Source organism: Kitasatospora sp. NPDC088742 (assembly GCF_055584905.1).
Genome location: NZ_JBVJLD010000020.1, coordinates 1 through 55,828 on the forward strand (window position 1 = coordinate 1; position 55,828 = coordinate 55,828).

General features: G+C 73.6%; 52 protein-coding genes (1 of these 52 cut by a window edge). 31 read left to right on the forward strand and 21 right to left on the reverse strand.

Annotated features, from left to right (window positions below; translation table 11 throughout):
• Positions 1-96: 96 nt before the first annotated feature.
• The 4 genes from ACZ6ZR_RS17515 to ACZ6ZR_RS17530 form a co-directional block, all read right to left on the reverse strand.
• Complete coding sequence (locus ACZ6ZR_RS17515) at positions 97-1,143, reverse strand: alpha/beta fold hydrolase (RefSeq protein WP_465643172.1); 1,047 nt, start codon at positions 1,141-1,143, stop codon at positions 97-99.
• Between the two features lie 65 nt (positions 1,144-1,208).
• Positions 1,209-1,634: an Ohr family peroxiredoxin gene (locus tag ACZ6ZR_RS17520; RefSeq protein ID WP_465643174.1), complete on the reverse strand. Its 426-nt coding sequence runs from the start codon at positions 1,632-1,634 to the stop codon at positions 1,209-1,211.
• A gap of 37 nt (positions 1,635-1,671) precedes the next feature.
• Positions 1,672-2,505, reverse strand: a complete 834-nt coding sequence (locus ACZ6ZR_RS17525) for an oxidoreductase (protein ID WP_465643176.1) — start codon at positions 2,503-2,505, stop codon at positions 1,672-1,674.
• Positions 2,502-3,227 carry an alpha/beta fold hydrolase gene (locus tag ACZ6ZR_RS17530; RefSeq protein WP_465643178.1) on the reverse strand — a complete coding sequence of 242 codons (726 nt, stop codon included), beginning with the start codon at positions 3,225-3,227 and terminating at the stop codon, positions 2,502-2,504. The genes ACZ6ZR_RS17525 and ACZ6ZR_RS17530 overlap by 4 nt, the downstream gene beginning before the upstream one ends.
• An 87-nt stretch (positions 3,228-3,314) precedes the next feature.
• Between ACZ6ZR_RS17530 and ACZ6ZR_RS17535 the strand changes: the two genes are divergently transcribed.
• The 5 genes from ACZ6ZR_RS17535 to ACZ6ZR_RS17555 all read left to right on the forward strand — a co-directional run bounded on the left by ACZ6ZR_RS17535 (position 3,315) and on the right by ACZ6ZR_RS17555 (position 7,519).
• Positions 3,315-3,617, forward strand: coding sequence for a hypothetical protein (locus ACZ6ZR_RS17535; RefSeq protein WP_465643180.1), 303 nt, complete (start codon positions 3,315-3,317; stop codon positions 3,615-3,617).
• 191 nt (positions 3,618-3,808) lie between these two features.
• Positions 3,809-5,182: an FAD-dependent oxidoreductase gene (locus tag ACZ6ZR_RS17540; RefSeq protein WP_465643182.1), complete on the forward strand. Its 1,374-nt coding sequence runs from the start codon at positions 3,809-3,811 to the stop codon at positions 5,180-5,182.
• Between the two features lie 5 nt (positions 5,183-5,187).
• Positions 5,188-5,694, forward strand: coding sequence for a nuclear transport factor 2 family protein (locus tag ACZ6ZR_RS17545; protein WP_465643184.1), 507 nt, complete (start codon positions 5,188-5,190; stop codon positions 5,692-5,694).
• Between the two features lie 89 nt (positions 5,695-5,783).
• Complete coding sequence (locus ACZ6ZR_RS17550) at positions 5,784-6,179, forward strand: SsgA family sporulation/cell division regulator (protein WP_465643186.1); 396 nt, start codon at positions 5,784-5,786, stop codon at positions 6,177-6,179.
• Between the two features lie 125 nt (positions 6,180-6,304).
• On the forward strand, positions 6,305-7,519 hold the full coding sequence (locus ACZ6ZR_RS17555) for a saccharopine dehydrogenase family protein (protein ID WP_465643188.1): 1,215 nt from the start codon (positions 6,305-6,307) through the stop codon (positions 7,517-7,519).
• A 25-nt stretch (positions 7,520-7,544) separates the two neighbouring features.
• Here the strand turns inward: ACZ6ZR_RS17555 and ACZ6ZR_RS17560 are convergent, their stop codons facing one another.
• Positions 7,545-7,781 carry a hypothetical protein gene (locus ACZ6ZR_RS17560; RefSeq protein ID WP_465643190.1) on the reverse strand — a complete coding sequence of 79 codons (237 nt, stop codon included), beginning with the start codon at positions 7,779-7,781 and terminating at the stop codon, positions 7,545-7,547.
• Positions 7,782-7,989: 208 nt separating this feature from the next.
• Between ACZ6ZR_RS17560 and ACZ6ZR_RS17565 the strand changes: the two genes are divergently transcribed.
• The 7 genes from ACZ6ZR_RS17565 to ACZ6ZR_RS17595 all read left to right on the forward strand — a co-directional run bounded on the left by ACZ6ZR_RS17565 (position 7,990) and on the right by ACZ6ZR_RS17595 (position 13,510).
• Positions 7,990-8,439 carry a hypothetical protein gene (locus ACZ6ZR_RS17565; protein ID WP_465643192.1) on the forward strand — a complete coding sequence of 150 codons (450 nt, stop codon included), beginning with the start codon at positions 7,990-7,992 and terminating at the stop codon, positions 8,437-8,439.
• Entirely contained in the window at positions 8,436-9,152 is a 717-nt protein-coding gene (locus ACZ6ZR_RS17570; RefSeq protein ID WP_465643194.1) for an RICIN domain-containing protein, read from the forward strand. The genes ACZ6ZR_RS17565 and ACZ6ZR_RS17570 overlap by 4 nt, the downstream gene beginning before the upstream one ends.
• Before the next feature lie 105 nt (positions 9,153-9,257).
• Positions 9,258-9,827, forward strand: a complete 570-nt coding sequence (locus ACZ6ZR_RS17575) for an RNA polymerase sigma factor (protein ID WP_465643196.1) — start codon at positions 9,258-9,260, stop codon at positions 9,825-9,827.
• The gene (locus tag ACZ6ZR_RS17580; RefSeq protein WP_465643198.1) at positions 9,824-10,642 is read left to right on the forward strand and encodes a zf-HC2 domain-containing protein; all 819 of its coding nucleotides are present in this window, start codon (positions 9,824-9,826) and stop codon (positions 10,640-10,642) included. The genes ACZ6ZR_RS17575 and ACZ6ZR_RS17580 overlap by 4 nt, the downstream gene beginning before the upstream one ends.
• An 86-nt stretch (positions 10,643-10,728) precedes the next feature.
• The gene (locus ACZ6ZR_RS17585) at positions 10,729-11,538 is read left to right on the forward strand and encodes an ABC transporter ATP-binding protein (protein ID WP_465643200.1); all 810 of its coding nucleotides are present in this window, start codon (positions 10,729-10,731) and stop codon (positions 11,536-11,538) included.
• Between the two features lie 17 nt (positions 11,539-11,555).
• On the forward strand, positions 11,556-12,941 hold the full coding sequence (locus tag ACZ6ZR_RS17590) for a hypothetical protein (RefSeq protein WP_465643392.1): 1,386 nt from the start codon (positions 11,556-11,558) through the stop codon (positions 12,939-12,941).
• Complete coding sequence (locus ACZ6ZR_RS17595; protein WP_465643202.1) at positions 12,938-13,510, forward strand: hypothetical protein; 573 nt, start codon at positions 12,938-12,940, stop codon at positions 13,508-13,510. The genes ACZ6ZR_RS17590 and ACZ6ZR_RS17595 overlap by 4 nt, the downstream gene beginning before the upstream one ends.
• Positions 13,511-13,513: 3 nt before the next feature.
• Here the strand turns inward: ACZ6ZR_RS17595 and ACZ6ZR_RS17600 are convergent, their stop codons facing one another.
• Together ACZ6ZR_RS17600 and ACZ6ZR_RS17605 are read right to left on the reverse strand one after the other, a co-directional pair.
• On the reverse strand, positions 13,514-16,735 hold the full coding sequence (locus ACZ6ZR_RS17600) for a tetratricopeptide repeat protein (RefSeq protein ID WP_465643204.1): 3,222 nt from the start codon (positions 16,733-16,735) through the stop codon (positions 13,514-13,516).
• Positions 16,736-16,737: 2 nt separating this feature from the next.
• On the reverse strand, positions 16,738-17,076 hold the full coding sequence (locus ACZ6ZR_RS17605; protein ID WP_465643206.1) for a hypothetical protein: 339 nt from the start codon (positions 17,074-17,076) through the stop codon (positions 16,738-16,740).
• Positions 17,077-17,486: 410 nt separating this feature from the next.
• On the opposite strand from ACZ6ZR_RS17605, the gene ACZ6ZR_RS17610 reads away from it, so the two are divergent.
• From ACZ6ZR_RS17610 to ACZ6ZR_RS17625, 4 genes are all read left to right on the forward strand, one after another.
• Positions 17,487-18,623 carry an ROK family protein gene (locus ACZ6ZR_RS17610; RefSeq protein WP_465643208.1) on the forward strand — a complete coding sequence of 379 codons (1,137 nt, stop codon included), beginning with the start codon at positions 17,487-17,489 and terminating at the stop codon, positions 18,621-18,623.
• A gap of 151 nt (positions 18,624-18,774) precedes the next feature.
• On the forward strand, positions 18,775-18,939 hold the full coding sequence (locus ACZ6ZR_RS17615) for a hypothetical protein (RefSeq protein WP_465643210.1): 165 nt from the start codon (positions 18,775-18,777) through the stop codon (positions 18,937-18,939).
• A gap of 89 nt (positions 18,940-19,028) precedes the next feature.
• On the forward strand, positions 19,029-21,002 hold the full coding sequence (locus ACZ6ZR_RS17620; RefSeq protein ID WP_465643212.1) for a glycoside hydrolase family 5 protein: 1,974 nt from the start codon (positions 19,029-19,031) through the stop codon (positions 21,000-21,002).
• 312 nt (positions 21,003-21,314) lie between these two features.
• Entirely contained in the window at positions 21,315-21,683 is a 369-nt protein-coding gene (locus ACZ6ZR_RS17625) for a YrdB family protein (RefSeq protein ID WP_465643214.1), read from the forward strand.
• A 12-nt stretch (positions 21,684-21,695) separates the two neighbouring features.
• Here the strand turns inward: ACZ6ZR_RS17625 and ACZ6ZR_RS17630 are convergent, their stop codons facing one another.
• Both ACZ6ZR_RS17630 and ACZ6ZR_RS17635 read right to left on the reverse strand, forming a co-directional pair.
• On the reverse strand, positions 21,696-22,157 hold the full coding sequence (locus ACZ6ZR_RS17630) for a hypothetical protein (RefSeq protein ID WP_465643216.1): 462 nt from the start codon (positions 22,155-22,157) through the stop codon (positions 21,696-21,698).
• A 54-nt stretch (positions 22,158-22,211) separates the two neighbouring features.
• Complete coding sequence (locus tag ACZ6ZR_RS17635; protein ID WP_465643218.1) at positions 22,212-23,444, reverse strand: hypothetical protein; 1,233 nt, start codon at positions 23,442-23,444, stop codon at positions 22,212-22,214.
• 395 nt (positions 23,445-23,839) lie between these two features.
• Between ACZ6ZR_RS17635 and rho the strand changes: the two genes are divergently transcribed.
• On the forward strand, positions 23,840-25,198 hold the full coding sequence (gene rho, locus ACZ6ZR_RS17640; protein WP_465643220.1) for a transcription termination factor Rho: 1,359 nt from the start codon (positions 23,840-23,842) through the stop codon (positions 25,196-25,198).
• A gap of 95 nt (positions 25,199-25,293) precedes the next feature.
• A complete protein-coding gene (locus ACZ6ZR_RS17645; protein ID WP_465643222.1) occupies positions 25,294-25,473 on the forward strand; it encodes a hypothetical protein in 180 nt (59 codons plus the stop codon).
• A 3-nt stretch (positions 25,474-25,476) separates the two neighbouring features.
• Here the strand turns inward: ACZ6ZR_RS17645 and ACZ6ZR_RS17650 are convergent, their stop codons facing one another.
• Both ACZ6ZR_RS17650 and ACZ6ZR_RS17655 read right to left on the reverse strand, forming a co-directional pair.
• Positions 25,477-27,702 carry a family 20 glycosylhydrolase gene (locus ACZ6ZR_RS17650; RefSeq protein WP_465643224.1) on the reverse strand — a complete coding sequence of 742 codons (2,226 nt, stop codon included), beginning with the start codon at positions 27,700-27,702 and terminating at the stop codon, positions 25,477-25,479.
• A 190-nt stretch (positions 27,703-27,892) separates the two neighbouring features.
• Positions 27,893-28,891 (reverse strand): LacI family DNA-binding transcriptional regulator, encoded by a 999-nt coding sequence (locus tag ACZ6ZR_RS17655; RefSeq protein ID WP_465643226.1) that lies wholly within the window; start codon positions 28,889-28,891, stop codon positions 27,893-27,895.
• A 230-nt stretch (positions 28,892-29,121) separates the two neighbouring features.
• Between ACZ6ZR_RS17655 and ACZ6ZR_RS17660 the strand changes: the two genes are divergently transcribed.
• From ACZ6ZR_RS17660 to ACZ6ZR_RS17670, 3 genes are read left to right on the forward strand one after another with little or no spacing between them, the layout of a single operon-like run.
• Complete coding sequence (locus ACZ6ZR_RS17660; protein WP_465643228.1) at positions 29,122-30,246, forward strand: DegT/DnrJ/EryC1/StrS family aminotransferase; 1,125 nt, start codon at positions 29,122-29,124, stop codon at positions 30,244-30,246.
• A gap of 8 nt (positions 30,247-30,254) precedes the next feature.
• Complete coding sequence (locus ACZ6ZR_RS17665; RefSeq protein ID WP_465643230.1) at positions 30,255-31,190, forward strand: NAD-dependent epimerase/dehydratase family protein; 936 nt, start codon at positions 30,255-30,257, stop codon at positions 31,188-31,190.
• Between the two features lie 24 nt (positions 31,191-31,214).
• Complete coding sequence (locus ACZ6ZR_RS17670) at positions 31,215-32,321, forward strand: glycosyltransferase family protein (protein ID WP_465643232.1); 1,107 nt, start codon at positions 31,215-31,217, stop codon at positions 32,319-32,321.
• Here the strand turns inward: ACZ6ZR_RS17670 and ACZ6ZR_RS17675 are convergent.
• From ACZ6ZR_RS17675 to ACZ6ZR_RS17690, 4 genes are all read right to left on the reverse strand, one after another.
• Positions 32,306-33,043 carry a polysaccharide deacetylase family protein gene (locus ACZ6ZR_RS17675; protein WP_465643234.1) on the reverse strand — a complete coding sequence of 246 codons (738 nt, stop codon included), beginning with the start codon at positions 33,041-33,043 and terminating at the stop codon, positions 32,306-32,308. The genes ACZ6ZR_RS17670 and ACZ6ZR_RS17675 overlap by 16 nt on opposite strands.
• On the reverse strand, positions 33,043-33,843 hold the full coding sequence (locus tag ACZ6ZR_RS17680; RefSeq protein WP_465643236.1) for an SDR family NAD(P)-dependent oxidoreductase: 801 nt from the start codon (positions 33,841-33,843) through the stop codon (positions 33,043-33,045). The genes ACZ6ZR_RS17675 and ACZ6ZR_RS17680 overlap by 1 nt, the downstream gene beginning before the upstream one ends.
• Before the next feature lie 71 nt (positions 33,844-33,914).
• Positions 33,915-34,817, reverse strand: coding sequence for a DMT family protein (locus tag ACZ6ZR_RS17685; protein ID WP_465643238.1), 903 nt, complete (start codon positions 34,815-34,817; stop codon positions 33,915-33,917).
• Between the two features lie 138 nt (positions 34,818-34,955).
• Complete coding sequence (locus tag ACZ6ZR_RS17690; protein ID WP_465643240.1) at positions 34,956-35,564, reverse strand: TetR/AcrR family transcriptional regulator; 609 nt, start codon at positions 35,562-35,564, stop codon at positions 34,956-34,958.
• 80 nt (positions 35,565-35,644) lie between these two features.
• Between ACZ6ZR_RS17690 and ACZ6ZR_RS17695 the strand changes: the two genes are divergently transcribed.
• A complete protein-coding gene (locus ACZ6ZR_RS17695) occupies positions 35,645-36,577 on the forward strand; it encodes an oxidoreductase (RefSeq protein WP_465643242.1) in 933 nt (310 codons plus the stop codon).
• A 26-nt stretch (positions 36,578-36,603) separates the two neighbouring features.
• Here ACZ6ZR_RS17695 and ACZ6ZR_RS17700 read toward each other — a convergent pair whose 3' ends face one another.
• A complete protein-coding gene (locus ACZ6ZR_RS17700) occupies positions 36,604-37,566 on the reverse strand; it encodes a helix-turn-helix transcriptional regulator (protein ID WP_465643244.1) in 963 nt (320 codons plus the stop codon).
• Positions 37,567-37,891: 325 nt separating this feature from the next.
• On the opposite strand from ACZ6ZR_RS17700, the gene ACZ6ZR_RS17705 reads away from it, so the two are divergent.
• Positions 37,892-38,275 (forward strand): hypothetical protein, encoded by a 384-nt coding sequence (locus ACZ6ZR_RS17705; protein ID WP_465643246.1) that lies wholly within the window; start codon positions 37,892-37,894, stop codon positions 38,273-38,275.
• 2 nt (positions 38,276-38,277) lie between these two features.
• Positions 38,278-38,538 carry a hypothetical protein gene (locus ACZ6ZR_RS17710; RefSeq protein WP_465643248.1) on the forward strand — a complete coding sequence of 87 codons (261 nt, stop codon included), beginning with the start codon at positions 38,278-38,280 and terminating at the stop codon, positions 38,536-38,538.
• Between the two features lie 519 nt (positions 38,539-39,057).
• Here the strand turns inward: ACZ6ZR_RS17710 and ACZ6ZR_RS17715 are convergent.
• Positions 39,058-39,927: an LLM class flavin-dependent oxidoreductase gene (locus ACZ6ZR_RS17715; protein ID WP_465643250.1), complete on the reverse strand. Its 870-nt coding sequence runs from the start codon at positions 39,925-39,927 to the stop codon at positions 39,058-39,060.
• Between the two features lie 496 nt (positions 39,928-40,423).
• Here ACZ6ZR_RS17715 and ACZ6ZR_RS17720 point away from each other — a divergent pair, with 496 nt between their 5' ends.
• Positions 40,424-41,863, forward strand: a complete 1,440-nt coding sequence (locus tag ACZ6ZR_RS17720; protein ID WP_465643252.1) for an RICIN domain-containing protein — start codon at positions 40,424-40,426, stop codon at positions 41,861-41,863.
• Positions 41,864-41,948: 85 nt separating this feature from the next.
• Entirely contained in the window at positions 41,949-44,384 is a 2,436-nt protein-coding gene (locus tag ACZ6ZR_RS17725) for an RICIN domain-containing protein (protein ID WP_465643254.1), read from the forward strand.
• A gap of 56 nt (positions 44,385-44,440) precedes the next feature.
• Here the strand turns inward: ACZ6ZR_RS17725 and ACZ6ZR_RS17730 are convergent, their stop codons facing one another.
• The 4 genes from ACZ6ZR_RS17730 to ACZ6ZR_RS17745 all read right to left on the reverse strand — a co-directional run bounded on the left by ACZ6ZR_RS17730 (position 44,441) and on the right by ACZ6ZR_RS17745 (position 49,518).
• Positions 44,441-45,502 carry a LacI family DNA-binding transcriptional regulator gene (locus ACZ6ZR_RS17730; protein ID WP_465643256.1) on the reverse strand — a complete coding sequence of 354 codons (1,062 nt, stop codon included), beginning with the start codon at positions 45,500-45,502 and terminating at the stop codon, positions 44,441-44,443.
• A gap of 261 nt (positions 45,503-45,763) precedes the next feature.
• Positions 45,764-46,768: an ABC transporter permease gene (locus ACZ6ZR_RS17735; RefSeq protein WP_465643258.1), complete on the reverse strand. Its 1,005-nt coding sequence runs from the start codon at positions 46,766-46,768 to the stop codon at positions 45,764-45,766.
• Complete coding sequence (locus ACZ6ZR_RS17740) at positions 46,765-48,324, reverse strand: sugar ABC transporter ATP-binding protein (RefSeq protein WP_465643260.1); 1,560 nt, start codon at positions 48,322-48,324, stop codon at positions 46,765-46,767. The genes ACZ6ZR_RS17735 and ACZ6ZR_RS17740 overlap by 4 nt, the downstream gene beginning before the upstream one ends.
• A 129-nt stretch (positions 48,325-48,453) precedes the next feature.
• A complete protein-coding gene (locus ACZ6ZR_RS17745) occupies positions 48,454-49,518 on the reverse strand; it encodes a substrate-binding domain-containing protein (RefSeq protein ID WP_465643262.1) in 1,065 nt (354 codons plus the stop codon).
• Positions 49,519-49,941: 423 nt separating this feature from the next.
• Between ACZ6ZR_RS17745 and ACZ6ZR_RS17750 the strand changes: the two genes are divergently transcribed.
• From ACZ6ZR_RS17750 to ACZ6ZR_RS17770, 5 genes are all read left to right on the forward strand, one after another.
• Positions 49,942-50,892 (forward strand): carbohydrate ABC transporter permease, encoded by a 951-nt coding sequence (locus ACZ6ZR_RS17750; RefSeq protein WP_465643264.1) that lies wholly within the window; start codon positions 49,942-49,944, stop codon positions 50,890-50,892.
• Complete coding sequence (locus tag ACZ6ZR_RS17755; RefSeq protein WP_465643266.1) at positions 50,889-51,782, forward strand: carbohydrate ABC transporter permease; 894 nt, start codon at positions 50,889-50,891, stop codon at positions 51,780-51,782. Before ACZ6ZR_RS17750 ends, ACZ6ZR_RS17755 begins: the two co-directional genes overlap by 4 nt.
• 62 nt (positions 51,783-51,844) lie before the next feature.
• Entirely contained in the window at positions 51,845-53,182 is a 1,338-nt protein-coding gene (locus ACZ6ZR_RS17760; RefSeq protein WP_465643268.1) for an ABC transporter substrate-binding protein, read from the forward strand.
• A gap of 76 nt (positions 53,183-53,258) precedes the next feature.
• Positions 53,259-55,010 carry a glycoside hydrolase family 35 protein gene (locus ACZ6ZR_RS17765; RefSeq protein WP_465643270.1) on the forward strand — a complete coding sequence of 584 codons (1,752 nt, stop codon included), beginning with the start codon at positions 53,259-53,261 and terminating at the stop codon, positions 55,008-55,010.
• 61 nt (positions 55,011-55,071) lie between these two features.
• Positions 55,072-55,828 carry the 5' portion of a SpoIIE family protein phosphatase gene (locus ACZ6ZR_RS17770; protein ID WP_465643272.1) on the forward strand. 1,973 nt of this gene lie beyond the right edge of the window, so only the first 757 of its 2,730 coding nucleotides appear in the window; its start codon is at positions 55,072-55,074; its stop codon lies off the right edge, out of view.

Sequence of the window (55,828 nt, forward strand, 5' to 3'; positions counted from 1 at the left end):
CAGCGACGAGCATCGACGTCAGATATGTCCCCACCCATGAACAGTCCAACGAGCAAACCCAACAGCAGTCACGGTAAGCACCGTTGCAGTACTAGCTCAGAGGTGGTCCGCGTCGACCACGGCCTGGGCGAAGGCGGTCGGGGCCTCCTGGGGGAGGTTGTGGCCGGTGGTGGGGAGGGTGCGGTGGTCGTAGGGGCCGGTGAACTTGGTGCGGTAGGACGTGCCGTCGCCGGGGGCGGTGAAGGGGTCGAGGCCGGCGTCCAGGGTGACGGTCGGCACGGTGATGGCGGGTCGGCGGGCGAGACGGGCCTCGTACTGGTTGTAGCGGTGCTCGCCGTCGGCGACGCCCAGGCGCCAGCGGTAGTTGTGGACGACCACGGCGGCGTAGTCGGGGTTCTCGAAGGCGGCCGCCGTGCGGGCGAAGGTGGCCTCGTCGAACTGCCAGGTGGGGGAGACCTGTTGCCAGACGAAGCGGGTCAACTCGCGGCGGCGGTCCGGGTCCTGCATCGCCCGCTCGCCGCGCTCGGTGGCGAAGTAGTACTGGTACCACCAGGTGTGTTCGGCCGCCGCCGCGATCGGGTTGAGCTGGGCGGCCCGGTCGGTGATCAGGTAGCCGCTGACCGACACCAGGGCCTTGACCCGCTCCGGCCACAGGGCGGCCAGGATGCCGGCGGTCCGCGAACCCCAGTCGAAGCCGGCCAGCACGGCGCGGTCGATCCCGAGGGCGTCCATCAGGGCCAGCACGTCCAGGGCGACGGCGGACTGCTGGCCGTTGCGGAAGGTGCGGGAGGAGAGGAAGCGGGTGGTGCCGTGGCCCCGGAGGTAGGGGACGATCACCCGGTAGCCGAGGTCGGCGAGGAGCGGGGCGACGTCCGCGAAGCTGTGGATGTCGTACGGCCAGCCGTGCAGGCAGAGCACCACCGGGCCGCCGGCGGGCCCGAGTTCGGCGTAGCCGACGTCGAGCAGCCCGGCCCGGACGTGCTTGAGGGTGGGGAAGGTGGTGTGGGTGCCCGGGGTGACGGCGGGAACGACCGGGGCGGGGGCGATGCCGGAGGGGAACGCGGCCGGGATGCCGGCGCCGGTGAGGGAGGCGGCCGCGGCCCCGGTGCCGAGGGCCTTGGTGAAGGTGCGCCTGGTGATCATGGGAAGCCTTTCGGGGAGGGCCCGGGCCGGCCCGTGGGGGACCGGCCCGGGGGAGGGGCGGAGGGTCAGACCGCGACGGCGTCGACGGTGACCGGGATGTTGCCGCGGGTGGCCTTCGAGTACGGGCAGAGCTGGTGCGCGGCGGCACCGAGCTCCTCGGCCATCTGCTGCTCCACGCCGCCGAGTTCGAGCTTGAGCACGGCGCTCAGGCCGAACGCGTCGTCCTCGCCGTGGGTCAGCGTCGCCTCGACCGTGACGGCCGTGCTGGTGAGCCGGACCTTGCGGGTGGCGGCGGCCCGCCGCACCGCGCCGAGGAAGCACGCGCCCCAGCCGGCGGCGAAGAGCTGCTCGGGGTTGGTGGCGCCGCCGGCCCCGCCGAACTCCGCCGGTATGGCGAGCGCGGTGGTGAGCGCGCCGTCGCTGGAGGCGACCTGGCCGCCGTTGCGGCCCTCGCCCGTGACGGTCACCGTGCCGGTGTAGCTGGCTGCCATCGTGTTCTCCTTCAAGTACGTTGTCATCAAGGGGTGTTCAGGTGGGGAAGTCGGCCGCGCGGGAGGCCTCGGCCCAGCGTTCCGTCTCGGCCTCGCGGGCCCGGCCCGCCGCCAGGGCGGCCGTCACCGCCGCGGCGCCGAGCAGCAGACGGCGCGGCGGGTCCGGCCGGCCGACCACGTCGAGGACCACCCGGGCCGCGCGGTCCGGATCGCCGGGCTGGGTACCGTTGTTGGCGGCCCGGTAGGAGTTCATCGCGCCGACCGTCTCCCGGTAGTCCTCGCCGACGGCGTGCAGCTCCATCGAGGAGCCCTGCCAGTCGGTGCGGAACGCGCCCGGTTCGACGATGACCACCGCGAGGCCGAAGGGCGCCACCTCGGCGGCGAGCACCTCCGAGAACCCCTCCACGGCGAACTTGGCGCTCTGGTAGGCCCCCATCCCGGGCGTCCCGCCGACCCGGCCGCCGAGGGAGGAGAACTGCACGAAGGTGCCCGCGCGTTGGGCGCGCAGCACGGGCAGGGCGGCCCGGGTCACGTTCACCACGCCGAAGAAGTTGGCCTCGACCTGGGCCCGGAAGTCCTGGTCCGTCATCTCCTCGATCGGGGCGCTGTTGGCGTACCCGGCGTTGTTCACCACCACGTCCAGCCGCCCGAAGGACTCGACGCCGGCCCGCACCGCCGCGCGGGCGGCGGCCGGGTCCGTGACGTCGAGGGCCACGGCCCTGATCCGTTCGCCGTGACGGTCCGCCAGGTCGTCGAGCGCCTCCGGCCGCCGGGCGGTGGCGACCACCTGCCCACCCGCCTGGAGGACCGCCTCGGTGAGGCTCCGCCCGAAGCCCCTGGACGCTCCGGTGACCAACCAGGTGCCGGTCATGGCCTGCTCCCTTCCATGGGTGCTCGCGGTGTGAGCGGTGCCCGCACGGGCACCGAACGGACGAACGCGCGCACCGCCCCGGCGAACACGGCCGGTTCCTCCAGGTGGCCGAAGTGCCCGCTCTCCGCGAGCACCGCCAGCCGGGAACCCGGGACCAGGCCGTGGAGCTCACGCGCCCACCGCGGCCCGCAGACGACGTCGTACCGTCCGACCACCACCAGCTTCGGCACGGTGAGGAAGGCCGGCGCCTCCCGGTCGTCGATCAGGTCGGGTGCGCCGTGCTCGTCCAGCGGTGAGATGTAGGTGCAGCGCACCCGGCCGCGCAGATCGGCGAACTCCCCTTCCCGGTCCCAGAAGTGGGCGAAGTAGACCGGCAGCAGCGCGCGCAGCGCCGCCGTGATCTCCTCGTCGTCGGTGACCGTGCCGGCCGTGTGCAGACCGGCCAGCGCGGCCGGGAGTCCGGGGTGTGCGGCGTTGCGTGCGACGAACTCCCCGACCCGGGTGGCGGCTTCGGCCTGGTGCTCCGGGCCGGTCAGCGGCGCGCTCTCGTACAGCACCAGCCCGTGCAGCCGTTCGGGGTGGTGGAGGGCGAAGTGCTGGGCGACGAAGCCGCCGTAGGAGTGGCCCACCAGAACCTTGGGGCCGGGGATGTGCTCGATCACGGCACGGAGCGAGGCCGCGTCGGAGTCGGGCCCGCGCAGCGGCACGGCGGGGGCCACCACCGGCTAACCGTCAGCCTGGAGGCGCTTGATGACGCCGGACCAGCTGGACGCGTCGGCGAACGCCCCTGCACCAGCACGATGGTGGGCTTGGCACCGGCCGTGACCTGGGCGGCCTCCGGGGCGACGGCGGTGACGGGGGCGCTGGCGCTCGCGGTGCCGGCGACGCCGACCACGGCGGTGGCCAGTGCGGCACTCGCGGTCGCCACCAGCGCGGCCTTGGTGGTCGCCGCCGGGCGGTTGGGGCGGGTGTTCTTCTCGGCGGTCATCGGACTGCTCCTTTCCGGGGGCACCTCGGGCGGTGCCGTGGATCTCGGGACGTCCACAGCCTCGCCCCGCCACCGGCCCGCCGAGATCCGTCAGTTGACGGTCGGAGCCGACGCACCGTCATGACGCGGTCCGTCGGGGCACTCCGCGTCAACTGACGGACGTGGCGGCCTGGGGCGCGGTCGGCGCACCGGGTGGGCGCGCTCCGGCGGAGTGCGCCGACCGGTGGGCGGGGTGCTGCCGTCGGTGCTGTCCCGGCGTCCGCGGCGGCGGTAGCGTCGGTTCGACTTCCTGGCGGCGGCGGGCGATCGGAGCCGATGGTGGATCCAGCGCGGAGCGAAGGCCGTCCGGGGACGGCGCACGCCGTGGTGCTCGGTGCGGGCATCGGTGGTCTGTGCGCGGCCCGGGCGCTCGCCGGACACTTCGACCGCGTCACCCTGGTCGAGCGGGACACCCTCCCGGACGCCCCGGCCGTGCGGCGCGGCGTCCCGCAGGGCGCGCACGTGCACTCGCTGACGGGCGCCGGAGCGGAGGTGCTGGACGCCTTCTTCCCCGGCTTCGTGGCCCAACTGGTCGACGGGGGAGGCACGTTCGCCGGTGCGCTGGACGAACTCGAGATCGTCTTCTTCGGCTCCCGCCTGCGGCAGGTGCCGCTGGGGCGGGTGCTCCAGGTGAGCCGGCCGTTCCTGGAGGACCGGCTGCGCGAGCGGGTCGCCGCGCTGCCCAACGTCAGCCTGCGGCAGGGCTTCGAGGCCGTCGGGCCGATCGCCGCGGACCCCGCCCGGGTGAGCGGCGTGCGGCTGGCACGGGCCGGGGTGGCCGGGGCCGCGGAGGACCTCGGGGCCGACCTGGTGCTGGACGCGATGGGACGGGCCGGACGCGGCACGGCCTGGCTCCGGTCGCTCGGCTACCCGGCGCCCGCCGAGAAGCGCCTGCGCGTCGACGTCGGCTACGCCAGCCGCCGCTTCCATGTGCCCCCGGGCGGGCTGGGCGCGGCGAAGGGCGTACTGGTCGGGGCGACCCCGGCGCGCCCGCGCGGCCTGGTCCTCACCGAGCAGGAGAACGACGCCTGGGTGCTCTCGCTGTACGGCTTCGGCCGCGCCGACCACCCGCCGGAGACGCCGGAGGAGTTCCTCGTCTTCGCCGGCGCCATGCTCCCCGCCGGCACCCGGAAGGCGCTCGCGGCGGCGGAGCCGATCAGCGGCATCTCCTCCTTCAAGTACCCGGACTGCGTGCGCCGGGAGTTCCACCGGCTGCGCCGGGTGCCCGAGGGCCTGGTCTCGTTCGGCGACGCGCTGTGCAGCCTCAACCCGATCTACGGGGCGGGCATGACGGTGGCGGCACTGGAGGCGAGGGCCCTGCAGCGGTGCCTGTTCGACGGCCCGGAGGGGCTGCCGCGGCGGTTCTACCGGGAGGCCGCGCGGGCGGTCCGGCTGCCGTGGCTGTTCTCGACCCTGGCGGACCGGGCCATGCCCCAGGTCCCCGGGACCCACCCGGCCCTGGCCCGCCTGCTGGGCCAGGCGTTCGGGGCGACCATGCGGGCGGCGGCCGAGGACGCCGGGGTGGCCGCGCGCGTCTGGAACGCCGTCAGCCTCAGCGGCTCCCCGGCGGGCCTGGCGCACCCGAGGGTGACCGCCGCGGTGATCCGGCACTGGCGGTCCGGGACGAAGGCCGGTCGTGGAAAGGGATGAGGCCCGTGCGGCAGTCCGTGCAGCAGCAGTTCGACGAGGGTGAGCGGAAGGCGTTCGTGGAGCGCTGGGTGGTGATGTGGGACTCGCCCACGGCGCCGGACGACGCCATGGCGTACTACACCGAGGACGCGGTGATCGAGGACAAGGCCTTCGGCCACTCCTACCGTGGCCACCGGGAGTTGAACGAGTACTTCCGCCGGGCCGGGGACCTCTTCGCGGACATCCACGCCGTCCCGCTGGAGGTGCAGGTCGGCCCCGGGCACGCGCTGGCCCACGTGCAGTACACCGCCACCATCAGGGAGCCGTTCCTCTGCCTCCCCGAGTCCAGCCGGGGCAGGACCTTCTCCCTCTACGTGATGAGCCTGCTCGAGTTCGCCGAGGACGGGCGGATCGCGCGCGGCGTGGACGCGTACGACCGCACCTCGGTCCTGCAGCAGCTCGGCGTGCTTCCCGCCACCCTCACGCCGGCCTCGTTCGGCACCCCGTTCGCCGACACGCCGTCAGCAGGCTGACCCCGTCGTAGGCATGTCCCCGCGATTACGGGGCAGGCGCGCTCCCGGCGGCCGGCTCGGAGGAGCCGGGGACGAGGGGAGATCGGTGGATGACGGACTTGATCACGGCGCGGACGGCGATGCGTCACCAGGCCGGGCCGTGCGCGGACGTGCCGGTGGAGCTCTTCTACAGCACCGCCGATCCCTGGGCGGTCCGCTGCTACTTCCCCAAGGAGCCCGTCGCGGTCTTCTGGGCCTTCGGCCGGGACCTGCTGGCGGAGGGTCTGGTGGGCCCGAGCGGGGAGGGCGACGTCCACATAAGCCCGGTCGACGGGCGGACCACGCTGCTCGCGCTGTGCGGCCCGGCCGGGGACGGCATGGCCGTGCTGCGAGCTCCCACCAGAGACCTGGCCGCCTTCCTGGCCCGCACCCACCGGGTGGTGCCGCCGGGGTCCGAGGGCTCCTGGGTCGACTGGGACCGGTGCGTCGCGCGGCTGCTGCGCTGACGCTCCGTCCGGTGGGTTTCCGCCGCACACCGCGGAGCCACGCGTGCGGGGTCGTTGACAGCTCGGCGGAGGGCTCCTAGCGTGGCGCAGTCGATTACCCGCGAGTAGGTAGGCAGGGACCGTTGATGGCCGAACCGCGCCCGTACGACCTCGTCCTGTTCGGTGCCACCGGGTTCACCGGCGGGCTCACCGCCGAGTACCTGGCCGGCGCCGTCCCCGAGGGCTGCCGCTGGGCCCTCGCCGGGCGCGACCACGGCAGGCTGGCCGCCGTCCGCTCCCGGCTGGCCGAGATCGACCCGCGCTGCGCCGACCTTCCGCTGCTGGTCGTCGACGCGGCGGACCGCGAGGCGCTGCGCGAAGTCGCCGCCTCCGCCCGGGTGGTGATCTCCACGGTCGGCCCCTACCTGCGGCACGGCGAGCCGCTGGTGGCCGCCTGCGCGGAGAGCGGCACCGACTACGTGGACCTCACCGGCGAGCCGGAGTTCGTCGACCGGATGTACCTGAGCCACCACCAGCGGGCGGTGGCCAGCGGTGCCCGGCTGGTGCACGCCTGCGGCTTCGACTCCGTCCCGCATGACCTCGGCGTGCTCTTCACGGTGGACGAACTGCTGCGCCGGGGCGGCCCGTTGAAGCATCTCTCGGTGGAGGGCTACGTCCGGGTCGGCGGCACCGTCTCGGGCGGCACCTTCGCCTCGGCGCTGCTCGCCTTCTCCCGGCCCCGGCAGATGGCGGGCGCGGCGAAGGCCCGGCGCGCGGCGGAGCCGTGGCCGAAGGGGCGTCGGATCCACACCCCGATGGGCCGGGTGCGGCGCTCGGTGCCGGCCCGGGCCTGGGTGGTGCCGATGCCCGCGATCGACCCGCAGGTGGTCGCGCGGTCGGCGGCGGCGCTGGAGGAGTACGGCGAGGAGTTCGGCTACACCCACTACGCCGCCGTCAAGCGCCTACCCGTCGCGCTGGGCGGCATCGCGGCGGTGGCGGGCCTCGCCGTCGCCGCCCAACTCCCCGTGCTGCGGCGCCTGTTGGGAACCCTCCGCAAGCCCGGCGAGGGCCCGAGCGAACGCCAGCGGGCCCGGAACTGGTTCACCGTCCGCTTCGCCGCCCGGACGGACGACGGCCGGGCCGTGCTCACCGAGGTCTCCGGCGGCGACCCCGGCTACCAGGAGACGGCCATGATGCTCGCCGAGTCGGCCCTCTGCCTCGCCTACGACGAACTCCCGCCCACCTCCGGCCAGTTGACCACGGCGGTCGCGATGGGACGCCCCCTGGTCGACCGGCTCCTCAAGGCCGGCATCACCTTCCGCGTCCTGGACGCCCTGCCGGCCTCCGCTCCGGGCCGCTGACCGCAGTCCGCTGCCCGCGCGGTTCTCAGTCGTTGTCGTAGGAGTGGTCCCAGGGGATCGTGCGGGTGGGGGCGTCGTCCACCCGCACCGAGCGGGTGAGGCCCGGGTGCCAGCTGGCGGTGTCGCCCGGGCCGAGCTCGAGGACCAGGCCCTCGCCTTCCAAGGGCGGTGCGCCGTCGGGGAGTTCGAGCCCGAGGAACTCCTGGCCCTCCGGGCCGATCCGGTACCAGCCTGCCTGCTCTGCGGTCCATGCGTCGTCCATCTGCGGAGCGTAGGTGCACGTACGGCCCCCGGGCGGGCGCAACGCGGTGGTGGCGGCCCGGATCCACCCGAAGGGGCCACCCCGTGGCCTCGGGGTCGCGGGACCTCGGGGCCGCGGGGTGCGGGCCGTCTGGCGCCGGAGGCATGCGGCTGACACCCTTCGTACTGGTGTCGGAGGAGCGGTGCCGGGGGCGTCGAGGGGAGTAGTCGTGTTGGATGCCGCGCTGATGGCGTTGGCCGCGTCGGTGGGTTCGGGGGTCGTCCAGGCCGCCGGTACGGATGCCTGGCAGGTGTTCCGGCAGCGGTTGGCCGGGCTGCTGGGGCGGGCCGACCGGCGGCGGGAGACGGTGCAGCTGGAGCGACTCGACCGCACCGCCGAGGAGTTGGAGGAGGCCGGGCAGGAGGGCTCCGCGGAGCTGGAGCTGCTCCGGTCGGAGGCGGTCTCGGCCTGGCGGACCCGCACCGTCGACCTGTTGGAGGAGTTGGAGCCGCAGGAGCGGGCCGCGCTCGCGGCGGAGCTCCGGTCCCTGCTCGACCAGGTGGCCCCGACCTCCCGCCCGTCCGGCGGCGGCGTCACGGGCAACGTGTTCCACGGCCCCACCGCGCTGATGTCCGGCGACGGCAACGTCCAGACGAACCACTTCGGCCCGCAGTCGTGACCGGGGCCGCGCCCGAGCAGGGCGACGGCACCGGCGGAACGAGCTACCACGGCGAGACCGGGGTGGTGCACGGCGACGGGAACCTGCAGATCAACGTCCACGCCGGACGGCCGGACGGCGGCCCCGGCCGCCGCGCGGGCCTGGCCGTCGCGGCCTGCGCACTCGCCCTGGCGGGCGTGGCGACGGTCGTCGCGGTCCTGGCGGTCGGCGGCCGGGACGACGAGGGTGGCGGACGCACCGTCACGAGCGCGGCGCCGTCGGCCGGTTCGGCGGCCGTTGCGGGGTCACCCACGAGCCGCCCCCTCGTCAACAGCAGCAGCGGGCTCTGCCTACGCGCGCCCGGCCCCGAAGCCGAGCCGGTCCCCGTCCAGGACGCCTGCACGGGCGGCGGCGGCGGCGGTGGCGGTGCGGACCGGACCTGGACGCTGGGCACACCGGCCGCCGAAACCCACACCCTGCGCGACGGCGCCACCGGGCGCTGCCTCACCGCCCCAGCTCCCGTCGGCCCTGTCCGGCTGGACGACTGCACCGGCGGAGCCGACGGCCGGCAGTGGCAGCTCCAGCCGGGCACCGGTGACCGCGCCGGGTACTTCCAGCTGTTCAACACCGCCACCCACAAGTGCCTGGTGGCCCGCGAGCGAGAGCCGGGCCGCGCGGCGGAACAGGTCTCCTGCGGCCAGGACTACGCCGACCAGTGGTGGCGCTTCGGCTAGGGGCTGCCTCCTTGGCGGGTCCGTGACCTGGCGCTTCGTCAGGGCGATGTGACGCAGGTCACCCGATTTCGAGAACCTCGCGGCGGCGCCCGCCGTCTGGCAGGTGTGAGATCACGCAGGAGGGCGCCCGGAGCGCTGGAGACGCTGGACGAGGAACGCCTCGTCCGGCTGGTCGCGCGCGGTGAGCGCGCGGCCTTCGACGAGCTGTACCGGCGGACGGCACCGTGGTTGGCGGTGCGGCTGCGGCGGCGGTGTGCCGACGAGCAGATCGTCGCCGAGGTGATGCAGGAGACCTACCTCGCGGTGTGGCGCGCCGCCGGGGCGTTCGCCGGGAGTGCGGTGGGCGGGTCGGCGGTGGGGTGGCTGTGGACCATCGCCGCGCGGCGGCTGGTGGACGCGTTCCGCCGCCGGGCGCACCACGCCGAGCCGCCGGCGGCCGCCGCCTCGCGGGCGGTGGCGCCCGGGGCGGAGGAGGAGGCGCTGGCCGGGACGGTCGGCGGCGACGTCGGAGACGCCCTGCGGAGACTGGCGCCGGAGCTGCGCGAGGTGCTGCAGGCCACGGTGCTCGACGGGCTGACGGTCCGGGAGACCGCGGTGCTGCTCAGACTGCCCGAAGGCACGGTCAAGACCCGTGCCCGCCGGGCCCGGATCGCGATGCGGAAGGCACTGACGTGAGGGACGAGAAGGTGGAGCACGCGTCGGAGCAGCTGATCGACGCCTATGCGCGGGGCGGTGCCGAGCTGCCCGCCGACACCGTCTGGGCGCTGGAGGGGCACCTCGAAGGGTGTGCGCCGTGCCGGGGCCGGCTGACGGAGTCGGTGGCCACCGGGGCCCCGGACCTCGCCGCGCTGCTGGAGACCGTACGGGCCGAGCTGGAGCCGCAGTTGGTGACGGCGCCGGCACCACTGCGCCGCAGGCCGAGTTGGGTCTCGGCCTGGCTCACTCCGGCGATGGCCCCCTGGCTGGCGATGACCCTCGCCGTCACCCTGCTGGCCCTGCTGCTGGACCGGGCCGGGCCGTCGGGCCTGTTCGGCGGGGTGTCGCCGCTGCTGCTGCTCGCACCCGTGCTGCCGCTCGGCGCGGTCGCCGCCTCCTGGTCGGGCACCCTCGACCCGGCGCACGAGCTCACGGCCACCACCGCCCGGGCCGGACTGCCCCTGCTGCTGCGCCGTACCACGGCGGTGCTGGCCTTCGTGCTGCCGCTGCTCCTGCTGGAGGGCTGGCTGACCGGCGCCATGACGGCCGCTCAGTGGCTGCTGCCCTCGCTCGCCTTCACCTCCGCCGCCCTGGCGCTGGGCGGCTTCGTCGGCGTGACCCGCGCCTCCGCCGCCCTGGCGGGCGGCTGGGTGCTCGCCGTCCTGGCACCCGCCGTGGCGGCCGGCCACCCCCTCCTGGCCCCGGCAACGGACCAACTCCCGCTCTGGGCAGCGGTGCTGGCCCTCGGGGCGGCAGCCGTCGCCCTGCGCAGGAACGCGTACTCGACGCGGTGAAGACCCGCTTGTCAGCCCGACCTGTACCCCCGATCTGAACCCGACCTGAACCCGACCTGAACCCGACCCCGAAAGGCCCTCAGCACATGACACCCCCGACGAGCGCGGTCGACATCGCGCCCCGGACCTACGCCTGGGAGATCCGGGCCACCGGCCTCAAGGTGCGGGCCGGCCGCACCAAGATGGCAGTCGACGGCCTCGACCTCTCCCTCGGCACCGGCGCCCACGGCCTGCTCGGCCCCAACGGCGCCGGGAAGACCACCCTGATCCGTGCCCTCGCCACCGCGCTGCGCCCCGCCGGAGGCGACCTGGAACTGCTCGGCAGCCCCATCGGCGCGCGTACCGACCACCGGGCGCTGCGGCGCCGGATCGGCTACCTGCCACAGGAGTTCGGCTACTACAAGCGCTTCACGGTGCGTGAATTCGTCGAGTACATGGCCTGGTTGAAGGAGGTGCCGGCGGCCGAGATCCCCGGCGCCGCCCAACGGGCGGTGGAGCGGGTGGGCCTGGCGGACCGCGCCGACCACCGGATGAAGACCCTCTCCGGCGGCATGGTGCGGCGGGCCGGCATCGCCCAGGCGATCGTCAACGACCCGGACGTGCTGCTGCTGGACGAGCCGACGGCCGGGCTCGACCCGGCCCAGCGGCTGCGATTCCGGGAACTGCTCCAGGAGTTGGGCCGGGAGGCCTGCGTGGTGGTCTCCACCCACCTGGTGGAGGACGTCGCGGCCGCCTGCAGCGACGTGGTGCTGTTCGCCGCCGGCCACCTGGTCTTCCAGGGCACGCCGGAGCAACTGGCCGCCGCCGGTGGGCCGGAGCACCCGGGCGACAGCCCGCTGGAACGCGGCTACTCGGCACTGCTCAGCAACTCTGGCCAGAAGGACGGTACTTGGTGAACACGCGGATACTGCGGATGCTGCGCATCGAGCTGCGGCGCTCGGCCGCGCCGTGGGCGGGCCTGGTGGTGCTGGCCGGGAGCCTGGCGGTCTTCCTCCTGATCGACGGGGTGTGGTGGCGGGGCACCGCCGGGTGGACGGCCCAGTGGACCACGATGGCGATGTGGACCAGGTACCTGCTGGGCTTCTGGTGGCCGCTGGTGGTGGGCCTCGGCGCGCTCTACGGGCTGCGCGACTCTCGCTCCCGGATGGCCGAGCTGCTGTCCACCACCCCCCGAACTCCCGCACAGCGGGCGGCGGTTCCGGCCGGTGCGATGGCACTGACCCTGGTCTGCTGCTTCGGGCTGCTGGTGCTGGTCGGTGCCGTCCAGGTGGCCGTCGGCGGGACGGAGTACCTCACCCTCGGGTGGGTGCCGGTCTCGCTGGTGGGGGCGCTGGCACTGGCGGCGGGTGCCGTCTTCGGGATGGGCGTCTCCCGGGCGCTGCCCTCCGCCCTCACCCCGCCCGCCCTGACGGTGCTCGCCCTGCTGGCGGTGAGCCTGCTGCGGCAGAACGGCGACCGCGCACTCCCGTCGGGCCTCGCGCCCAACCGGCTCTCCCTGCTCTCCCCGGCGGTGGTGGATCCCCGGGAGATGCTGCTCACCCTCTCCGGCTCCGTCCACCTCGGCCAGACGCTCTGGCTGCTCGGCCTGCTCGCCACCGGCTTCGCCCTGCTGGCCGCGGCCTCCCGCCGGGCCCGACTGCTCGCTCTGGTACCGGTGTTGACGGGCGCTTCGCTGGCGATGGCGGTGCTCCCGGCCCAGGCGCGCGACAGCTACGTGGTCGACCGGTCCGCCGCCGCACCGCTCTGCGACGGCCCGGTCTGCGTGACCAGGGCGAACGGCGCCCGGCTGCCCGAACTGGCGCGCAGCGGCCGGGAGGCCCTGGAGATCCTGCGCGCGGCACTGGGAGACAAGGCCCCCGCGACGGTCGCCGAGGACGCCCACCTGTACGGGCTCGGCGACGAACGAGCCCTCTCGGACGGGGTGGTGCTGGTCGACTTCGACGAACGGGTGCTCGCCGGTGCCACCGGCCGGGCCCTGACCCGCGCCCTGGTCGGCCAGGCCCTGGCGCCGAACTGCCGCGGCCACAACGACCGCGAGGGCGGCGGCGAGGACGGCGTGGCCCTGCAGAGCGTCCTCGCCTCCTGGGCCCTCGGCGACACCGGCATCGTCCCGCTGGAGCAGCCCGGTACGGACGAGTACTCACGCCGGGTCTGGGCCCGGGCCGAGGCGGGACGGGCGAAGCTGGCGGCGCTGCGCCCCGAGGAGCAGCGGGCACTGGTGGCGAAGGTGCACGCCGACGCCCTTTCCTGCGCCGGTGGTTCACAGCCGCTGCTGTCGGCGGGGGAGGCGGGATCGTGAACTGGCTGACGCTGTACGCCCGTTCCCGTCAGGTGCCGCTCTCGTCAGCGGCCGTCCTCCTCCTCGGAGCTGCGGCGGCCGCCCTCGCCCGCGGGGGTGACGGAGCGTCGAACCCGCCGCTCGCCGCCCTGCTGGCCACTGCGGCGGTGGCGGCCGCGAGCATCGGACTGGCGGGCCAGGACGCCGACTTGGACCGCACCGCCGCCATCCGCTGGGCCCCCCGTCGGGCCGCACACGTCCTCCTGCTCGCCGCAGTTGCCGCCACCACCCTCCTGGCGGCCCGCGCCGCGGGCGCGGACCTCGCCCCGGCCTCGCTGCTCCTGCGCGACTGCGCCGGCCTGGCCGGCCTGGCCGCCCTGGGCGCGGTGCTCGGCGGCGCCACCTACGCCTGGATCCCGCCCACCGCCTGGCTCGCCGTCACCCTCTGCGTCCCGGGCACCCCGGGCCCGGCCGGCGAGGTGCTCCACTGGATGCTCCTCGACCCGGCCACCTCCCCATCCACCTGGACGGCCTGGACCCTCCTCGCGGCCGGCACCCTCCTGTACGCGTTCGCGGGCCCACGCCGGTGAGCCTCATGCGGGACCCTCGCCCCTCCGCGCCCACTCGCTCGCGCGCTGACCATGGCTGAGCGCCACGAACTCCTCCAGGCCCAGCCCGCCGCCGGACACCGCGTCCAAGCGGCGCGCCGCCTCGCTCGCGTGCGCCGGGTCGTCGCGCATCAGCCAGATCCACAGCAGCCGCACCACATCGGCGAGGAACGCCAGATGCACCCCGGGGTCCCGGTCCTCCTCGCCTCCGAGCCCGACCGCCTGGACCAGGCCCGGCATCCCGGCCGCGATCGTCGCGGCATCACTGCCGACGAACGCCTCCTTGAGCGCCTCGACCGTGGTCCGCACGACGGTGGGCGCCAGGTGGGCGCTCCCGGCGCAGATAGCGCCTCCCGAGGTGGCGACGGACCACTGCGCCTCCATGTCGCCCAGCCGGGCGGCACATTCGGCGAGGAGGTGCAGGAAGGCGGCCGCCAGCTCCCAGGCTCCGAGTCCCACGAACTCCGACACAGCTCGGCGGAGGTGGGGCAGCGCTTCCTCGTCCTTGCCCAGGAGCACGTACACCTGGCCCAGGTCACCGCGGAAGGACGCCGTCTCCAGAGGATCGTTCAGCTGCTGCGCCTGCTCCAGGCCCGCCAACGCGCAGCCGCCCGCTGCCCGCAGGTCGCCCTGGTCACGGAAGCAACCACCGAGCGTGCCGAGGGCCCGGAGTTCGCCGCCGGCGCTGCCGTCGAGGCGGAAGGTCTCAAGTGCCTTGGTCGCCGCGGAGGTTGCGGCCTCCCGGCGGCCGGCGAGCCGGTGCAGGGCGCACTGGTCCAGCAGGAAGGTGCCCTGGGCGTACCGGTCCTCCAGCCGGATGGCCAGGGTGTGACCCTGCTTCGCGAGCGACATCGCCTCGTCGTGGCGCTGGAGCCGCTTGCTCAGCTGGCCGAGCACGCCGATCGCGCGCATCTCACCGGCCAGGTCCGCCGCGGCCCGGGACAGGTCACGCGCGGAGCGCACCACGGCCAGCGCCTGCTCGTGATCACCCTGCCGCATCAGGAGCTGGCCCCGCCGCAGCATCAGCGCGGCCCGGTTCGGGGAGGCCTCGCCGAAGCCGATGCTCCGGTCGAAGTCGCGCAGCGCTCCGGGCCAGTCCCCGCGGCCTTCGAGGAGACTCCCGGTGCGCTCGTGGCGAAGGGCCCACAGGCGGTCGAGATCCGGGTGGAGGGGGTCGAGGGCGCGGAGCGTGGCGTCGAGCCGAGCGATCAACTCGGCGTCCGGCTCGGCCGGTTCGCCGTTGCCCGGCCCGCCGTTGCCCGGCCCGTACCTCGCCCGCAGACGCAGCTCGTGCAGCAGCACCTCCGCGTACGCCGCGGTGTTCCGGTGCTCGGTGCTCTCCACGGCCCGGCGGAGGGTGGTGATCTCCCGCCGCAGGACGGGCTGCACGGTGGGTGAGGACACCTGGGCAGCTTCGGCGAGGAGGGAGCACTGGGCCAGCGCGGCTTCGCCACCGTTCGAGTGCCCGTGCTGCTGGGCCAGGCGGCTGTTCGCCGTGCCGACGAAGACGTAGGCGCGCTCGATGCCGCGGCGTAGACCGGTGTCGACGATGGCGTCGCTGACGGCTGCTCCACCGGTGGTGAGCCGGTCGATGACGACTCCCGCGAAGTCCGACGCCGGTCGGGAGGGGATGTCCCAGAGCGTGCCGAGGTAGCCTCCGGCACCGCTGCGGACGAACTCCCGTCCGACACCGGTCCAGGACTGGCACGAGTTGTTGAACACGATCGGCCGGCGTCCCAGCCCGACCCACTGCGGGATCAGGTGGCTCTCCAACGCGGCGCCGTGCAGTTCGATCCGGTCGTCCGCACCGTGCGTGTTGAAGAACAGCAGGTCCACGGGCAGACGCTGCGGCAGCTCGATCAGAGCGGTCATGGTGGCATCGTCACCCGACAACAGGATGGGGTGGGCGAAGTGGGCCGCGACCGATCTCATGACGTCCTCGGTCTCCGAGACCTGGAAGAAGCCGGGATCGAAGATCAGGCTGAAACCCTCGGTACGAGGTCCTGCCGTGGCCGCGGAGAGCTCACCGAGGATGATCAGCGCCGGGTCCGTCGCCACGTGTCCGATGGGCTTGCGCGACCAGTCCGCCGCACGGGTGCGGACGAAGGAGTACGGGACGCCGACGGTGAAGGCCGTCAGCCGACGGTCGCCGACCTCGGCGATGGCCGTCTCCGGCAGTTGCGCGGTCACTGCGGCTTCCAGGCCGGCATAGGGGTTCAGCGGGCTTCTCGCCACGACTCCCCGCACGGCCGCGGCGAGGCCGGTGCCCCGGCTCGCCGCGTCCTCGCCACGTGCTGCGGACGCGGCGACCCGGCGCTGGCGCGTGGCCACCGCGTCCCGGACCCGTTCGATGTCGGGTGCCGCGGTGACCACCAGCCGTGCGGACCGGTGGTGGGCGTAGAGGGCGCCGAGCAGGGAGTCCGCACGCCCGGTGGCCTCGACGAGGACTGCCTCGTCTCCGTCCGGGTTGACCCGGGCGAGCAGCGCATCGGCGGGGGTGGCCGGGTGCTCGACCGCACGGAGCACACCTCCGGTGCGCAGGGCGACGAAGAGAGCGGCCGGGTAGCCGGACGGATCGTCGTGGGGCACCTCGACGGCGGGCCCGGGAACCTCGTCGGGCCCGCGCAGCAGCTGCCAAGCGCGGTCCGTCAGTTCACGGAGCTCCAGCCCGGTGAGGTACAGCTTCTCCGGTACGGCGTCGAACACCTGGGCGGGCCGGTCGTCATCGTGACCGTTCTCGGCGAGGTACCGGACGTACCGGGCCTCGATCCCGGCGTCGTGGACCCTCAGGTCGTCGGGCGGGAACTCGTCGAGGAAGACGGCCCTTCGGAAGCCCAGCAGTTCGAGCTGCTCCGAGAGCATCCTGTTGTACCTGGCCCACGACCGGTAGGGAGCCAGCTCGCTCCGGAGGAACTGCAGACCGCCGATCTGCTCCGCCGCGCGCTGCGCGCCCTCCCGGCCGCCGTTGACGACCTCGGCGATGCCGAGGGGCGTGCCCGCACGGGTCCTCAGCTGTTCGTCGAGCGCCTTGTAGAGCTCGTAGGTCCGCTCCTGTGCCGCCCTCGACACGGGTGGCGGTTCGATCGAGATGACCGGTGTGAACCGGCCGGCGGGCAGGCAGGAGGCGACGACGGCGGCCTCGCGCAACTGGTCCGGCCGGCACACCACGATCGTGTCGCCCACCGTGGACCGGGCTTCGCCGCGCATGCTCACAGTCCTCGGAGGTACGAGTTGACCGCGGACAGCTTCGGCGCCGGCCCGGGGCCGGGGTGCGAGCGCATCTCCGGTCGGGTCACCTCGCGGCCCTTGCGCACAAGGGAGTTGACCAGCACGGGCGTCGAGGCGCCCACGTACACGGCGCCCCAGTAGGTCGTCGCGGGGAGCGCCAGGGCCAGCAGGCCGCCGAGTCCGGCGAAGAGCACGGATATCACGACGTAGAACCACGACCACTGGAAGCGGGCCGGGTCGTTCCGGATCGCGTAGAGGCGGACGACCTCCGGGGCCAGTGCCCCTGCCATGCCCAGGAGAAGTATCAGCAGATGTGACATGCATCTGACGGTAGGCCATGGCGGCGGCGCACTTTCGCGTAACTCCCAAGATCCTCCGGCCGGTTGGCTCCCCGTCAGGCGGGCGTGGGCGGCGGGGGTGCTGGTCTGCGGGGCGAGCTCGTCGGTGGCTCCGTCGGACTCGAAGCTGCTGTCCGCGGGGGAGACCGGGAGCGGGCGGTCTGCGGCGAAGCCGTCGGCGGGGTCGAAGGAGATGGAGGACGGCAACGCGGGCAAGGTAGCTCTCCGAGTGAATCAATACGTGAAGAAGTTATTTATTTACCTGGGTTGATGATCCGTCAAGTACCACAGGCGCCCAGAGGGCGGGCGGCACGGTGGCCTGAAATCAATACTGGACGAAGTTATTTATTCGTCGCTACATTGCTCCCGTGTTTCCAACCCACACTCAGCCGTTGGTCACCGCACCGGCCGAAACCGCCCTCCTCGCCCTGCTGTTGGCCGAAGGGCCGCTCAGCAGGGTCGAGCTGGCCCGGCGCGTCGGGCTGTCGGGAACCGCGATCACCAAGGCGGCCCGCCCCCTGATCGACGACGGCTACCTGCACGAACTCCCCCCGGAGCGCACCGCCCCCGGGGCCGGGCGCCCGGTCAACCCCCTGGCCGTCACGGTCGACCGGGAGTTCTTCCTCGGCGTCAAGGTCAGCGCCGACGCGCTCTACGCCGTGGTCTGCGACCTGCGGGCCGGCGTCCGGGCCACCACCGGCCGCCGCCTCGGCGCGGACCGCAGCCCGGCCGCCGTCTGCGCGCTGATCTGCGACTCCGTCGAGCTGCTGCTGAGCCGCGACCCCGGCCTGCGCAAGCGCATCCGCCACCTCGGCATCGCGGTCTCCGGTGACGTGGACCGCCCCGCCGGCCGGGTCCGCTACTCCGTGCTGCCGGGCTGGCAGGACGTCCCGCTCGCCGAGTTGGTGGCGGAACGGACCGGCTTCCACGTCATCGTGGAGAACGACGTCAAGGCGATCACCGCTGCTGAGCACTGGTTCGGCGAGGGTATCGGCACCGAGCACTTCGCGCTGGTCACGATCGGCGCGGGCGTCGGTTCCGGACTGGTCGTCAACGGCCGCCTGATCACCGGGGCGTACGGCGTGTCCGGCGAGCTGGGCCACATCAGCATCGACCCGAACGGCCCGCGCTGCCACTGCGGCCAGACCGGCTGCGTCGAGGCGGCCGCCTCCAGCGGCGCGATCCTGGCCCGGGTCCGCGACGCCACCGGCCTCGCGGAGCTGGACTTCGACGGCGCCGTCGACCTCGCCCGCCGCGGCGACCCCGCCGCCCGCGCGGCCTTCGCCCACGCCGGCCGGGCGATCGGCACCGGCATCGCCGTCCTGGTCAACCTGTTCGGCCCCGAGCGAGTCGTGGTGACCGGCGAGGGGCTCGACACCTACGACCTGCTGGGCACCCACATAAAGGACGCCTACGCCGCGCACACCTTCAAGGCCGCGGCGAACTGCCCCCTGACCCTGCGTCCGCTCCCCTGGGAGGACTGGGCACGCGGAGCCGCCGTCCTGGGCATCCAGGCGCTGTTCCCGTAAGCGGCACGACCCGCACGACCCGCACGACCCGCACGACCCGCACCATCCGAACGACCCGGCCCGCTCGTGCGGCGGGGCCGACGCACCGTCACACCCCGCACCACCGGCACGGAGTACACCCGTTCTCCCCACCCTCAAGGATGCGAGATGAGTGCCCACGGAGCGGAGCTCAGCCCCGGCGGTCCCCGGCACCACCGCGGGCGGCGGCGAAGCGCAGGGCGCCGGGAGCACCCTGAACCTCTGGTCCCACGCCTACGGCGAGGCCGGGCCACCGGGTGGCGGCTGGTGCGGCGCCTCCAGCGATCTCAAGGGCTGACGCCCTCCCCGTTCCCCCCGGGGCCTCGCGCGGGCGGCGGTCCCGGGGTCGCACCACCCCAACTCACCCCACCCTCCTGGAGATTCGCCATGCGATCCACCAGAACCTTCCGCGGCGCACGAGGCCTCCCGGCCGCACTCGCCGCCGTCTCCCTCCTGTTCGTCGCCGTCCCGGGCGCGGCATCGGCAGCCGGACAAGCAGCCATACCGGCAGCCGCCCCGGCAACGACGCCTGCCGCACTGACGGGCCCTCAGCTGGCCGCCTCCTGGACCGGCCCGCTGAGCACCCGGGGCCGGTACGTGGTCGACGCCGCCGGCAACCGCTTCAAGCTCAAGTCGGGCAACTGGGCCGGGGCCCAAGGCACTTACGAGGGCAGCGGCGACGTCAACGACGTCACCAACCACCAGGCCGACCAGAAGTCGAGCAACATCCCGCTCGGCCTGGACCGCACCCCGGTCAGCCGGATCCTGGCCGACTTCCACGAGCTCGGCATCAACAGCATCCGGCTTCCCTTCGCCAACGCGATGCTCCACGACACCGCGCCCGTCCCGGACGCGGCCGTCGCCGCCAACCCCGAACTCCGGGGCCGCACACCGCTCCAGGTGTACGACGCGGTGGTCGCCGCCCTCACGGCGGACGGCTTCGCGGTCGTCCTCAACAACCACACCACCAGCTACCGCTTCTGCTGCGGCCTGGACGGCAACGAGCGCTGGAACAGCGGCCAGTCCACCCAGCAGTGGGTCGACGACTGGCTGTTCCTGGTGAACCGGTACAAGAACGACAAGCGGGTGGTCGGCGCCGACCTGCGCAACGAGGTCCGCCGCGACACCTGGGACGACCCCAACTGGGGCTGGGGTGACGATCACGATCTCTACAAGGTCCTGGAGGAGGCGGGCAACCGGATCCTCCAGGCCGATCCGGACATGCTGATCGTGATGGAGGGCATCAACTGGCAGGGCATCCCGCAGGGGATGTTCAGCCACGGCCGTCCGACCCTCACCCCGGTCCGTACCCTCTCCAACACCCTGATCGACTCCGGCAAGCTGGTCTACTCGGCGCACTTCTACTCCTACACCGGCCCCAACCACACCGGGGCGAGCGGGGGTTGGCAGAACGGCGAGACCAACGACCCGCGCTACCGCGACCTGACGCCCGAGCAGCTGATCCAGGTCGTCAACGACCAGGCGCTGTTCGTCACCACGGCTGGCCAGCACTTCACCGCCCCGGTCTGGATCAGCGAGTTCGGCTCCGGCAGCCGCGCCACCGACCCCAAGGACCGGGCCTGGTGGAAGAACTTCACCGACATCCTGGTCCGCAACGACACCGACTTCGCCCAGTGGCCGCTGGTCGGCTGGACCAGGCCGAACGGTGAGGTCAACGACGACTGGGCCCTCGTCAACTACGACGCCACCGGCCGCCGCACCACCACCGTCCAGGACCCCGCCGACTGGCGCGCTGCCGACTGGAACAAGCTGGTCAACGCCCCGGGCCGGACCGGCGCCGTCCCCCAGGTCGACCACTGGAACATGCTCAACCTGGACTTCGGCGACCAGAACCGCTCCCGGACCATGCTCGCCCGCAGCGACTGGAGCAGCGGCAACCGCAAGGGCAGCTGCCCCGACGGCAGCCGGCTGACCGGCCTGGGCCGCAGCGACTCGCGCGGCCTGTGCACGGACGCGCGCCGGCCGGGCGCCGCAGCCGGGGCGGCGTGGACCGTCGTCACCGACGAACGGTTCGTCAACCACGGGGACTGGGCGTCCGGTTACAACAAGCTCCAGTGCCCCGACAACACCTTCGCCGCCGGGTACGCCGTCAACGGCAACGCGATGGCCGCCCTGCTCTGCGCACCCGCCGCACGGGCGCTGCCGGTCACCGGCCGCAACGTCTGGTTCGACCACGGCGACAACCGGCCCGCCACCGGCGGCTCCACCGGCAGTGACTGGGCGCCCGGCTACTACAAGGGCCAGTGCGGCGACGACGAGTACCTGGCCGGGGTCGGCTTCACCTGGCGCTGGAGCCACGGCGGAGTCCCCGACGTGCTGCTCTGCCGTCCGCTGAACTGACACACCGTCGGGGTCTCGGTCCTCCGGAACTCTCCGGGGGACGGAGACCCCGACCTCCTCGTCTCCTGTGACCCCGGCGGACCACGCCGAGGCGTTCGAGGCATCAGGCGGGGAGGAGCATCGCCGCCAGGGCCGGGCCGAAGGCGCCGCCGAGCTGGTAGCAGAGCGAGAACGGGCCGATGACGGGCCGATGACGGCCACCCCGGTGGGTGCGGCGGTGCGGGCATGCGCTTTCATGGGGCGGCCGCAGATGAAGCCGGACGCGAGCCGCCGACGAGCCGCACGAGCCGCACGAGCCGAGAGGGTGCCCGGATGAAGCTTCCCGTTCCGATCCGCCTGCTGAACGAGGCGCTGGCCTTCCTGCTGGAGCTGGTCGCGCTCGGGCTGCTCGCGTGGTGGGGCTGGCGTGCCGGGCCGTCGGTGGCGGTGAGCGTGCTGCTCGCGGTGCTGCTGCCCGGGGCGGCGGCCGTGCTGTGGGGGACGTTCGCGGCGCCGAAGGCCCGCATTCCGGTGCCGCTCGCGGGGGTGCTGGCGGTGAAGGCGGTGGTGTTCGGCGCCGCCGTCGCCGCGTCCTACGTGGTGATCCCGGCTGGGTGGGCCACCGCCTTCGCCGTGGTGGTCGTGGTCAACACCGTCCTGGCGACCCTCGACCGGCGGGCCCGGGTGGCTGACGGAGGGTGAGCCGCCGCCCCGTCAGGGGAGTTGGCCCCGCGCCTCGGTGAGCGCCGCCTCGAAGCCGGCCGCCACCTCCACCACGTCCGTGCCCTGCGCCTCCACCTCGACGTGGCCGCCCGGCCGGCGCTCGACCCGGTAGCGGCAGGGCTGGGTGGTGTACGCGCCGGGCTCGAACTCCCAGCGCAGCGCCTGCGCCGTCCACTCGCCGCCGAGCGAGCCGTCGGGCTCGACGGTGGCCCGTCGGGAGTAGACCGTCCGGCAGTCCGGCACGCGGTCCCAGACCCGGTCGGGGCCGGTCCACCGGTCGACCCGTTGCACGACGCGGGCGTACGCGCGGGCGGGCGCGCCCTCGCCGACCTGGCTGTTCCAGAGGGCGGTGATCTCGTCGGCGATGGCGCGGCTGGCCACCGGGAGGGTCCGGGCGCCCACGCGCAGCACGTGGACGGGGCCCGGGGCCGGGTCGGCTGGGTTCTCGGTCACGTCGTCGATCTTCCTGCATCGGCCGGACCGCCGTGGTGCCGGACCACCGTGGTGTCAGTCCTGCCAGTAGAACAGCAGGGTGTCGACGGCGAGCGGCTCGCGGGCCCCGAAGTAGTACACGTGCAGGCCGGTGACCCGGACCGAGGCGGCCTCGTGGTCGATCCAGCGCAGGCCCGCCGCCTCCAGGGCGTGGCGGGCCGGGCCGTCCTGGTGGCCGGTGGCGAACCGGCCGAGGGTGCTGACGAAGACCTCCTCCCCGTCCTCCTCCCCGTCGTCGGTGCCGCCGTCGCCGAAGCGGATCACGTGGTAGGTGCCGTCGCCCTGCTGGTTGTCCTCGCCGCAGCTGACCGGCGGTCGCGGGCGCAGCCCGGCCTCGGTGAGAGCAGCCACCGCCCGGGCCAACTGCCCCTCCTGGTCGACCGGTTCGGGCGCGGGTGTGCACAGCGCCTCGACCCGCCAGCGCGGATCGCCGGCCGCCTGGCACCACGGCGCGTACTCGTGCGCGACCGCGCGCCGCAGCTCCTCGTCCAGGCCGGGCACCTCCACCCGGGGGCTGCCCAACTCCTCGTAGCGCGACCGGAGTTCGTCCTTGTCGCCGGTCAGCTCGTGGAGTGTGTAAGCCGCCCAGAGCGCGGCCTCGACGGTCGGCGCCGTGTCCGCGAACGCGCGCAGCCGGTCCGGGTCCGACTGGAGGTGGTGGGAGCGGAAGGCCACCGCGTGGTCCGGGTCGGCCAGCGCGTCGGTCACGTCCTGGTCGGCGCGGTACCGGGTGAGGATCGCGAACCAGCGGTCCTCCGGCCGCTCCCCGCCGAGCTCGGCCAGCACGCGCTCGGCGCCCAGCCGTTCGACCAGACCCGCCAGTCCGGCCTCCCCGGCGGCCTCGACGTGCTTCCAGGGCGAGAAGGCCAGGGTCGCCAACTCCCGTGCCGCGGTGAGGTCTCCGAGCCGGCCCCGGGCTTTGAGCACGGCCTCGGGCATCCCGTACGCGCGGTCCCGCTGCCGGTCCTCCCGGCGGAGCCACGGAAGCAGCTCCGCGCGGTCGCCGAGCAGCTCCAGCAGGGCGATCCGGACCTCGGTGGTCTCCTCCGGGTCGCGGATCCGGGCCAGCAGCTCGGGCACCCACCGCTCCGGCACCCGGCCGGCCAGTGCCTCGGCGACGGCCTTCCGCCGCCACCACGCGTGCTGCCCCCGGGAGGCGTACCGGGCCAGCTCCTCCGGGGCCAGCGCCCGCAGCCCTGCCGCGTCCGCGCGGCCCACGCCCGGAAGGAGGTCATCGATCGTCCGCATCCGGCGATGCTACGGCCCTGACCACCCGTCAGGGCACCAGGTTTCGGACCTGGCCCGGCGGCCGCGCGGCGGCGCCGTGCTGGAAATCCTTGGCAAACGTGTCCGGGAGGGGTTACAGTGCCGACAGGTAGACCTCCGACGCCGCCCTTCTGAGCGCGGATACCGGAGCTGCCGTCCACGGAGCGCGGGCCGATCGGCCCGGACGCCCCCGGCTCGTACAGCAGAGCTGCACAGCACAGCACACACGGCGCGACACCGCCGCCGACCCCGCCCGATGATCCGCTTCAACGCGGTCGGCCGGTCGGCCCGGTGCACCCGCATCCGCCCCGCCCGAGGCCACCAGGCCCGCCGGGGCGTGCCGCCGCCACCCCACCGTTCTTCCCACAGGAGTACCCATGACCACCGCCACCCTCGAACCGATCACCACCGAACCCCTGGACGGCCTGCTCAAGGCCGACCTCCACCAGCTCGCCTCCGCCCTGGGCATCCCGGGCAACTCCCGGCTGCGCAAGGGCGAGCTGGTCGACGCGATCACCGCAAAGCGCGACGCGGCCCGGCCGCTCACCGCACCTGCCCGCCCGGCGGAGCCGGTCCGACCGGAGCCGCCCGCCCCCGATCCCGACGGACTGCTGCCCACCTCCGGCGTGCTCGACGTCCGCGACGGCAAGGCGTTCCTGCGCACCGCCGGCTACCTCCCCGGCCCCGCCGACCTGCACGTCTCGCCCAATCAGGTGCGGGCCCTCGGCCTGCGCCGCGGCGACGTGCTCACCGGTGGCGCCAAGCCGGCCAACGGCGGCGGTGACCGCCGTCCGCCGCTGACCCGGATCGACACGGTCAACGGCCGGGCTGCCACCGACGGGCCCCAGCACCGGCCCGCCTTCCAGGAGTTGACGCCGCTGTACCCGCAGGAGCAGCTGCGCCTGGAGACCGGTCCGCGCGAACTCACTGGCCGGGTCGTCGACTTGGTGGCCCCGATCGGCAAGGGCCAGCGCGGGCTGATCGTCGCCCCGCCGAAGGCCGGCAAGACCATGGTCATCCAGTCCATCGCGGCGGCGATCGCCCACAACCACCCCGAGGCGCACCTGATGGTCGTCCTGGTGGACGAACGCCCGGAGGAGGTCACCGAGATGCGGCGGACCGTCCGCGGCGAGGTCATCGCCTCCACCTTCGACCGGCCCGCCCGCGAGCACATCGCCCTCGCCGAGCTCGCCGTCGAGCGGGCCAAGCGGCTGGTCGAACTCGGCCACGACGTCGTGGTGCTGCTCGACTCCATCACCCGGCTGGCCCGCGCCCACAACGCCGCCGCGCCCAGTAACGGCCGCACCCTCAGCGGCGGCCTGGACGCCGGCGCCCTCCAGCAGCCCAAGAAGCTCTTCGGCGCGGCCCGCAACACCGAGAACGGCGGCTCGCTCACCATTCTGGCCACCGCCCTGGTCGACACCGGCTCCCGCCTGGACGACCTGGTCTTCGAGGAGTTCAAGAGCACCGGCAACATGGAGCTCCGCCTCGACCGCCGCCTCGCCGACAAGCGCGTCTTCCCCGCCGTCGACGTCCGCGCCTCCGGCACCCGCCGCGAGGAACTCCTCCTCGGCCCGGCCCGCACCTCCGCCGCCTGGACCCTGCGCCGCGTCCTCAGCGCCCAGGACTCCCAGCAGGCCACCGAACTCCTCCTGGAGCGCATCAAGCGCACCACCACCAACAACGACTTCCTCCGCCAGGTGGCCACCAACTCCCCTGCGCACCAAGCCGCCTGACCGCGCGGACATGGCCGTAGCACTGAATATCGGTCGACCCGGCGGCGGACGGTGTCCGAGGATGGGGTGTTGACCGTGGACGTGACGAGGTGTGGGTGAGTAGGTCGGAGACCGTGGTGCTTCAGGGCCTGGTGGACGCAGTGGACTGGGACGGCCTGGAGCGGGGGGACCTCTCGATCACGCTCCCGGAGTTGAAACAGGTTGTGGTGAAGGACCAGGAGCTGCGCGAGCTGATCGAGCGGGCCCTTGCCGGAGCGGTCACCCCGGCTGAGTAGCCGTCAGCTCAGGGTCCAGGTCTGGAGCGGGGAAGCCGAGTTGGGCTGCTGGGTGACCAGTGCGCCGTCGGCGGTGGAGGCGGTGGTGAGCAGCAGGCCGCTCTTGGCGGAGGCGATGGTGTAGCCGCCGCTGACCGGGGTGACGGTCCAGCGCTGGTTGGTGGTGCCGCCGCAGGTCCACTGGATGACGGCGGCACCGGGGGAGGTGGAGCCGGCGTTGACGTCGGCGCAGAGCTGGGAGTTCTGGTTGACCAGGGTGTAGGTGCCGTCGGACTGGCGGGTGAACCGCCACTGCTGGTTGGTGCCGCCGTGGGTGGTCCAGGTGACCAGCTGGGTGCCGGGGCTGGTCGAACTGCCGGGCACGTCGAGGGACTTGCCGCCGGTGGTGAGGGTGTGGACGCCGTCCAGGGTGCCGGGGGTGGCGGGCCAGCTGAGGTCGGGGGCGGGGTAGTAGCCGATCCCGGCGTTGGTCCAGCGCGGGCCCTGGGCGGTGAGGCGGTCGCGGAAGGAGGCCCAGTCGTGGGTGGACTTGGGGGACCAGCCGATCTCGGCGACGGCGGGCAGGCGGGGGAAGGTCATGTACTCGGCGTAGACCGAGGGGGCCGGGAACTGGCTGGTGGAGGTGGGCAGGCTGGTGGAGCCGCGGTAGGCGCGGTCGGCCCAGAGGGCGGCCTCGACGCCGAGGACGTCGGCGGCCGCGACGACGGGGGAGGTGCCGTCCGGCTTGGCGGTGGCGGTGGCCGGGTCCCAGTCGTAGGCCTTCTGGGCGTTCACGTAGCCGGACCAACTCAGGCCGTACGGAACGGTGTTGTCGTACTTCATGTCGAGGTACGCGTGGTCGCTGGGCGACATCACGAACTTGGCGCCCTGGGCGACGGCGTGGCGCAGCTGCTTGACGCCCGCGGACTCGCTCGCGGTGCCGACACTGGCGCGGTCGCTCGCGTCGCCCCAGAACTGCAGGACGCTCCCGGCCGGGAGGGTGGACTGGCCGAGCTGGTGCCAGCCCATCACGGTCTTGCCGCGCGCGGCGACGGCCTGGGTGGCGGCGTTGGCGTAGGCGTCGTACTCGGCGGTGGTGGCCTGCGGGGTCTCGTCGCCGCCGAGGTGGATGTAGGGGCCGGGGGTGAGCTGGGCGACGGCGTCGACGACGGTGGTGAGGAAGGCTGAGACGTTGGCGATGTGCTGGGTGTCCTTGAGGCAGTACAGGCTGATGCCGACCTCGAAGCCCGAATAGGGCGCCCTGGCCTGGTCGTTGCAGTTCAGGCCGGGGACGGAGGCGAGGGCGGCGGTGGTGTGCCCGGGGCCGTCGATCTCGGGGACCACGGTCATGAAGCGGGACTTCGCGTACGCCACGATGTCCTGGTACTGGGCGGTGGTGTAGTACCAGCCGGTGCCACCGGTGAAGCCGCTCTGGGTGGAGGCGCCGGTGGTGGTCAGGGCGGGCAGCGCGCCGACGGCGATCCGCCAGCCCTGGTCGTCCGTCAGGTGCAGGTGGAGCGTGTTGATCTTGTACGTGGCGGACTGGTCGATGTAGCGCTTGACGTCCTCGACGGAGAAGAAGCGGCGCGCCACGTCCAGCATCACGCCCCGGTAGGAGTAGCGGGGCGCGTCGGATATCTGGACCGGCGCGACGGTCCACGGACCGGGGCGGACGGTGGCCGACTCGACTGCGGCGGGCAGGAGTTGACGCAGCGTCTGGACGCCGCGGAACAGCCCCTCGGCGGAGTGCGCCGTCACGGTGGCGCCGGTGGCGGAGGAGGAGAGGGTGTACCCCTCCTGGCCGAGGGTGGCCGGGCCGGTGGGGTCGAGGACCAGGGCCCCGGTGGCCGGGGCGGTGGCGGCGGAGGAGACCGGGAGGGTGTAGCCGGTGGGGGGCGCGAGCAGGGCGGAGAGGTAGCCGCCGACGCCGAGGGCGTCCGGGGCGGTGGAGACTACCGCGATCGGGGTCTGGGCGGTGAGGGTGAAGCCGCTTCCGGTCACGGCGGTCTCGCTGACGGGCTGCGGCACCACCGGGGGGAGGGCGCCCGCGGCGGTCGCGCTCTGCGGGGCGACGGCGAGCGAGAGGGCCGAGGGCAGCAGGGCGAGGCCGAGCAGGGCGGAGCCGAACCGCGCGGGGAGGCGGCCCGGGTGGCCGGGGTGGCTCGGTCGGCGGTGAAGGGGGCGGCGGGCGGAGGCGATCACGGGGTCTCCAAGGTCGGCCGGTTCGGCGCGGGCGTGCCACGCCGTCATGCGGAACGGGGGACGCCGCTGTGGTCCGCGATGATCGATGATGCTCGGAACGGGCTTGTTCGTCGCACGTGTGAGCAAAGATGGCGGAGACGGCGATCCGCCGTCAAGGGTCGATCGGTCGCGGGCCGGCCCGCCGGGGCCGCCTCTATCGGCCTGGGACCAGCCTGGGGCCAGCCGGGCTGACGGTCCGTCAGGCCGTCGGTGCCGGGCCGGTGGTGGAGCGGACGACCAGTTCGGGGTCGAAGAGCAGTTCGCCGGTGGGGACCTCGCGGCCGCCGACCAGGTCGAGGATGCTGCGCGAGACGCCGAGGGCCAGGCGTTCGGTGGGCTGGCGGACGGTGGTGAGCGGGGGGTCGGTGAACTCGGTGATCATCGTGCCGTCGTAGCCGACCACCGAGACCTCGTCCGGGACGGACCGGCCGAGCCGCCGCACGCCGCGGATGACGCCGAGCGCCATGAAGTCGCTGGCCGCCACGACCGCGGTGGCGCCGAGGCCGAGCAGCACGCCGGCCGCCGCCTGCCCGCCCTCCACGGTGTAGGACTGACGGATCACCAGGCGCTCGGCCTCCGGCAGGCCGTGGCGGGCCATCGCGTCCACGAAGCCCCGCACCCGCTGGTCGGCGGGGCGGTTGCCGGTCGGGCCGGAGACCATGCCGATGGTGCGGTGGCCCAGGCGGTGCAGGTGGTCCACGGCCAGCTCGGCCGCCTGCCGGTCGTCGGTGGAGAAGACCGGGGCCGGCACGCCGTCGGCGAACTCGCCGTTCACGCCGACGTACGGGATGCGGCGGGTGCGGAGGATCTCGTAGACCTCGGTGTCCGCGTCGTCGAGGGTGTTGGAGGCGGAGAGGAACACCACGGCGGCGATCCCCTTGTCGATGATCGCCGAGATGTAGTCGCGCTCCTGGACCCCGCCGGGGAAGACGGGGCAGAGCACGGTCTTCAGCCCGTGCGGGGCGAGCGCGGACTCGATCCGCTCGGCGACGTCGGTGAAGAACGGGTTGGAGACGTGCTCGGTGAACACGGCGACCAGCTGGCCCTGGACGGGGCGCTCGTAGCCGAGCTCGGCCATCGCCCGCTCGACCGCGTCGCGGGTCTTCTCGGCCACGCCCTGCCGGCGGTTGATCACCCGGCTGACCGTGGCCTCGCTGACGCCCGCGCGCTCGGCGATCTCGACGATGCCGACCTTCATGGGTGGTGCCCCTTCCGCGGCGTGGCCGCCGCCGACGGGCGGCCGGGCTGACTCGTGACCTGCCAGTCCTACCACGGAAGGATCCCGGGACGGATCCCCGGGCGGAGGGTGCCCCGCGGCGCAAGCGGGTGAACCGGCGCAGCGGTCGCGCGGATCGGGCGGGGTCGGCCGTAGCCTGAGGGCTTATGGGCGATTCGTCCCGTTCGGTGCTGGGCGTCGGAGGTAGCGAGATGGCCGTGTTCCCCGCCCGGGTGGTGTTCGGTGAGAGCGATCGCGCCGCGGTCGCTGAGGCGGTGACGGAGAGTCTGACCAGCGGGGCGCTCACCCTCGGCCCGCACACCGCGCGCTTCGAGGCCGCCTTCGCCGCCGCCCACGAGGCCTCGCACGCCGTCGCGGTGGCCAGCGGCACCGCCGCGCTCGAGATCGTGCTGCGCTGCGTCGGGGTGGCCGGCCGCGAGGTGGTGGTCCCGGCCAACACCTTCTACGCGACCGCCGCCGCCGTGGTGCACGCGGGCGGCACCCCGGTCTTCGCCGACGTCGAGGCCTCGACCTTCGCACTCGACCCCGAGAGCGTCGAGGCGGTCCTCTCCGAGGACACCGCCGCCGTGGTGCTGGTGCACATCGGCGGGCTGATCACCCCTCGGGTGGAGGAGCTGCGGCGGCTCTGCGACGCCCGCGGCATCGCCCTGGTCGAGGACGCGGCGCACGCGCACGGCTGCAGCTACCGGGGCCGGCCCGCCGGGTCCTTCGGGCTGGCCGGCGCGTTCTCCTTCTATCCGACCAAGGTGGTCACCAGCGGCGAGGGCGGGATGATCCTCACCGAGTCCGAGGAGCTGCGCGACGAGGCGCGGATCCACCGGGACCAGGGCAAGGGGAGCTTCGGCACCAACCTGCACGTGCGCAACGGCGCCTCCTGGCGGCTGAGCGAGCCGAACGCCGCCGTCGGCGAGGTGCACCTGCGCCGGCTCAAGGAGTTCGTCGAGGTCCGCCGCTCGGTGGCGCAGCGCTACACCGCCGCGCTCGCCCCGCTCGACGGCCTGGAGCCGCTCGCCGAACCGCCCGGCTGCCGGAGCAACTTCTACAAGTACGTCGTCCTGCTGCCACCCGGGACGGACCGGGCCCGGTTCAAGACCACGCTGCGCGAGCGCTTCGACGTCCGGCTGGCCGGTGAGGTCTACGAACTGCCGCTGCACCGCCAGCCGGTCTTCGCCGGACTGCCGCACGGCCCGCTGCCGGTCGCCGAGGACGTCTGCGCCCGGCACGTCTGCCTGCCGGTGCACTCCGACATGACCGACGACGAGGTCGACCAGGTGATCACCGCCGTCACGGCGGTCCACGCCGAGCTGGTGGGGTGAGGGGCGTCATGCGGGTGGCGGTCACCGGAGGGTGCGGCTTCATCGGTTCGCACGTGGTCGAGCGGCTGCTGACGGCCGGTCACCAGGTCGTGGTGGTGGACAGGGTGGCGCGCGGCCTCCACCCGGCCGCCGAGTTCGCCCGGGTCGACATCCTGGACCCGGTCGGCCTGGCGGCCGCCTTCGCCGGCTGCGAGCTGGTCTTCCACCTCGCGGCGATGGCCGACGTCGGACAGGTCGAGGCCGACCCGGTGCGCTCCGTCCGCCTCAACGTCGAGGGCACCACCAGCGTCCTGGAGGCCGCCCGCCGCAGCGGAGCGGCCCGCACCGTACTGGCCAGCACGGTCTGGGTGTACGGCGCGGCGGCCGGCGAACGCGGCGCCGCCGCACCGGAGTTGGACGAGGAGGCCCCGATCGACCTCGGCCGCAGCGGCCACCTGTACGTGGCCGGCAAACTGGCCGCCGAGCTGGTGGCCCACAGCTACCGCGAGCTCTACGGGCAGCACGTCACCGTGCTGCGCTACGGCATCCCGTACGGCCCCCGGATGCGCGACGAGCTGGTGATCGCCCGCTTCGTCCAGGCGGCGCTGGCCGGCCGGCCGATCACCATCGCCGGGACGGGTGCGCAGACCCGCAACTTCGTCTACGTCGAGGACCTCGCCGACGCCCACGTCCGCGCCCTCGACCCGGCCGCGCGGGACCAGACCATCGCCCTGGAGGGCAGCACCCCGGTCTCCATCCGGGAGATCGCCGACACCGTCGACCGGCTGCTCGGCCCGGTCACCGTCGAGCACGTCCCGGCCCGGGCCGCCGACTACGCCTCCCGCCCGATCTCCAACGCCAAGGCCGCGCGCCTGCTGGGCTGGAAGCCCAGCACGCCCTTCGACGAGGGCGTGCGCCGCTACGTTGACTGGTACCGGGCCGGCGCCGGGGCGACGTCCGAATGACCGTACGCCGGTAGGGAGTTCGCCGTGCCGCACGCACTGCTCGTCTCCGGCTCGCTCGGCCAGGGCCACGACGTGATGGCCCAGGCCTGCGCCGCGTCGCTGCACGAGCGCGGCTGGACCACCCGCACGGTCGACGCGATGGCCCTGCTCGGGCGGCACGGCTCGGCCGCCGGCGAACGGGTCTTCCGCCGGCTGCTCGACCTGCCGGGCGTCTACGACGCCTTCCACTTCGCGGCGCTGCGCCCGGGCGCCCGGATCGCCCTGCTGGCCGAGTCGGCGGCCCGCGCCAAGCTGGTCCCACGGCTGCGCGAACTGCTCGCGGAGCAGCCGGCCGAGCTGGTGGTCTCGGTCTTCGCCACCGCCACCGCCGCCGTCAACGAGCTGCTCCCGAGCCTGCCCGGCACCGTCCACCTGGTGCTCTGCACCGACGTGACGCCCCACCGGCTCTGGGTGCAGGAGGGCACCGACCTGTTCCTGGTCACCTCGGAGGTGGCCGCCTGCGCCGTCCGCCGCTACCGCCCGCAGGCCCCCATCGCCGTGGTGGCCGCGCCGCTGCGCCCCGGCTTCCACCGGCCGCCCGGGCGGGAGGAGGCACGGGCCGGGCTGGGTGTCCCGGCCGGGGCGCGGTGCGTGCTGCTGATGTCCGGCGCCTGGGGGCTGGGCCCGATCGCCCGGACCGCCCGGGTGCTGGCCGAGGCCGGGCCGCACGTGCTCGCGGTGGCCGGGCACAACCGGGAGCTGGAGGCGCGGCTGCGCTCGCTGGCCCGTCGGCAGCCCAGGCTGCACGCCTTCGGCCACACCGACCGGATCCCGGCCCTGATGGCCGCCGCCGACCTGGTCGTCACCAGCTCGGGCGACACCTGCAGCGAGGCCCGGGCGGTCGGCCGCCGGCTGCTGCTGCTCGACGTGGTGCAGGGCCACGGCCGCGACAACCTCCAGCACGAGCTGGAGCTCGGCCACGCCGACGTCACCTCGGCTGGCCCCGAGGAGGTGGTCCGCAACGCGCTGGCGGCGCTCACCCGTCCGCTGCCGCCGCCCTCCGCCGGTGCCGATCCCGGGGTCTGGCGGGAGGGGTTCGGCGCGGCCCTGGCCCGGGTCGGGCTCGCAGACCCCGCTCAGTCGTACGGGTAGTGACGCCGGATCAGACCGTGGTCCCGCAGCGGGCCGAGCTCCAGCCCGAGCCGGGAGCAGCGCCCGGCCAGCAGGGGGAGGGCGTCGAGCGCGGAGCGCCAGGAGCCGGGTGCGGAGGTGCAGTCGGAGTCGTGCAGCAGCACCGTCGCCCCGCCGCGCAGGCCGGGGTGGAGCGTGCGGTAGACCGAGGCGGGGGTGGCCCCGGCGGTCCAGTCCCGGCCCCAGGCCGTCCAGAGCACCGGGCGCAGGTGCAACTGCCGTGCGGCGACCAGCAGTCCGGTGGTGAGCACGCCGTACGGGGGCCGGTACCAGAGCGGGCGGCTGCCGCAGAGCTCGGTCACCGCCTCGACGGTGCGCCGCAGTTCGCGCGCGTCCCGGGCGGGGGAGGGCCCCCACTGCGGACGGTGGGACCAGCCGTGCACCGCGACCTCGTGGCCACGGTCGGTCAACTCCCGCCCCAGGGAAGGCCATTGCTCCAGCATGCTGCCGAGGAGGAAGAAGGTGGCGGTCACCCCGAGCGCGTCCAGGCGGTCCAGGAACAGCGGGGTGGAGGCCGGGTCGGGGCCGTCGTCGAAGGTGAGCGCCACGTGGGAGGCGGTTCCGTGCCCTGCCAGGCGGCGGAACAGCAGCCCGCGCACCGGGGCGAGGCGGACGGCCGCCGGTGCCAGGTGCACGGCCTCGGCGGAGGTGGCGGCCAGCAGCGCGGCCCGGCCGGCGCCCATCAGCCGAACCGCGAGTTCAGCCGCTCGAACAGGTGCGGCGCCGTCCCGTGCACCCGGCCGGGCAGCCGGAACCAGCCGGGGACGAACAGCTCGTCGCGCCGCCCGACCACCGCGCGGTAGACCGTCTCGGCGACCCGCTCGGGCGGGCTCGGCTTCGGGTGCTCCCGCTGGTACGGCGTGCCCCGGCGGGCGAAGAACGGCGTGTCCACCGGCCCGGGAACCACGACGCGGACGGCCACGCCGCTGCCGCGCAGCTCGTACCGCAGGCTCTCCGCGAACAGGCCGAGGGCCGCCTTGGTGGCGGAGTAGACCGCCTCGTCGCGGACGCCGACCGCGCCCGCGATCGACCCGACCAGGACGATCCGGCCCCGGCCGCGCTCCACCATGCCGGGCAGCAGCAGACGGGTGAGCCGCAGTGGGGCCACCAGGTTGAGCTCGACCATCTCGGCCAGCACGTCCACCGGCATCCGCACGAAGGGCCCGCGCCAGCCGATCCCGGCGTTGGCGACCAGGACGTCCACCCGGCCGTCCACCGCGAGGGCGCGGGCGGCGAGCTGTTCGGGCCCGCCCGGGGCGGTGAGGTCGGCCGGGAGGGCGAGGCCGCCGGTGGCGTCGGCGACGGCGCCGAGGCGGGGGCGGTCCCGGCCGGAGAGCAGCAGGCGCCAGCCGGCCGCCGCGAGGCGGGTGGCCGTGGCGGCGCCGAGGCCGGAGGAGGCGCCGGTGATCAGCGCGACGGCCGGGGCGTGGACCGCGGTGTGGGCCGGGTCGGAGCGCGGGTCGCCGCGCGGGCTGTCAGCCATGGATCACCGTCCACCGTGTCGGGACCACCACCGTCTCACCGGACCGGCCCTGGCGCGCTCTCGTGTGGTGGTCAGGGCTTCGCGTCCGGCTTCCGGGGGTCGGAGGTCAGGGTGTAGTCGGAGGGAGGGGCGGGGGTGGACGGCGGGTCGTCCGGGGTGACCTCGCCGAAGCGGGCCAGGGCGACGACTCCGCCGACGGAGACCAGGAATCCGGCCGCCGCGAGCCAGCCGAGGCCGGGCCGGGCGTGGTCGCCGAGGGCGAGCACGCCGACCACCCCGGGGCCGACGGTCTCCGACACCCCGGAGGCGGCGGTGGCCGCGGTCACCGAACCGCGTTGCAGCGCCAGTGCGTACGCCAGGTAGCCGCCGAGGCCGCCGAGCGCGAGGGCGTAGGCGGCGGGGTCGGTGAGGAGGTCGAGCGGCCCGGAGACCTCCAGGACCCGGACGGCCAGGCTGGTCACGCCGAAGCCGACCCCGGCCAGCAGGCCGAGGCCGACGGCCACCCCGTCTCCCTCCCAGCGGGCCAGCACCGCGGTGAGCAGCAGCATCGTCAGGGTGGCCAGCAGCAGGGCGAGATGGAACGCGGGCCCGGCCCGGTCCCGGCCGGTGGCGCCGGAGGCGGCGGCGAGCAGGACGAGGCCGCCCACCACGGCGCCGATGGCGGCGAGGTCGTGCGGCCGGAGCCGGACGCCGAGGTAGCGGACGGCGGCCGCGGCGGTGACGGCGAGGCTGGCGTTGGTCAGCGCCTGGACCAGGAAGAGCGGCAGGGTACGGAGCGCGACGATGCTGAGCGCGAAGCCCGCGACGTCCAGCGCGGTGCCGAGCAGGAACGGCCCGTTCCGGGCCAGCCGGGCGGCCAGGCCCGCCCGCAGCACGGACTCGCGCGGTACGGCCCGGGCACCGCGCGCCTGGAGGACGGACGCGAAGCCGAAGCAGACGGTCGCGGCCAGTGCGGTGGTGAGCCCGAGGATCATCGCCACCAGTCTCCGTCCGCACCCCGCCGGACGCAGGCGGACGGCCGCCGGGCCGGCACCTGGCCGGACGGGCAGCGCTTCGTCGTCGCGGCGGCCCCGGGGCTGACGCCCCGTGAACTGCCGCGCCGTGGAGGCCGGTCAGGCCTCGGCGGGGCGGTCCGGGGCGCAGCCGCGCAGGACGAAGGCGACCACGTCGTCCAGGGCGGCCGCCACCTCCTCCGTGGGGAGCAGGCCGCTGGCGGCGAGGTCGGCGAAGCCGTGGACGGCGGCGAGGGCCGGGAGGCAGAGCTGTTCGGCCGGGCCGGGGCGGACCTCGCCGGTGCGCTGACCCTCCGTCATCAGTTCGGCCGCCTGGAGCAGGCCCTGGTGGGCGGCGGCGGTCAGGGCCTCGGTGGCCTGCGGGTCGTGCTTCACGGCGTACATCAGGTCGAGCAGCTGCGGGTGCGCGGTGGCGAAGCCGACGTAGCCGCAGACCAGGGTGCCGAGCCGGTCGGCGAAGGAGGCGCCGGGTACGGGGCCGGTGGTCAGGTCGGCGTTGAGGCGTTCGAAGCCGGCCAGGGCGAGGGCGTCGAGCAGGGCCTGCTTGTCCTTGAAGTGGCGGCTCGGGGCGGCGTGGCTGACCCCGAGGTCGCGGGCCAGCTCGCGCAGCGAGAGGGCGGCCGGGCCCTTCTCCCGGAGGACCTGTTCGGCGCGCTCCAGCAGGGCGGCGCGGAGGTCTCCGTGGTGGTAGCGGCTGCGGGGGTGCATGAGCGCACTCTACCGGGGATGTGATCGCTGGCTACATTGTTGTCATTGACAGCATTGTTGTCGGTGCCTACATTCGTGCCATGGCCAACACAGCGAAGTGGAACACCGGCGACATCCCCGACCAGACCGGCCGCCGGGTGGTGGTGACGGGGGCCAACAGCGGCCTCGGCATCGCCACCGTCGACGCCCTCGCCCGGGCCGGGGCGCACGTCGTCCTCGCGGTCCGCGACGTCCGGCGCGGCGAGGCCGCCGCAGCGACGGTCAAGGGCGCCCGCGGCGGTGTGGAGGTGCGGCGGCTGGACCTGGCCGACCTCGCCTCGGTGCGGGAGTTCGCCGAGGGCTGGGAGGGCGGGTTGGACGTCCTGGTCAACAACGCCGGGGTGATGAACGTCCCCGAGGGCACCACCACGGACGGCTTCGAGACCCAGTTCGGCACCAACCACCTCGGCCACTTCGCCCTGACCAACCTGCTGCTGCCGCACGTCACCGACCGGGTGGTCACGGTGGCCTCGGGCATGCACAAGTACCCGGGCAACCGGATCCGGTTCGAGAACCTGAACCTCAAGGGCGAGTACCACCCCGTCCGGGCCTACGCCCAGTCCAAGCTGGCCAACCTGCTCTTCACGCTGGAGTTGCAGCGCCGCCTGACCGTCGCCGGGTCACCGGTCCGCGCGCTTGCTGCCCACCCCGGGTACGCGGCCACCAACCTGCAGAGCCACGACGGCAGCGCGGTGCGCCGCGTCCTGATGGCGGTCGGCAACCGGATCGTCGCCCAGGACAGCCGGGCCGGCGCCCTGCCCTCGCTGTTCGCCGCCACCATGGACCTGCCCGGCGCCGCCTACGTCGGCCCGGACGGCTTCGCCGAGAACCGGGGCCACCCCACCCTGGTCGGCCGCACCGCCGCCGCCAGCGACCCGGTGAGCGCCGCGCGGCTCTGGACGGAGTCCGAGCGGCTGACCGGGACGGCGTTCCCGGAGGTGGAGCCGGAGCCCGAGTCGTCCGCCGCCCGGTAGGGCCGCGGCCTGGCGCCGCGCACCGTTCAGCCGTTCAGGGTGCTGCTCGGGGTGCAGTGGTAGGCGGCGCGGTAGTGGGCGGCGAAGCGGCTGGGGTGGGGGAAGCCCCAGCGGGCGGCGACCCGGGCGACGCTGTCGGACTCCGGGGCGGCGTCGAGGAGTTCGCGGTGGGCGCGGTGCAGGCGCAGCTGCCGGAGGTAGCCGAGCGGGGTGGTGCCCAGGTGGCGGCGGAAGGCGTACTGCAGGGCGCGCGGGGTGAGGTGGGCGTGTGCGGCCAGGTCGGCGAGGCTGACCGGCCGGTGGGCGTGCAGGTCCAGGTAGGCGGTGGTGCGGCGGACCGAGTCCGGCAGGGCGCGGCGGTCCGGGGCGTCGGTGTGGGTGTTGGGGAAGAGCGTCAGCACGGTGGCGGCGAGGAGTTGGCCGGCGGTGGCGGCGACCAGCGGGGTGAGCGGGCCGTCGTGCAGGACCGCGGCGAGGTACGCGGTGGTGGCGTGCCAGTGGGCGCCCGCGGAGGCGGCGGCCCGGTAGGTGTGGAAGTGCAGCGGGCCCGGGCGGGCGGAGGGTGCCGCCGCGCGGTGGAGCAGTGGCATCGGCAGGACGTAGGAGCGGGCGTGCAGGTCCTGGGTGCGGTAGGCGAACGGGGTGCCGGGGACGGCGGTGAGGAGTAAGTCGCCCGTGGTGCAGGTGAGTTCGGACCGGAGGTGGTGTGCGCGTCCGCCGAGGACCTCGGTGACGACCAGGCGGTCGGGTGCGCCGGTGAGGGTGTGCCGTCCGGGCAGCCGGGTCTCGCAGACGTCGAAGGACTCGGCCTCGGTGTGCTCCAGGAGCAACTCCCCGTTCCGGCCGGGCTCCTGGGAGGTCAGGCGGAGCGTGGCGCGGAAGGCCCGCCGGGCGGCCGAGCCCCAGCGGCCGGGGTCGGTGGTGGCCAGGGCGGGCCGTGCCGGATCCTGCGGATGGCGGGGCGCCGGTTCGGACAAGGGGCTTCGCATCTCTAGGAGTTGACGCTCTCGCGGGGGCCCCGGCCGTAGTGCGTCCGGTACTCGGACCGCTCCAGCGGTGCCGCACCCGCTCCGGTCATCCCGGCTCCTCCGCTCCGTCGCCGCCCAGCTGCCCTGCTTGCCCTTCGGGGCAAGGTACTTCGCCCGGTGGGCGGCCGGGCGTCGGCGTCACCCGGGCGAGTGGCCGGGGCGGCCGGTGTTTCGTTTCGCGGCCGGTCCTCTTCGCCTCCGGTACCGGCCGGGTCGCCCGCGCGGGCCCGGTCGGGGCCCTAGCGTCGGCGGGATCGACCTCACCCGAACGGAGGGCAGCCGGACCGTGCTGTTCACCCTCACCCGCCTCGCCGCGGACGCCGTCCTCGTCGTCCGGGTCCGCGGCCCCCTGTTGCTCGAGTGCCGGGACGTGCTCGTCGACGCCGTCGAGCGGCAGTACGACCAGACGTGTCCGGACGTGGTGCTGGACTTCGGCCCCGGCTCGGCCGCCGCGTCCGACACCGTCGCCGCGTTCGCCGTCGCGGTACGGGTGGCGATGCTGTGCGCCCGGCACCGGGTGACCAGCACCCTGGTCACGGGCGACCGGATGCTGGCCGCCCGCGCCGCCGCCGTGCCGGGGCTGCGGTGGGCGCCGACCGTACCGGCCGCGCTCGCCGCGGTGCCGGCCGGCTCCGGTTCCTCCCTCACTCGCGTGGCCCCCGGAAGGTGACCGTGACCCACTCCGAACTCCCCTTCTTCGGGCCGCCGTTGGTCACCGAGCTGGTGGACACGCTGGCCGAGGCCGGCACTGCGGCGCTGGAGCGTTGGCGGGCCGGCGACCACCTGGGCGCCCTCGCCGCGGCCACCGAGGCCGAGGCCGTCGCCTCCCTGGTCCGGGCCGCGCTCGACGCGCAGCTCCAGCGGGAGCGGGCGGCCGAGGCCCTGGCCGCCGCCGACCGCGCGCCGGAGGAGCCCGCCACCTGGCTCGGCTGAGCCCGGCGGTCCCCCGAGGTCGGGAGGTGGAGCGGCGAACTCCGGCCACCGGGCGCCGTGTTCAGTCGTGTGCCGGTGGAGTACGTCCACAACATCCCCTGCACCGAAGCCCCACGTGCCGGACTGGCCGACGCTCCGCGAGGGGCGCTCGGCAAGTCCAGCGCCACCCGGGGCCGAGCGTGGGCCGCTGGGCGGCGTCCATGCTCGCGGAGGGGGACGAGCTGGTCTTCCCCCGGGAGCCGGCCGAGGTCGGGTATGCCGTCGGCGGGGCGACCGCGTACCCGACGGTCAAGCGCGGCGGGGCCGGGGCGGCCGCCGACGAGCGGCCGACCGTGAGTGAGACGGACCCGTTCCTCTCCACCACCGCGCGGCTGACCGCCGACGCGCTGTTCCAGGTGCTCTCGGACGACACCTACGTGGTGGTGCCCCGTCAGTCGGTCGGCGAGACGCACTACGACGCGGTGCACAAGCTGACCGGCGGCGGCTGCTCGGGCAACGCCGGCCGCGCCGACCACCTGCTCAGCGGCCGAGAGCGGTCAGGACCTCGCGCAGCTGCCCGAGCGGCTCGGGGCCGCAGAACCGCAGCACCACCGCCTCGGCCCCCGCGTCGCCGAGGGTCTGCAGCGCCTTGGCCGTCTCGGCGGCCGTGCCGCCGGCCGCGAAGGTCTCCGACTCCGCGCGTCCCAGCCACTGCGCATGGCCGGCCACTGCCTCGCTCAGGGCGGGTGCCGCCGTCTCTCCCACGCCCGCGAAGGCGAACACGGTGAGCGTGTAGCCGGGTGTCGCGCCGCCGCGTTCGGCGGCCGCCCGGATGGCCCGCAGATCGTCCGGGCCGTGGCCCTCGGCCACCAGGGTGCCCTGCGCGGCCCGGCCGGCCAGTTCCAGCGACTTGGGCGAGACCACGCCCGCGATCACCGGTGGCATCGCGTCCTTCGCCGGCGGGTGGACCAACTCGACGCCTTCGAGCCGGAGTTCACGGCCCTCCACGGTGACGCGCTCACCGCGCAGCAGGCCGCGCACCGCGGTCAGCGTCTCCTCCAGCAGTGCCAGCGGCGACCGCGGGGCCACCCCGACCTGCCGCATCCACTCCCGCACGCCGTGACCGATCCCGGCGACGAACCGGCCGGGGAAGACCCTGGCCAGGGTGGCCACCTCCATCGCCAGCAGGGCCGGGCTGCGCAACGGCGCCGGGGCGATCCCGATGCCGACCCGCAGCCGCTCGGTCGCGCCCAGGGCCACCGCGGCGGCCGAGATCCCGCCGTTCCAGCCGAGGTCCTCGACCACCCAGAGGTCGTCCGCCCCCAGCGCCTCCACCTCCCGGGCGAAGGCGGGCAGTTCGGCCGGGTCCCAGGAGCGGTCGTACATCACACCGATGCGAAAGGCAGTCATGCCGGGCCAAGTTACCGCACGCCCCGGTGACCGCCGGGTAGGTCCGAAAGTCCGCGCAAAGCCTTGACACTGCCCTGCGATCCTCCGAGACTCTGGGCGACCACTTGTTTGCGTCAACATGCCGGGACGGGCGGACGGGCGCTGACGGATGGTCGGCCGTGGCCGCCCGTCCGGATCCTCCGGATGGGCGGCCGGGGCTGCCGGAAGGCCGACCCCGCCCCCGTGCCCGATCCGGGGTCACCCTTCCGTGGTTGCCGATCTCGCGACAACTCAGCTGTCAGAGAGCCGAGTTGGCGTGGAGCGGTGCCGTGCGGCCCCAGCGGTGCAGCGTCCTCCCCCACCCACGATGCACGCGCAGAGTGCGCCTTGCCCCGGCCGGCCCGCCGGGGCGAGGTGGCAGAAGACCACTCCCTGAAGCCGCTCGCAGACCGCCCCTCACGTGTTTGCGCAGCCAGCTAGGAGTGCGTCGCATCGCAGAACGCGAAGGTCTGACGAGATGCCACGTTTGAGATCGCTGCTGTGCGCCGCCCTACTGGCGGTGGCCCTTCCCCTGCTGGGCGGCCTGGGCGCCGCCCGGGCCGTGACCGTGACCGTCACCAACGGCACGCAGTTCACCGACACCGCCGGGAATCCCGTGCACGCCCACGGCGGTGGGGTGGTGAAGGTGGGTCAGTTCTACTACTGGTTCGGTGAGGACCGGAACGCGGACAACACCTTCCGGTACGTGTCGGTGTACCGGTCGGCGGACCTGAAGAGCTGGGAGTTCCGCAACCACGTGCTGTCGCAGGCCACGGATCCCGAGTTGGCTTCGGCGAACATCGAGCGGCCGAAGGTGATGTACAACGCCGCGACCGGCAAGTTCGTGATGTGGATGCACAAGGAGAACACTCGGGACTACGGCGAGGCGAAGGCGGCGGTGGCGGTCTCCGACACGGTGGACGGTGACTACGCCTGGCGCGGCAGCTTCCGTCCGCTGGGGGAGATGTCGCGGGACATCACCACCTTCGTGGACGACGACGGCACCGGGTACATGATCTCGGCGGCCAACGAGAACGCCGACCTGCACGTCTACCGGCTGACCGCCGACTACACGGGCATCGACGCCCAGGTGCAGAAGCTCTGGGCGGGCCAGTCCCGTGAGGCGCCCGCGATGTTCAAGCGCAACGGGGTCTACTTCCTGGTCACCTCCTGGGCCACCGGCTGGTCGCCGAACCAGCAGAAGTACGGCACCGCGACCAGCGTCACCGGCACCTGGAGCGGCCTGAGCGACCTCGGCGACGGCGTCACCTTCGGCAGCCAGACCGCCTACGTCCTGCCGGTCCAGGGCAGCGGCGGCACCGGCTACCTCTACATGGGCGACCGCTGGGGCAACTCCATGGGCGGCACGGTCAACGACTCTCAGTACGTCTGGGCGCCGCTGCGCTTCCCGACCGACACCACCCTGGCGATGGACTACTCGCCGCAGCTCACCCTCGACACCGCCACCGGCACGGTCGCCGGGATGAACGTCACCTGGGAGTCCCTGACCGGCCGTCAGAGCGGCAGGTGCGCAGACGTCAGCGGCTACTCCTTCGCCCAGTCCGCCCAGCTCATCCAGTGGGAGTGCGGCAACGGCGCCAACCAGGACTTCTGGCTGAAGAACCTCGGCGACGGCTACGTCCAGATCATGGCCAGGCACAGCGGCAAGTGCCTCGACGTGGCCGGCGGGTCCACCGCCAACGGCGCGCTGGTCGTGCAGAACACCTGCTCCGGCCAGACCTCCCAGCAGTGGCAGGTGCAGAAGGTCAGCGGTGCCACCGGCTGGGTCCGCCTGATCGCCCGGCACAGCGGCAGGTGCCTGGACGTCACCAACCAGTCCACCGCCAACGGCACCGCGCTGGAGCAGTGGACCTGCGGCACCGGCACCAACCAGCAGTGGCAGCGCACCGCCGCCTGACGCCCCTTTCCTCTCCGACGCCCCTCCGGCCGCGCCCGGCGGAGGGGCGTCTCCCTGCCTGCCCCCGACCCACCAGGGAGCTCACGTGACACTCCGTCAATCCAGGTCCGCCCGAATCGCCCTCGCCGCGGCCGCCGCCCTGCTGGCGAGCCCGCTCGCCGCCCCGCCCGCCGCCGCTGCCGAGGAGGCCGCCGCCCGGGTCACCGTCCGGCTCGACCCGTCCTACCAGCAGGCCCCGTTCCAGGGCTGGGGCACCTCGCTCGCCTGGTTCGCCGAGGTCACCGGCGGCTGGCCCGACGCCAAGCGCAACGAACTGGCCGACGCCCTCTACGGCGCCGACGGCCTCGGCTTCACCGTCGCCCGGTACAACATCGGCGGCGGGGACAGCCCCGAGACGCAGCCCTACCTGCGCCCGGGCGCCGCGGTGCCCGGGCTCTGGAACCGGCCCGCCGCCTACGGCCCGCCGCCCGGCGGCACCACGGGCTGGACCGAGCCGGTGGACTGGTGGAACCCGAACGACCCGACGCACTGGAACGACGCCGCCGACCCGAACCAGCGCTGGTGGCTCCAGGCCGCCAAGTCCCGCGGCGCGGACACCTTCGAGGCGTTCTCCAACTCCGCGCCGTACTTCATGACCAGGAGCGGCGTGGTCTCCGGCGCGGCCAACAGCTGGGAGGACAACCTCCGGGCCGACCAGTACGACCGCTTCGCCGCCTACCTGGCCGGCGCCGTCCAGCGGGTGCAGGCGGCCACCGGCGTCACCTTCGGCGCGCTCTCGCCGATGAACGAGCCCGGGACGGGCTACTGGGGCGCGTACGGGCGGCAGGAGGGCTCGCACTGGAACAAGGACTCCCAGGCGCACATGGTCTCCAGCCTGCGCACCGCCCTGGACGGCAAGGGCCTGGCCACCCCGGTGTCGGGGATGGACGAGACCGACCCGAACCTGTTCCGGGACAACTGGAACTCCTACGCCCCCGCGGTCCGCGCCGCCGTCGGCAAGCTCAACACCCACACCTACAGCACGGGGGGCCGCACCGGCGTCCGCGACATCGCCAAGGGCTCCGGAAAGCCGCTCTGGATGTCCGAGGTGGACCTGGGCGGCAGCGGGCCGCAGAGCTTCACCGACATGGCGCCGGGCCTGGACCTGGCCGGGCGGATCAACGGCGACCTGCGCGAACTCGAGCCCGGCGCCTGGGTGACCTGGCAGGCGGTCGAGGACTACGCCAACATGACGCCCGGCCGGGAGAACTCCAACTGGGGCCTGATCCAGGTCGACCTCGGTGCCGCCGACCCGGCCGCCGAGCCGGTCCGCAAGAACAAGAAGTACTGGACGATGGCCAACTACAGCCGCTACGTCCGCCCCGGCGCGCGGGTCATCGATACCGACTCCGCCGACACCCTGGCCGCCCTGCGGCCCGGGGGAGCGGGCGCGGTCGCGGTCTACACCAACACCACCGGCGCCCCGCAGACCGTCACCTTCGACCTCGGCGGCTTCCAGACGGTCGACGGCTCCGTCCCCGTGCAGCGGTACACCACCGACGCGACCAAGCAGGTGCAGCGCGAGGGCGACCTGGCCACCACCGCCGCCAAGACCCTCACCGTCACGGTCGGCCCGGCCTCGGTGACCACCTTCGTCATCCCCGGCGCCACCGGCGTCGACCCCTCGGCGGTGACCGCGCCCACCGGCCCGGTGCGCCAACTGATCGGCGAGCAGAGCGGATTGGCGCTCTCGGCGGGCGCCACCAGCCAGACCGGACCGGTCCAGCGGGTCCCCGACACCGCCGACGCCGCGCAGCGCTGGACCTTCACCAAGGTGGCCGGCGGCTGGGACAGCACCGCGAACTACCGGATCACCAACGCCAAGAACGGCAAGGCGCTGACCGTCTCCACCGCCGGCGCCCTGGGCTTCGCCACGGCCGCCAGCTCCGACCGGCAGCTCTGGATGCTCTCCGACACCGGTGACGGCCGCCGCACCGTGGTCAACCTCGCCACCGGCCTGCTGCTCGACGTCTCCGGCGCGGCCACCCAGGACGGCGCCCCGGTCGGGGTCTACCAGCCGACCACCGGCACCAACCAGCTCTGGCGGATGCGCGGCGCGGCCCCCGACACCTGGAAGACCCTGCGGCTGCGGCAGAGCGCCAAGTGCGTGGATGTGCAGGGGAGTTCGACCGTGCCCGGCACGGTGGTGATCCAGAAGGGCTGCGGCACCGCCACCAGCCAGCAGTGGTCTCTGCGCCCGAGCAGCCCCGGCTACGTCACCGTGGCCGGGAGGAACGCCGGGCAGTGCCTGGACGTGGCGGGCCAGTCCCTGGTGGACGACGCCCCGGTGGTCCAGTACACCTGCTCCGGCGCCCGGAACCAGGAGTGGTCGGTGCGGACGACCGCGACCGGCTACGTCACCCTGATGGCCCGTCACAGCGGCAAGTGCCTCGACGTGGCGGGGAGTTCACCCGCCGACGGGGCCCAGCTGGTGCAGCGCCCCTGCACCGGCGGGGCCACCCAGCAGATCCAGCTCGGCTGACACCTCCCGACCGCAGGGATGAGGACGGCGCACCTCCGGGGGAGGTGCGCCGTTCGTCATGCCATCAACGCGGCCGGGGGGCGGGCGGAGCTCGACCGGACGACCAGCTCGGGCGTCACGGAGATCAGCCGGCTCTCGGGGCGCTCGCCGGCCGGGGCCTCGATCTGGTCGAGGAGCAGCCGCACGCACTGGCGGCCGACCTCCTCGAAGTCCTGCCGCACGGTGCTCAACGGTGGTGCGAAGAAGGCCGATTCGGGCCCGTCGTCGAAGCCGACCACGCTGACGTCCTCCGGCACCCGGCGGCCGGCCTCGCGCAGCGCCAGCATCAGGCCGAGGGCCATGTGGTCGTTGGCGGCGAAGACCGCGGTGACCTCGGGGCGGTCGGCCAGCGCCTTGCCGATCCGGTAGCCGGAGGCGGCCGTCCAGTCGCCCAGCTCCAGCTGCGGCACCGGGGCGCCCGCGGCCTTGAGCGTGGAGTGCCAGGCGGCGGCGCGGCGGCGCGCGGCGTACGAGTCCTGCGGCCCGCCGAGGTGCCAGACGGTGCGGTGGCCGAGGTCCAGCAGGTGCCGGGTGGCGGCGGTCGCCCCGGCGGCCTGGTCGGTGTCCACCGAGGGGAAGCGGCGCTCGGGGTCGCCGTCGGCGACCACCACCGGGACGCCGGACGAGACGTTGAAGCCCCGCCGGTCGAGTATCTGGGCCTCGATCACCACCAGGCCGTCCACCGCCTGGTCGGTCAGCTGGCGGACGGCCTGCTGGACGGCGTCCTCGGTCTGCTCCTCGGCGCAGACCACGTTCACCGAGTAGCCGGCGGCCTGGGCGGCGTGCGAGATGGCGGCCAGCGTGCGGGCGTTGCCCTGGGCGGCGATGTCGAAGGCGACGACGCCGAGCACGTGGAAGCGGCCCAGGGTGAGCGCCCGGGCCGCGCTGTTGCGCTGGTAGCCGAGCAGCCGCATCGCGGACAGGACCCGGTCACGGGTCTCGGGCTCGACGTTGGACCGGTGGTTGGCGACGCGGGAGACCGTCTGGGACGAGACTCCGGCCAGGGCGGCGACATCGGCCTGGGAGGGCGGGCGCTGCTTGCCCTTGGACGTGGCGCCGGGCGTCGCACGTTGTTCCATACCGGTCCTTCCTCACGTGGCTGCGTGAACATGGTAGCGGCGGGACCCTCCGCCGCTCGAATGAGGGTACGCAGAAGGAACGCAAAAGTGGACTGCCGGTCTTCACCTCCCCGGTGGGGGAGGTGAAGACCGGCAGCCCGTGACGGCCCGGCCGACCCTCGGCGGCCTGCCGCCCAGCCGTTCCCGTCGGGGCCGGGCCGCCGCGGCCCTGCGGCGGCCCTGTGCGACCCGTTCGGGAACGGAGGTCCTGGGGTGGTGGCGTCAGGCGGGGAGGCCGATGGCGCGTTCGCCGGTGCGGCGCTGCTGGATGACGACGGCGGCTACCAGCAGGGCGCCTTGGGCGACGTTCTGCCAGAAGGTGTTGATGCCTTGGACGGTGAGGCCGTTTTCGAGGGCGCCGAGGAGTGCGACGGCGAGGAGGGTGCCGCCGATGCCGCCTTTGCCGCCCTTGAGGGCGCAGCCGCCGAGGGCGGCGGCGGTGATGGCCTTGAGTTCGAGGCCTTCGCTGCCGGAGACGGGTTGGCCGGATCCGGTGCGGGCGGTGAGGAGGATGCCGGCGATGGCGGCGACGAGGCCGATGAGGGCGTAGACGGCGATGAGGTACTTGTTGATGCGGATGCCGGCGAGGCGGGCGGCGGTGTCGTTGCCGCCGATGGCGTAGAGGTTGCGGCCGATGTCGGTGTACTTCAGCAGCACGTGAACGGCGAGTGCGGTGAGGATGAGGAGCCAGACCATGACGGGGAGTCCGGCGATCTTGCCGCGGCCGAGGAAGACGAACACGTCGTCGTTGAGGACGTAGCCCTGGGCGCGGCCGTCGGAGAGGAGTTGGGCGATGCCCTTGTAGGCGGCGAGTCCGGCGAGGGTGGCGATGGTGGGGTTGACGCGGCCGTAGACGATGACGAGGCCGTTGACGAGGCCGACCACGACGCCGACGGCGATGGCGGCGGCCATGCCGGCCAGGGGGTTGTTGCCCGCAGAGGTGAAGGCCATGGCGGAGACGACCGAGGCGATGCCGACCTGGGAGCCGACGGAGATGTCGAGGCCACCGCAGATGATGACGACGGTCTGGACGACGGCGAGCAGGCCGGTGATGGTGGCGGCCTCGGCGATCACCTGAAGGTTGGTCAGGCTCAGGTAGTTGTCGTTCAGGATGCCGAACAGCGCCAGGACCAGGACCAGCGCACCGATGAGGCTGAGGTTCTGTCCGTTGAGGCGACTGAGCACCCGGACGGTGGGCGTGGCAGCGGGGACGGTGGTGGTGGTCACGGGGTGGCTCCTGTGGTGGGGGCGAGGTCGTCGGCCATGGCCAGGGCGAGGATCGCTTCCTCGGTGGCTTCGGTGCGGTCGAGTTCGCCGGTGATGCGGCCGTTCTGCATGACCACGATCCGGTCGGCGAGGCCGAGGACTTCGGGGAGTTCGGAGGAGATGACCAGCAGGGCGACGCCTTCGGCGGCGAGGTCGGCGATGATCTGGTAGATCTCGGCCTTGGCGCCGATGTCGATGCCCCGGGTGGGCTCGTCCAGGATCAGCAGTTTGGGTTTGCGGGCGAGCCAGCGGGCGAGGACGACCTTCTGCTGGTTGCCGCCGGAGAGTTTGCGCACCTCGTGCTCGATCGAGGGGGTGCGCACCCGCAGCCGGTCGGTGTACTCCTGGGCGAGCGCCTTCTCCGCCCCGCGCCTGACGAACCGGAAGCGGCGCAGCCGGTCCAGGACGACCAGGGAGGTGTTGTCGCGGATGGTGCGGTGCAGCAGCAGGGCCTGGGCCTTGCGTTCCTCGGGGGCCAGGCCGAGGCCGGCCCGGATCGCTTCACCGGGGCGGCCCGGGCGCAGCCTCACCCCGTCCAGAGTGACGCTGCCCTGACGGATCGGCAGATCACCGGCCAGCGCGAGGGCAAGCTCGGAGCGCCCGGCGCCGATCAGCCCGGCCAGGCCCACCACCTCACCGGCCCGGATCTTGAGGTCGATGCCGTGGACGTGGTCGGTGGTGACGCCGTTGACGTCCAGGACCACCCGGTCGGTGGCCACCCGGCTGCGGGTGAACATCGAGGACAGGTCGCGGCCGACCATCAGGCGGACCAGCTCACCCTCACCGGTGGTGGCGGCGTCCTGGACTCCGGCGAGCTGTCCGTCGCGCAACACCGCGATGCGGTCGGCGAGTTGGAAGATCTCCCGCATCCGGTGCGAGACGTAGACGATCGCGATGCCCTGATCCCGCAGCCGCCGGATCAGGGCGAACAGCGCGTCCACCTCGTGCTCGGACAGCGAGGACGTCGGCTCGTCGAAGGCGATCACCTTCGCCTCACCCGTGACGGCCCGCATGATCTCCACCAACTGGCGCTGCGCGGGGGTGAGTTGGGAGCCGAGGAGGTCGGGGTCGAGGACGTCGGCGAAGCCGATCCGCTCCAGGTCCGCCCGTACCCGGCGGTTCAGCCCGGCGCGGTCCAGCAGCCGTCCCGTTCGGCGGGGCAGTGCGCCGGCGTAGACGTTCTCGGCGACCGAGACGTGCGGGATGATCTCCGGCTCCTGCGGGATGATCCGGATCCCGGCCCGGCGGGCGTCGACAGGCGAGGCCAGACGGACGGCCCGCCCGTTCAGGGTGACGTGGCCTTCGGTGGGCTGGTGGTCACCGGTGAGGATCTTCAGCAGGGTGGACTTCCCGGCGCCGTTCTCACCCATCAGGGCGGTGACCCGGCCGGCCGGGAAGTCGAGGCTCACACCGCGCAGGGCCTGTACGGAGCCGAAGCGCTTGGTGACGCCCACGACGGAGGCGGCTGCGGTGGGCGGCCGGGGCGCCGAACCGGGTGGGCAGTGCGCTGCGGACATGACGGATCACCTCGTTGGGGTGGTTCGGAGGGTGGCGGCCGCCTCCGGCCGGGCAGGGGGCCTCGCGGCCGGAGGCGGCGGTGGACCGGCCCTGGTCAGGGGGGTGGGCCGGTCGGATCAGGGGAGCGCTCAGCCGCAGGACACGCCGGCGCTCTTCCAGGTGGTGGCGTCGACCATGGTGGTGGGGGCGAAGGCCTCGGCGGGGAAGGCCTTGCCGTTCTTGAGCCTGTCGACCATGGTCTGGACGGCGAGGGCACCGACGTCCTTGCCGTTGATGAAGAGTGCGGCCTTCATGCCGGAGGGCTTGCCGCCGCTCCACTCCTTGCAGGCCAGGTAGGCACCGAGCCCGACGCCGATCACGTCCTCCGCCTTCACCCCGGCGTTGGCCAGCGCGGTGACACCGCCCTGGACGTTCTCGTCGTTGCAGCCCCACACCACCCAGTGCTTGACGCCCCGGTTGGCGGTGACGGTAGCGGCGATCTTGTCCTGCGCACCGGTGGGGGTGTTGTCGGTGGCGACATCGATGTTCTGCACCCCGGGAACCGCGGCGGTGAACGCGTCCTTGGCGGCCTTCACCCGGTCCCCGCACACGGTGACGTCCTGCTTCCACGCCGAGACCGTACGGGTGTCCGCCGCACTCCAGCCGGCCTTCGCGAACTCCGCCGCCGCGCGCTTGCCGACCTCACCGCCCATCTGCTGCCCGGAGAAGCCGATCCGCGGCACCAGGCTCTCCTTCGGACAGGCCGACGGGTCGGGGCCGGTGGCGCAGATCTGGTCGTCCGAGGTCAGCAAGGCCACCTTCGCGTCCTTGGCCAGCTGCACCACCTGCGGCCCCACCGCCGGATCCGGCACCACCACGATCACACCGTTGGACTTCTGCGCGAGGGCCGACTGCACCTCGCTCACCGTCTTGTTCGCGTCGCTGCCGAGGTTCACCACCTTCAGCTCGACGCCCAGCTCGGCGGCCTTCGCCTTCGCGCCGGCCGCCTCACCGACGAAGTACTCCTGATCCCCCTGCTTCTGCAGATAGGTGAGCGAGATCTTTCCGTCGACCGGAGCGACCGAAGCCTCACCCCCGGAGACGGCCGACTGACCGGTGGAACAGGCAGTGGTGAGGCCCAGCGCGAGCAGCAGGCCGGCGGCGCAGGCGGCACGGGTGGCACGGGTGGCACGGGTGGCACTGGTGGTGATCATGGGAACTCCTTGGAACGCGCGCCGGGGTCGGGGCACGCGGCATACGGGAGGGGAAGGCCATGGCGGGCCGGAGAGGGCAGGCCCGGGGACGCGGGCGCCAGAGCGGTGCAGCCTCAGAAGCGATCAGAATCCAACATGTTCGAACGAGGTGGAAGCAATGTGGCCCGCCACGCCGCCCCGCGTCAAGCCGAAGGAGCCACCGAGACCCGCTCGTGACCTGGGCCGCTCCGCCAACTGGCAAGTAACCAGAGCTCTTTGAAGGGGCGACAGATCCGCACGCCCCCCGGTGGCCAGGGAGTTACGGTCCGGTTTCATCACGAAGACGCATCGCGGCGTGAACGGGCCTTGACTGGCCCGCCATCAGCGGTCAAGACTCATCCGCAGCTTCATGTTGGCGTAAACATCAGCCGCGAAGGGCACACAGTGAGCACGTCGCACCCCCCGGCCCCGGCCGTACCGGACCGACCATCAGGCCGGTTCCGCAGAGCACCAGGCAGCGCCCGGTCCGGCCACGGGTCCTACGGCTACCTGTTCTTCGCGCCGTTCCTGATCGTCTTCGTGATCGGCATCGCGGCACCGCTCGGCTACGCCACCTACCTCAGCCTGTTCCAGGACCGGCTGGTCGGCGGCAACGTCTTCGTCGGCTTCGACAACTACGTCCGCGCCTTCGGCGACGACCTGTTCCGGGCCGGCCTGTGGCGGGTCACCCTGTTCCTGCTGGTCCAGGTGCCCGTCATGCTCGTCCTCGCGCTGCTGGCCGCCCTGGCCATCGACAGCGGGCGGCTGCGCTGGCCGGCCCTGTTCCGGGTCGGGATCTTCGTCCCGTACGCCGTGCCCGCCGTGGTGGCCTCGCTGATGTGGGGCTACCTGTACGGGGACCGGTTCGGCCTGGTCGGCCAGATCGGCGAGGCCCTGAACACCGAGGTCCCCGACCTGCTCGGCGGCTCCTGGATGCTCGCCTCCATCGGCAACGTGGTGACCTGGGAGTACGTCGGCTACAACATGCTCATCCTGTACGCGGCGCTGCGCACCGTGCCGCACGAGCTGTACGAGGCCGCCGAGATGGACGGGGCGGGGGAGTTCCGCAAGGCCTGGAGCATCAAGCTCCCCGCGCTCCGGCCCGCGCTGGCCCTGGCCACGGTCTTCTCGATCATCGGCACCTTCCAGCTCTTCAACGAGCCCAACGTGCTCCAGTCGCTGGCCCCCGACGTGATCTCCACCAGCTACACGCCCAACATGTACGCCTACAACCTGGCCTTCAACGGCCAGCAGTTCAACTACTCGGCAGCCGTCGCCGTGGTCCTCGGCGGGGTGACCGTCGTGGTCGCCTACGCCGTGCAGGCCCGGTCGATGCGGAAGGAACAGAGCCTGTGAGCGCCAACACGACAGCCCGCGGACGCCGTGGCGGCCGCCGGCCGAGCACCGCGCTCACCCTGGCGATGGGCCTGATGCTGGTCTACGCCCTGCTCCCGCTGGTCTGGCTGCTGATGTCCGCCACCAAGGACTCCGGCTCGCTGGCCGGCAGCTTCGGCCTCTGGTTCGGCAAGGGCTTCCACCTCTTCGACAACATCGGCGAGGTCCTCACCCACGACGACGGCATCTACCTGCGCTGGTTCGCCAACACCCTGCTGTACGCCGTGGTCGGCGCGGGCGGCGCGGCCTTCATCTCCACCGCCGCCGGCTACGCCCTCGCCAAGTACCGCTTCCGCGGGCGGAACCTGCTGGCCGCCGTGGTCCTCGGCGCCGTCGCCATCCCCGGCACCGCGCTGGCCGTGCCCACCTACCTGCTGTTCAGCAAGGCGGGCATCATCGACACCCCGTGGGCGGTCCTGCTGCCCTCGCTGGTCAGCCCGTTCGGGGTCTACCTGATGCGGGTCTACGCGATCGGCGCGGTGCCGGACTCGATGCTGGAGGCCGCCCGCATCGACGGCTCGGGCGAGATCCGGACCTTCTTCACCATCTCGCTGCGGCTGCTCGCCCCCGGCTTCGTCACGGTGCTGCTGTTCTCCCTGGTCGCGACCTGGAACAACTACTTCCTGCCGCTGATCGTGCTCAGCGACCCGCAGTGGTTCCCGCTGACCGTCGGGCTCAACCAGTGGAACGCGCTCGCCACCGGCGCGGCCGGCAGCGGCGCCACCACCACCGGCTTCTACCCCCTCGTCATCACCGGCAGCGTGCTGGCGGTCATCCCGCTCGTCGTCGCCTTCCTCTTCCTCCAGCGCTTCTGGCAGTCCGGCCTCTCGGCCGGGAGCGTCAAGGAGTGACCCACCGTCAGAACCCCTCCCACGTCCAGGCTCCTCCGCGATCCGAGCAAGGAAGTCACGCCATGACCCGTACCACCCCCTCACGCCGCAGACTGCTCGCCCTCGTCCCGGCCGCCGCGCTCGTCCTCGGCCTCACGGCCTGCGGCTCCTCCGGCGGCTCCGACGGCGGAAGCACCGACCCGGCCAAGGCCCTGGACACCCCGACCACGCTGACCTTCTGGACCTGGGCGCCCAACCTCGACAAGACGGTGGCGCTATTCGAGCAGAAGTACCCCAAGATCAAGATCAACCTGGTCAACGCGGGCCAGTCGGCGACCGAGTACACCAAGCTGCAGACCGCCGTCAAGGCCGGCAGCGGTGGCCCGGACGTGGCCCAGATCGAGTACTTCGCGCTGCCCGAGTTCGCGATGTCCAAGCGGCTGGTCGACCTCAAGGAGTACGGCGCGGCCGGCCTGGAGTCCAAGTTCACCCCGTCCGCCTGGTCCCAGGTCGCCATCCACGACGGCGTCTACGCCGTCCCGCAGGACACCGGCCCGATGGCGATGTTCTACAACAAGAAGCTGCTCGACCAGCTCGGCATCGAACCGCCGAAGACCTGGGCCGAGTTCGAGGCCGCCGCGGTCAAGATCAAGGCCTCCGACCCCAAGCGCTTCATCACCTCGCTCGACCCGAACGACGCGGGCGGCCTGGACAGCCTGCTCTGGCAGGCCGGCGGCCGGCCGTTCCAGCAGAAGGACGCCTCCTCCGTCTCGGTGAACCTCCAGGACCCGGGGGCCAAGAAGGTCGCCGAGCTGTGGACCTCCCTGGTCGGCCGCAAGCTGGTGGACCCCTCGCCGGGCTGGACCAACGAGTGGTGGCAGTCCATGAACACCGGCCAGTACGCCATGTGGATCACCGGCGCCTGGGCGCCCGGCAACATCGCCTCCACCATCCCCGACACCGCCAAGGACTGGCGGGCCGCACCGATCCCGCAGTGGAGCGCCGGCGAGGCCGTCTCCGCCGAGAACGGCGGCTCCGCCGTCGCGGTGCCCAGCAGCAGCAAGAACAAGGCCGCCGCCGCGGCCTTCGCGATCTGGCTGAACTCCGACCCCGAGGCCACCCGCTCGCTCAACAAGAACGGCCTCTTCCCCGCCACCACCCAGCTCCTGAACGACCCGGCCTTCCTCGACGAGCCGCTCACCTCGCTCGGCGGCCAGAAGGCCAACCAGGTCTTCGCCGACTCCTCCGGCAAGGTCGGCAAGGGCTGGCAGTACCTGCCCTACCAGGTCTACGCCAACTCGGTCTTCAAGGACACCGTCGGCCAGACCTTCGGCACCGGCATCGACGCCGGCCTGGGCGCCTGGCAGAAGCGCATCACCGAGTACGGCACCCAGCAGGGCTTCAAGGTCACCACGCCCTGACCATCCGTCAGACCGGTGCGGGCGGTCCCACCACCCGCCCGCACCGGCCCCGTTCATCCCCTGGAGCACCGTCCCGATGCCCGTCCTGCAGATCACCGACGAGGGATTCCGCCTCGACGACCAGCCCTTCCGGATCATCTCCGGCGGCCTGCACTACTTCCGCGTCCACCCCGAGCACTGGGCCGACCGCCTGCGCAAGGCCCGCCTGATGGGCCTCAACACGGTCGAGACCTACGTGCCGTGGAACCTCCACCAGCCCACCCCCGGCGAGCTGCGCACCGACGGCGGCCTGGACCTGTCGGCCTTCCTCGACCTGGCCGCCGCCGAGGGGCTGCACGTCCTGCTCCGCCCCGGCCCGTACATCTGCGCGGAGTGGGAGGGCGGCGGCCTGCCCTCCTGGCTGCTCGCCGACCCCGGCATCCTGCTGCGCAGTCAGGACCCGCGCTACCTGGCCGCGGTGGACGACTACTTCGAGCGCCTGCTGCCGCCGCTCAGCCGCCACCTGGCCACCAACGGCGGCCCGGTGATAGCCGTCCAGGTCGAGAACGAGTTCGGCGCGTACGACGACGACACCGCCCACCTCGCCCACCTGGCCGGGCTGCTGCGCCGCTGCGGCGTCGACGTCCCGCTGTTCACCTGCGACCAGCCCTCCGACCTGGCCCGGGGCTCGCTGCCCGGGGTGCTGGCCACCGTCAACTTCGGCAGCCGCGCCGAGCAGGGCCTGGCGGCGCTGCGCGCCCACCAGCCGGCCGGGCCGCTGATGTGCGCCGAGTTCTGGATCGGCTGGTTCGACCGCTGGGGCGGCCACCACGTGGTGCGCGAACCCGCTCAGGCCGCCGAGGAGTTGGACACCCTGCTGGCCACCGGAGCCTCCGTCAACCTCTACATGTTCCACGGCGGCACCAGCTTCGGGTTCACCAACGGCGCCAACGACAAGCACACCTACCGGCCCACCGTCGGCTCCTACGACTACGACGCCCCGCTGGACGAGGCGGGCGACCCGACCGAGAAGTACCAGCTGTTCCGCCAGGTGATCGCCAAGTACGCCCCCGTCCCGGCCGAACCGGCGCCCGAACCGGGCCCCAAGGCCGCGGCCGGCCTCGTCCGGCTGGGCGAGAGCACCCCGCTCTTCGCCAACCTGCCCTACCTCGGCACCCCCGTGCTCGCCGAACGCCCGCTCACCATGGAGCAGTTGGGCCAGGACTTCGGCTACGTCCTCTACCGGACCACGCTGCCGGCCGAGGGTGCCGTGCTGCTGGAGGCGGACGCGGTGCACGACCGGGCCCAGTTCTTCGTCGACGGCCAGCCGGTCGGCGTGCTGTCGCGCGAGGACCACGAGCGGGCGATCGCCTTCACCGTGCCCAGGCCCGGCGCGCTGCTGAGCGTCCTGGTGGAGAACCAGGGCCGGGTCAACTACGGCGCCGGCCTGCACGACCGCAAGGGCCTGCTCGGCCGGGTCCTGCTGAACGGCACCGAGATCACCGGCTGGAGCAGCCTGCCGCTGCCGCTCACCGACCTCGCCGGACTGGCCTTCACCGAGACCGTCACCGCACCGGTCGGCCCCACCTTCCACCGCGGCACCTTCCACCTCGACACGGCCGCCGACACCTTCGTCCACCTCCCCGGCTGGACCAAGGGGAACGTCTGGGTCAACGGCTTCCACCTCGGCCGGCACTGGTCCCGCGGACCGCAGCGCTCGCTCTACCTGCCCGGGCCGGTGCTGCGCCCGGGGGCCAACGAGATCGTGGTGCTGGAGCTGCACGCGGCCCACCGGGGGCTCGGCGTGGAACTGAGCGAGGCCCCGGACCTGGGCCCGACCGAGGAGTAGCCCGCCGCCCCGCGGCGGCCACGCCTTGCCGGTGGCGGCCGGGGCGGGATAAATGGGAGACATGACCTCGGAACCGGGAGGGCACGGCGGGCGGTCCGGCCGCCACCCCGGTGCGCCCCGCAGCTTCGCCCGCGAGGTCTTCCTGCTCCAGCTGCTGCTGGTGACCCTGCTGGTGGTCGCCGCCCTGGTGGCGGTGGTGGTGCAGACCCGGCGCGACACCATGGCCGACGCCCGCCACCGCACCACCGCCGCCGCCCAGTCCTTCGCACACGCCCCCGGTCTGCTCCAGGCGCTGGCCGCCCCCGACCCGACCGCCGTGCTGCAGCCGCTGGCCGAGGCCGCGCGCAAGGACGCCGGCGTGGACGCGCTGATCGTCTACAAGCTGGACGGGATCACGCTCACCCACAGCGATCCCGCCCAGCTCGGCCGCCACGTCATCGGCCCCTACGCCGAGGCCGCCGAGGGCCAGGCCTTCACCAGGACCTTCCACGGCGCGCTGGGCCTCTCGGTGATCTCCGCCGCCCCGGTGAAGGACCAGACCGGCCAGGTGGTGGCCATCGTCTCCGCCCCGCTCACCGTCGAGTCGGTGCAGAACGCGGTCAACCGCCAGCTTCCCGTCTTCCTGGCCACCGCCGCCGTCGCGGTCGCCCTGGCGGCCGGCGGCGCCGCCCTGGTGAGCCGCCGGCTCCGGCGGCAGACCCACGGCCTGGGCCCGGCCGAGATGACCCGGATGTACGAGCACCACGACGCCGTCCTGCACGCGGTCCGCGAGGGCGTCCTGATCACCGGCGGCGACGGCCGCCTGCTGCTCGCCAACG

What these genes read in the sequence shown, in the direction of transcription:
- ACZ6ZR_RS17675 (WP_465643234.1), bottom strand. Translation starts at nt 33,043, where the DNA reads ATGGGCGCCGGCCGGGCCGCGCTGCTGGCCGCCACCTCCGCCGAGGCC.
- ACZ6ZR_RS17660 (WP_465643228.1), top strand. Translation starts at nt 29,122, where the DNA reads ATGGCCGTGTTCCCCGCCCGGGTGGTGTTCGGTGAGAGCGATCGCGCC.
- ACZ6ZR_RS17525 (WP_465643176.1), bottom strand. Translation starts at nt 2,505, where the DNA reads ATGACCGGCACCTGGTTGGTCACCGGAGCGTCCAGGGGCTTCGGGCGG.
- ACZ6ZR_RS17585 (WP_465643200.1), top strand. Translation starts at nt 10,729, where the DNA reads ATGACACCCCCGACGAGCGCGGTCGACATCGCGCCCCGGACCTACGCC.
- ACZ6ZR_RS17560 (WP_465643190.1), bottom strand. Translation starts at nt 7,781, where the DNA reads ATGGACGACGCATGGACCGCAGAGCAGGCAGGCTGGTACCGGATCGGC.
- ACZ6ZR_RS17680 (WP_465643236.1), bottom strand. Translation starts at nt 33,843, where the DNA reads ATGGCTGACAGCCCGCGCGGCGACCCGCGCTCCGACCCGGCCCACACC.
- ACZ6ZR_RS17550 (WP_465643186.1), top strand. Translation starts at nt 5,784, where the DNA reads ATGACGGACTTGATCACGGCGCGGACGGCGATGCGTCACCAGGCCGGG.
- ACZ6ZR_RS17760 (WP_465643268.1), top strand. Translation starts at nt 51,845, where the DNA reads ATGACCCGTACCACCCCCTCACGCCGCAGACTGCTCGCCCTCGTCCCG.
- ACZ6ZR_RS17515 (WP_465643172.1), bottom strand. Translation starts at nt 1,143, where the DNA reads ATGATCACCAGGCGCACCTTCACCAAGGCCCTCGGCACCGGGGCCGCG.
- ACZ6ZR_RS17605 (WP_465643206.1), bottom strand. Translation starts at nt 17,076, where the DNA reads ATGTCACATCTGCTGATACTTCTCCTGGGCATGGCAGGGGCACTGGCC.
- rho (WP_465643220.1), top strand. Translation starts at nt 23,840, where the DNA reads ATGACCACCGCCACCCTCGAACCGATCACCACCGAACCCCTGGACGGC.
- ACZ6ZR_RS17650 (WP_465643224.1), bottom strand. Translation starts at nt 27,702, where the DNA reads ATGACGGCGTGGCACGCCCGCGCCGAACCGGCCGACCTTGGAGACCCC.
- ACZ6ZR_RS17690 (WP_465643240.1), bottom strand. Translation starts at nt 35,564, where the DNA reads ATGCACCCCCGCAGCCGCTACCACCACGGAGACCTCCGCGCCGCCCTG.
- ACZ6ZR_RS17665 (WP_465643230.1), top strand. Translation starts at nt 30,255, where the DNA reads ATGCGGGTGGCGGTCACCGGAGGGTGCGGCTTCATCGGTTCGCACGTG.
- ACZ6ZR_RS17555 (WP_465643188.1), top strand. Translation starts at nt 6,305, where the DNA reads ATGGCCGAACCGCGCCCGTACGACCTCGTCCTGTTCGGTGCCACCGGG.
- ACZ6ZR_RS17720 (WP_465643252.1), top strand. Translation starts at nt 40,424, where the DNA reads ATGCCACGTTTGAGATCGCTGCTGTGCGCCGCCCTACTGGCGGTGGCC.
- ACZ6ZR_RS17540 (WP_465643182.1), top strand. Translation starts at nt 3,809, where the DNA reads ATGGTGGATCCAGCGCGGAGCGAAGGCCGTCCGGGGACGGCGCACGCC.
- ACZ6ZR_RS17745 (WP_465643262.1), bottom strand. Translation starts at nt 49,518, where the DNA reads ATGATCACCACCAGTGCCACCCGTGCCACCCGTGCCACCCGTGCCGCC.
- ACZ6ZR_RS17715 (WP_465643250.1), bottom strand. Translation starts at nt 39,927, where the DNA reads ATGACTGCCTTTCGCATCGGTGTGATGTACGACCGCTCCTGGGACCCG.
- ACZ6ZR_RS17730 (WP_465643256.1), bottom strand. Translation starts at nt 45,502, where the DNA reads ATGGAACAACGTGCGACGCCCGGCGCCACGTCCAAGGGCAAGCAGCGC.
- ACZ6ZR_RS17625 (WP_465643214.1), top strand. Translation starts at nt 21,315, where the DNA reads ATGAAGCTTCCCGTTCCGATCCGCCTGCTGAACGAGGCGCTGGCCTTC.
- ACZ6ZR_RS17620 (WP_465643212.1), top strand. Translation starts at nt 19,029, where the DNA reads ATGCGATCCACCAGAACCTTCCGCGGCGCACGAGGCCTCCCGGCCGCA.
- ACZ6ZR_RS17590 (WP_465643392.1), top strand. Translation starts at nt 11,556, where the DNA reads ATGCTGCGCATCGAGCTGCGGCGCTCGGCCGCGCCGTGGGCGGGCCTG.
- ACZ6ZR_RS17635 (WP_465643218.1), bottom strand. Translation starts at nt 23,444, where the DNA reads ATGCGGACGATCGATGACCTCCTTCCGGGCGTGGGCCGCGCGGACGCG.
- ACZ6ZR_RS17655 (WP_465643226.1), bottom strand. Translation starts at nt 28,891, where the DNA reads ATGAAGGTCGGCATCGTCGAGATCGCCGAGCGCGCGGGCGTCAGCGAG.
- ACZ6ZR_RS17695 (WP_465643242.1), top strand. Translation starts at nt 35,645, where the DNA reads ATGGCCAACACAGCGAAGTGGAACACCGGCGACATCCCCGACCAGACC.
- ACZ6ZR_RS17600 (WP_465643204.1), bottom strand. Translation starts at nt 16,735, where the DNA reads ATGCGCGGCGAAGCCCGGTCCACGGTGGGCGACACGATCGTGGTGTGC.
- ACZ6ZR_RS17700 (WP_465643244.1), bottom strand. Translation starts at nt 37,566, where the DNA reads ATGCGAAGCCCCTTGTCCGAACCGGCGCCCCGCCATCCGCAGGATCCG.
- ACZ6ZR_RS17685 (WP_465643238.1), bottom strand. Translation starts at nt 34,817, where the DNA reads ATGATCCTCGGGCTCACCACCGCACTGGCCGCGACCGTCTGCTTCGGC.
- ACZ6ZR_RS17740 (WP_465643260.1), bottom strand. Translation starts at nt 48,324, where the DNA reads ATGTCCGCAGCGCACTGCCCACCCGGTTCGGCGCCCCGGCCGCCCACC.
- ACZ6ZR_RS17520 (WP_465643174.1), bottom strand. Translation starts at nt 1,634, where the DNA reads ATGGCAGCCAGCTACACCGGCACGGTGACCGTCACGGGCGAGGGCCGC.
- ACZ6ZR_RS17765 (WP_465643270.1), top strand. Translation starts at nt 53,259, where the DNA reads ATGCCCGTCCTGCAGATCACCGACGAGGGATTCCGCCTCGACGACCAG.